The organism is Dyadobacter linearis (assembly GCF_907165045.1).
In the GTDB taxonomy this organism is placed as follows: domain Bacteria; phylum Bacteroidota; class Bacteroidia; order Cytophagales; family Spirosomataceae; genus Dyadobacter; species Dyadobacter linearis.
Window position 1 is genome coordinate 461,373 of the sequence record NZ_CAJRAU010000005.1, and the last position, 44,347, is coordinate 505,719.

Here is a 44,347-nt window from a genome sequence, read left to right on the forward strand (position 1 = left end):
TGATATCTACGCGACGCTTTTCAAGGAATTGAATGCCTATTACGTAGATGAAATTAACCCTAATCAGCTCATTAAGACCAGCATAGATAATATGCTACGCTCGCTTGATCCTTATACGGTTTACTACGCGGAGGATGATATTGAGGATTACATGACGATGACGACCGGGAAGTATAACGGTATCGGCGCGATCGTTAATTCCGGCGAAGGAAAGCATACGGTGATGATGGTTTATGAAGATACGCCGGCACAAAAAGCGGGACTGCAATTGGGAGATGAAATCACGAAAATAAATGGAATCGACCTGTCGACGCGTGAAGATTTTGATACGGGTAAATTATTAAAGGGGCAGTCGCAGACCAATGTTACGCTCACGGTAAAACGCTACGGCATTACCAAGCCACTGGAAATCAGCCTGAACAGGGATATTGTGAAGGTGACCAATGTGCCTTATTATGGTATGCTGAATGAAAATGTAGGTTACATTGACCTGAAAGATTTCACTGCCACAGCTTCCCGAGAAGTGCGCAATGCATTTCAGGAATTGAAGGGAAAAGGAATGAAATATGTCGTGCTCGATCTGCGCGATAACCCGGGGGGCTTGCTGAATATGGCGATTGAGATATCTAATATATTTATTGCCAAAGGTGAAGAGATCGTTTCTACAAAAGGGAAAGTGAACGATTGGAATAAAACCTATACTGCTTATAACCCAGCGCTGGATACAGATATTCCGGTTGTGGTTTTGACAAATAATCGAAGCGCCTCCGCGGCTGAAATCGTTTCTGGCGTGATCCAGGATTACGACAGAGGCGTTTTGATCGGTCAGCGGACTTATGGAAAAGGACTTGTGCAAACCACGCGAGACCTTTCATTTAATACCAAAATGAAGATTACTACCGCGAAATATTACATCCCAAGCGGCCGGTGCATTCAGGCGATCGATTACAGCCACCGTAATGACGACGGCAGCGTAGGTAAGATTCCGGATTCATTAATGACAGAATTTAAAACAAAAAATGGCCGGATCGTTTTTGACGGCGGTGGTATTTTGCCTGATATTCTAACCGAAAAAGAAACCTATTCCCCGCTTGCTACTTCATTGGGACGCAATCGCTTGTTCTTTGATTATGCAGTGAAATATCATTTTGAACACCCCACAGTTAAGCCCGCCAAAGAATTTCAGCTGTCTGACTCCGATTATGCGGCTTTTGTAAAATGGCTGGGTGATAAGGAATATGATTATACCACGCAGGTGGAGCGCGAGTTGAGCGAACTGGAAGCTTCGGCGAAAAAGGAAAAGTCGCTGGAAGTGATTGAAGACCAGCTGAAAGCTTTGAAATCCAAGCTCGGACACAACAAGGATAACGATTTGCAGATATTGAAACCGGAGATCAAAGGGATTTTACAGGATGAAATTATCAAGCATTACTACCTTGAAAAAGGAATGCGGGAAGCTTCTTTCAACGAGGATCCCGAAGTAAAAGCGGCGCTGGCGTTGTTTAAGGAGCCTGCCAGGTACAGTGAAATTTTGAAAAAGAAATAAGTCTATTCCGGCCCGTCGCTTGCGGCGGGCTTTATTTTTATGCTCATTCTAAGTATTGATACTTCTACGCGGGGCTGCTCGGTGTCGCTTGTAAGCGACGAAGGACTGGTTTCCAGCTATGAACTTTTTACAGACAAGTCTTCCTCGTCCATGCTCACGACGCTCATGCAAAATTGCGTTGAGCACGCCGGTTTTGCATTGAATGATCTGGACGCGATCGCAGTCGCCATGGGGCCGGGCTCCTACACGGGATTGCGGGTGGGCGTTTCCACTGCGAAAGGCTTGTGTTATGCGCTGGATAAGCCTCTATTAGCCATTAATACGCTGGAAGCAATGGCATTACAATTAGGCAAATTCTATGAAGATCATCTGCTTTGCCCGATGATCGACGCGCGGAGAATGGAAGTTTACGCTGCCATATTTGACTCGAAAAATAATGTAGTACTACCAACGCAGGCAGTTATTCTCACCGAAAATTCATTTGACGAGCTCCTGAATACGAATAAGATCGTCTTCTTTGGCGACGGTTCTGCCAAGTTTAAATCACTTATTGGTGAAAATCCGAATGCTATATTTCCCGAACAGGATATTTTCCCGTCGGCGAAAACGGTCGGAATATTTGCCGTAGATGCATTTAATGCAGGAAAATTCGAAGATATAGCTGCTTTTGAGCCTTACTATCTCAAAGACTTCATGTCCCCTGCGCCTAAAAAGTCCAAAGCTCTGCTCTGATCCTAATTTTACTCCTCGTTAAAAACGAACTCAAAACTTTCCTTGTTAGTTTTTTAGTAAATAGAAACCTGAAATGGAAGGAGAGGAAATAGTAAATCGCGTCGCTACAAGTGGAATCGTTTCACTGGATCTGGAAGAACTATACCAGCCGGGAGAACGGGTTTTATATGATATCAAAGACAATTTATGGCAGGGGATGATCCTCCGAGAGAAGGATTTTCGTGAATTCCTGAAAGTGCACGACTGGGCTCAGTATGCCGGAAAACACGTTGCGATCATTTGTTCGGAAGACGCGATCGTTCCTACCTGGGCCTATATGTTGCTCGCTGTCCAGCTCGAACCTTATGCGAAAACGGTGATTTTCGGAGATTTGAATGCATTGGAAGATCAACTTTTTCACAATGCGATCCAAAAATTGGATATTGGTTCTTTCGCTGGGAAAAGAGTAGTTGTAAAAGGTTGTAGTAAGGTTGAAGTGCCGGTTTCGGCTTATGTAGAGGTCAGCCGTTTGTTAAAACCTGTCGTGCAAAGTCTTATGTTCGGCGAACCTTGCAGCACTGTTCCGCTTTATAAAAAGCCTAAATCTTCTATTTCCTCTTCCACCAACTGATCCACTTCTTCTTTTAATAGCTTGAAAGTCATTCGGTGGTACGAGCACGGACCGTGTAATCCGATCGCTTTGCGATGGTGGATAGTTGGATACCCAACATTATGTTCCCAGCCGTAAAAAGGAAATTGGGCCGCCAGATTGGACATTAATTCGTCGCGGTAATTTTTAGCAAGAATTGAAGCCGCCGCAATGGACAGATAATGCGCGTCGCCTTTGATAATGCAGGTATGGGGGATCATCGGGTACGGCGTGAAGCGGTTTCCGTCCACCAGCAAATGCTCAGGTTTCATGGTCAGCTTATCTACGGCGCGGTGCATTGCTAAGAAGCTGGCCTTCAATATATTGATCTTGTCAATTTCAAGATTATCAACTTCCGCCACTGCCCATGCCAAAGCTTCCCGTACAATTTCTTTTTCCAGTTCCAGCCGCTGTACTTTTGTCAACTGCTTCGAATCATTTAGAAACGAATGCTTATAATCTCTTGGCAAAATAACAGCCGCCGCAACCACAGGACCTGCCAGACAGCCCCTTCCAACCTCATCGAGGCCAGCTTCGATCGCTTCTATATTATAAAAAGGTTTCAGCATTAATCTTCGAGAATGTTGGCCATAAATGTGCTTTTTGTTCCAATCGCAATGAGCAGGAAAAGCACGGCCCAATAAAGGTATATGCGGTAAAAATCTTTGACATCGCGCGACAGCATATCCCGCGACTTGACTTTTTCGAGCTGGTCAATCTGTTTAAACACAGTTTCCAAGCCTTTATTATCCGTAGCACGAAAATACTTTCCATTCCCCAAACCTGCAATATTTTGAAGTTGTCCTTCATCGATTAAAGCAGCGGAGCTGGTACTATCGGAGCGTGACGCTCTTTTTGGGCGGCCGACAGATATGGTGTACACCTTCACTCCAAACGCATTGGCAAGCTGCGCAGAGGTAGTCGGATCCAGATTTCCGGAAGTATTATCCCCGTCACTTATCAAAATAGCCACTTTACTCTGGCCAGGCATTTCCCGCATCCGGTTCACTGCAACAGCGAGCGCGCTGCCGATCGCAGTTCCCGCAGTAGGAATCATCTTGGGATTTATTTCATCTAAAAAACCAAAAAGCAGCTCATAATCAGTAGTTAACGGACATAGTGAAACTGCCTCACCAGCAAATATGATCAACCCGATCCTGTCTTGTAATCTTCCTCTTATAAACTGCCTCGCTACTCGCTTGGCAGCTTCCAGCCTGTTCGGGCTGAGATCTTTTTCGGTCATCGAATCGGAAATGTCAAGAAGAAGCATAATGTCGATCCCTTCCGAAAACTGATCTGTGCGTTCTGTAACAACTTGTGGCCGGGCCAATGCGACCACGATCAACATTACAGCAAGGCCCACACAAAGCGGCTGGACGAACCTCAGTAATGTAAGTAAATTGAGCGGGCTGTCGCCGGGCGTGTAAGTGATCGCCAGGCGCTGCTTGTGATTCCGGTGAAGGGCATTGCGCAGCCAGAAAAGAACCGGGATAAAAGGCAGCAGGTACAACAGGTACGGATACACCCATTCGTACGAATTGAACATATTATAGGAAAACCACCGCGGCGAAAACCAAGCATCCATATTCTAAATCAGCTGACCGGACTATCCAGTATAAATTTCCTTTTGTTCCTGTAAAGCCTGGTTGCCCCTGTTTTCAAAACTTCCAGATACACGTGCATATTCTTCGATTCCCCCTGTCCGTAAATGATACCATCCATATTTTTTAATGCATCAGCCAGCTCTTCGTCTGCAATAGCGTCCAGAATTTCGCGGGTAGTATAAGTGGCAAAAGGTAGCTTTTCGAGCCTTTCCAGGTAATTTTTCCAGACAATAATCGCCTTTTCCGCGTCTTTGATATTCTTTCTCTCACGTGCGTTTCTCATCAATCGATTGAAAGACCTGACATATTCCAAATGCCGGCGCTGCAATTTAATAAGCTGCCATTGTTTGTAAATATCGTGACCAAAAACCCAATAAATACTTCCCGATACGCCGATAATCAATGCGATTACGCCGATCAGGATAGAGAAATTGAATTCGGAACCAAGTGGATGCAAGCCTGTTTCGGGGGTTAAAGTGCCTTTTGCATCCGGTTTAATGAGATTAGTGCTGATTAGAAACACCGAGTCGGGAGCTGTATAAACGGCTGTGCAGTCCTTTTTACCAAAAACAAAAACGGGCAAACGTAGTGATTGTTTTGGAGTAACATCAAAAGAAATCAAATGGTAAACTGCACTGTCTAGCGTACCTTTTTCATCCGTATTAGAGACGAAATTCCTTTTTTCAATGATTTCAAAAGGAGAAAAGTCGTAGGTTGAATCGGGGAAAAAAACTTCCGTTCCGGGGTTGTGTTTTACGCTGAGGGAAAAGTAAACGGGCTTTCCAACCTCAATACTGTCTGTCAGAAATACCCCGGACGGACGGACTCTCTGAGAATGTGCAGCTGTGTCCAGGCAAAGCATAAATACCGATAAAACGGCGATCCCACGAAGTGTATCAACGAAATTACTTCTTGCCATTTTATTACTGTGCTGCGCTGCTTTTCGTATAACGCCTTACTTTAAATAAATGGATCAAGGCCGGTATATAATCCTCCTGGGTGTTGATCGCGATGTAATCGGCTCTGTTTTGGTGGCAAAGTCGTTTCAACTCAGAACTTCTCTGGTCAAACCGGCTGCTCATTTCCTGGCGGTAGTGTTTGGAAGAAGTATTAACCCACACCGTACTCTGCTTCTCTGCATCGAAAAGGGGAATAATACCCAGTCCCGGCAGATTTATCTCGCGTGAATCGTACAAATGGATCACGATGAGATCGTGCTTTCTTGCGAGCGCTTTCAGGTTATGATGGTAATTATTATCGATAAAATCGGAAATCAGAAAGATCAGACTGCGCCGCTTAAGAACATTTAACGTGACTAAAATCGCGTCGGCAATATTGGTTTTGGTCGATTCCGGAACCAGCTTGTACAGTTCCGAAATGACCCCGTAACCATGTTTCATTCCGTCAGAAGGCCGGATATATCTTTCATTCCGGTCAGAAAAGCACAGCAGCCCAACGCGGGTCGCTTCCTGGATCGCAGACAATGTCAGTACGCCGCAAATTTCCTTCGCAATATCAATTTTAAGCCTTTTCACCTCTCCAACGTGCTGTGAGGCACTTACATCGAGCATGAAGAAGGCGGTTTGTTCTTTATCTTCCTTGAAAATCTTAATAAATGTGCCGTGACCTTTGGCAGATGTATTCCAATCTATCGCCCTGACGTCGTCGCCGTACTGATATAGCCGCAAATCGTCGAACTCCAGGCCAGAGCCTTTGAACACCGAGTGAAAATTCCCGTGACGCTCGCTGGTTACGGCTTTTCGCATACGGATTTCGTATTTTCTCAGCTTTCCCAGGAATTGTTCAAACATAAGTTTTGCGAAAAAATTATCACCTTTGTCACCGGTTCTATCTAAACAAAGATAGGAATTTTGATAGTGTTGCTGCTTTTAGCCACTAATATACCTATGCGTCTCGCTTCTTTCTTGCTTTTTTGCCTGGTTATATCGGGTTGTTCCAAAGAGGAAAAACCACCTGCCAATACATTGCCGGAAGATAAAATGGCTGCAATACTGGCGGACATTCACGTAGCCGAATCGCGGGTGAACAGGCTGCAATTGCGCTCACTTGATTCCTCTCTGATGATATTCGGGCAGTTGAAAGCAGATATCTGGAAAAAACATAAAGTGGATACGCTGACTTATAGTAAGAGCTATTCTTACTATATGTCACACCCACAGATCATGACCCGCATTTACGAAAAAGTAAATAAGAAAATTGAGATTAGGGAGAAAAATAATGATATTAAGCTCTAAATTTTATCCACTTCAAGATCAAGCATTTAACTAAATCAGCCCTGTCCTGTGAATAATTGTATTGTAGTAATCCCAACCTACAACGAGATTGAAAATGTTGAGGCGATCATTCGCAAAGTATTTAGCCTGGCACACCCTTTCGATTTGCTGATCATCGACGATGGTTCGCCCGACGGTACTGCCAATGTGGTAAAAACACTTATGAATGAATATCCAGGGCTTCATATCGCAGAAAGAAAAGGCAAGCTGGGGCTGGGTACCGCTTATATTCACGGTTTCAAATGGGCGCTTGAACGGGGTTACGAGTACATTTTCGAGATGGACGCCGACTTCTCCCACCCACCTGAAGATCTGATCAAATTATACAAAGCCTGCGCGATCGACGGCCACGATGTGGCGATCGGATCCAGATATATTACGGGTGTGAATGTTGTAAACTGGCCAATCAACAGGGTATTAATGTCCTATTTTGCAGGCACTTACGTAAGAACTATTACCGGCATGAAAATCATGGATCCCACTGCCGGCTTCATTTGCTACACTGCCAAAGTACTCCGTGCGATCAACCTCGATAAGATCCGATTTATCGGCTACGCTTTCCAGATCGAAATGAAGTTTAATTCGTGGAAATATGGATTTGATATCACCGAGGTACCGATCATTTTTACAGACCGTACCAAAGGCGCTTCCAAAATGTCAAGAGGTATTTTTAAAGAGGCTGTTTTGGGGGTGATTAATCTTAAAATCAGCAGTTACTTCAAACGCTATATTGTCAAGCATTAAGTTCTGAAATCGCCAGCCAGCTCATCAGTCCGGTTGAAATTTCCAATGCACTTTCGTCAATATCAAAAGTTGGCGTGTGCACGCCTGAAATAATGCCGCGCTCTTCATTTCTTGTTCCAAGGCGGTAAAAGCACGAATCTACAACCTGCGAGTAGAATGCGAAATCTTCTCCGGCCATCCAAAGGTCAAGGTCGATCACATTTTCCGCGCCCACATAACCGGTAGCGGCTGTGCGTACGCGGCGCGTCAGTTCAGGGTGGTTTTTAAGAAAAGGATACCCTTTTACAATTTCAAAATCACAGCTTCCGCCCATTGCTTCGGCAATGTTTTCTGCCATTTTCTTCATCCTGCGCAATCCATCTTCGCGCCATTCTTCATCCATACACCGCCACGTTCCCTGAATGGTCACTTCGTTTGGAATTACATTGGTAACACCGTCTGCGATAAATCTGCCGAATGAAAGAACCGCAGGATTAGCAGGGTTTCTATTGCGGCTGATGATCTGCTGCAACGCTACGATGATATGTGATGCCATTAAAACGGGGTCGATCAGCTGGTGAGGCGCAGCAGCGTGTCCGCCTTTTCCTTTCACGGTTAAATAAAGCTCGTCGGTACTCGCCATGTACATTCCTTCCCGGAAACCGATTTTGCCCACCGGAATATTGGGTGCCACGTGCTGGCCGACCATACTCGCAGGTCTTGGATTTTCCAGTACGCCTTCCTTGATCATTAATGAAGCCCCTCCCGGTGCTTTTTCTTCGGCCGGCTGGAATACTAATTTGATAGTACCTTCAAAATCGTCTTTGATCTGGTTCAATATCCGTGCAGTCCCAAGCAGCGACGAAGTATGTACATCGTGCCCGCAGGCGTGCATTACTCCTGGAACGGTCGACTTGTAAGGCACATCATTTGCTTCCAGAATAGGCAATGCGTCCATATCAGCCCGCAGGCCCACTACTTTTTTACCCGGATTTCTACCCTCAATAATCGCCACAACGCCTGTCCCGGCTATTCCTTCTTCGGGCCGCAAACCAATGGCTGTCAGTTCCGCCGCTACATATTTGGCCGTTTTAAATTCTTCAAACGAGAGTTCGGGGTTGCTGTGCAGGTGACGACGGTGGGCAATAATAGCTGCTGACTGATTCTTTGCAAGCGCCTTGATTTTTTCCTGAAGCTGAGACATAGGGAAGCTGATTCTTACTTTAATGGGCAATTAACGATAACAAACCTGCCAAAGTTAAGTATAAATAGGTTGTTGTGCAGGGTCGTCGCTACAACTGTATTTGCCGGTCCTTTTGGTAAGAAGGCGCCTAACATTGAATGTTGTATGAAGAAAAAAGGTAATTTTGACCAGACATGAATTAATCAGCAAAGCACAAAATGAATCATAAGGAGTTTTTAGAATCGTTGGTTTGTCCGCTCACAGGCACTCCATTGACACTATCGGAAGATCAGAAAACATTGACGAGCGAAGATGGTACTGTGTATGAAGTAGGCGATACAGGAATTGTTAATATGTTGTATCCCAAAGAATTACTTCCAGAAGATGCCCGCGAGCAATACCTCTACGATCAGGCATTTCTTCGTTACGACAAAGGTGTTTCCTGGGTTTTTGAAACGCTAAACCATTCTGACGAAGCTGCTACCAGAAAATTCTTTATTGATCTGATGGAATTGAAACCTGGTATGAAAGCGCTGGAAGTCGGCGCCGGAACAGGTAAAGATTCAGCTTTGATCCTGGATAAAGTTCGTCCGGGAGGAACTGCTGTTTTGTCGGATCTTTCTCCGAATATGTTGAAACTGGCTCAGGAAAAGCTTAATACGGATGATGTTAACGCGCATTACTTCCTTGGAAACGGCTCTTACCTGCCTTTTGCAGACGATACCTTCGACGCAGTTTTTCATTTTGGAGGAATCAATACTTTCTCGGAGCGCAAAAGGGCTTTTGACGAACTGACCCGCGTGGTTCGTCCGGGTGGGAAAGTGGTTGTGGGAGACGAAAGTGTGGCGCCGTGGCTTCGGAATACGCCCACTTATGCAACGTTATTGAAAGCAAACCCGCTTTTCAGAGCTGAGGTACCTTTGGAGGATCTGCCTGCGAATATTGAGAATTTCAAACTGCACTACATCTTTGGTAACGCATTTTACGTAATGGAATATAAGGTTACGTCTACTGCACCTGAAATTGACATTGACCTGCCGATACCAGGCAAAGATTTTGTCGATAACTGGCGCCTGCGTGCTGAAAAAGCGGTTGACTAACTCTTGCATTTCGGTCTCGATTTTACATTCATCAATCATAATAAGACGAATTTCATGTGGGTTAAAAAAGGAGTTATATATAAACCTGACGGGAGCATGCCGCACAGCCTCTCCCACGCGCAGGTTCCTTACGCATACAAGCATAAAGATTTTTTACGCATCTATTTCTCGACCCGTGACGCGAGTACTCAATCCCGGCCGACCTTCATAGATGTTGACTACGACGATCCAAAAAAGATCCTTTACATTCACGACAAACCCGTTTTAGAACTTGGCGGCCCCGGCGAATACGATGAAACCGGCGCAATGCCAGCGTGGTTTGTAGACCGGCCAAATGGAGATATCTGGCTGTATTACACCGGCTGGAACCGCACGCACAATTCGTACCGGCTGTCGATGGGGTTAGCGGAAAGCCTTGATGGAGGTTTGACGTTTAAGAAAAAATTCGTCGGCCCGATTATGGACCGCAGCATTCAAAACCCACTCTGGGCGGCGCAGCCTTCGGTATTGATCGACGAAGATGGTACCTGGCGAATGTGGTACATTTCCGGCCACAAATGCGAATGGATCCACGATTATCCGGAACCCTATTACCGCGCGCAATCGGCTACTTCCAAAGATGGTATTCATTGGGAGATCAGCGATATTCCTACGCTTGATTTTGACGATTTTCTACACGCAGTAGGTCGGCCAAGCGTTTTCAAGGAAGATGGACTTTACAAAATGTACTATTCCTACCGCCACTCACGTGACTATCGCACCGATCGTAATCAGAGTTATAGACTCGGCTACGCGGAATCTGTAGACGGAACTAACTGGGAGCGGAAAGATCATTTGGTAGGAATTGCAAAATCCGACAACCCCGAAGATTTCGACTATGAAATGATTGACTATGCTAATTTTTATCAGCATAACGGGAAACGATATTTGTTATATAATGGTAATGGATTTGGTGCAGCAGGTTTTGCTTACGCGGTTTGGGAAGATTAATATCCTGTGAGAGAGTGATGGAAATCAGTCTTTCATTGCAAGAAGAATGATAGTTTTGATTAATTATTATTACTTAACATCACACAGTCAATACAATGAGTACACTTCAGGAACAGTTTAATAATGATGGATATGTCCTTTTGAGAAATTTTCTCGACAAAGACATTATCAATACCATATATACAGACGCCCGCAAGATTTTCGCGGCTCAGATCAAACGCGTAACCGGCAAATCGGTGGATATCGACGACCGCGATGCATTTGAGAATGCAATGTTCGAGTTTTTCGAGAAAGATTTCAATGCATTTGTAAACACTGGAAAAACGGTGCAGCACACATTTTCGCTGCATAGGCTTGGTGTAGACCCTATTATTGAAAATGTGCTGAAACAAGTCGGGCTTTCCAACCCTATCATCGGGGCGCGGGCAGCAATGCAGTTCAACAGCCGTTTTTTGTCGAAAGATGGCAGCAAACACTGGAAGCTAGACGCGCATCAGGATTGGCGCACTGGCCAGGGCTCTCTCGACAGCACAGTGATCTGGTTCCCGATGGTCGATGCCGGCGCGGATATTGGCGCATTACAGGTAATTCCGGGCAGCCACAAAACGGGTTTGAGAGAATCTTCAACTTCGGGTTACCAGGGCGGAATTACCGCTGAGCTGAAAGACGAAGATTTCGTGCAGACGGAATTCCAGGTTGGCGACATTCTCGTTTTCTCTGCATTTCTGATACACCAGTCCGGAAACAATATCACTAACAATATCCGCTGGTCTGTTCAGCTTCGATACAACAACCTCGACGAACCGACATTCATTGACCGCGGATACCCGATGGCATATATTTACAAACCGGAAACCGAGCTGGTAACGCCCGATTTTCCAAGTGTGGAGCAGTTGAAGGGGGTTTTTAGTTAATCATGGATATCAGATATTTTCAAGATACGGATACACTCTTACTGGTTTTTAATCAGAATGAGGTAGTTGCTACGGATGATTTGAATGAGAATATGCTTGTTGATCGGGATATAAATGGAAATCCAGTTTCCCTAACAATTGAACATGCCACTACGCTGACGAATGTAAATGGTCTGTCATTTCAGCAAATCAGTGGCGACACTGTGAAAGAATTGGTTACCATTTAAAAATACATGAAAGTTTCAGTTTGCGTTCCTGCATACAATCACGAGAAGTACATTGCGCAGATGCTTGATGGCGTTTTGATGCAGCAGACTAATTTTGAGTTTGAAATTGTGATTGGCGACGATGCTTCTACGGATCGTACCCAGGATATTATAAGAGAATATGACCAGAAAAAGCCCGGAATCATCCGGGCTTTTCTGCATTCTGAGAACCAGGGACCAAGCGAGCCGCGTGAATTTGCAGGGAGAAATAATGTACTTCAACTGATCAAAGCTTGCAAAGGGGAATTTGTGGCCATGTGTGAAGGCGATGATTTCTGGACTGACCCTTTAAAGCTTCAGAAACAGGTCGATTATCTTGAACAAAATCCGGAAATCAGCATTTGTCACCATAATATGCGGGTGATTTATGAAGACGGATCTCCCGAACATCTTTTTAATAACCCCGATCAGAAAGCGATTTCTACAATTGAGAATATTCTGGAAGACAAGTGGTTTTTTGCGACTGCGAGTTGGATGTACCGGAATTACTTTTTGAATAATGACTTTGCAGAGTGGCATTCAAAAGCTGCTGCGGGCGACTGGGCAATTATGATTCAGCTGGCAGCTCAGGGAAAAATCGGGTATTTGGCTGATGTAATGGGCGTTTACCGAAAGCATAGTGCAGGATTGAGTAACGTTCACTCTCAGACTAATCTGAAATTTTTGAAAAACAGAAAGGAAATGTTCGAAAACGTAGATAAATGGCTGGCATACAAATATCATAATACAGCTCAGGCCACCATCTCACGGTATGAACAAGAGCTTTCACGGCTCGAAAAAATTGGCGGTTCGAATTAATAATCTTTAATTTGTACTGTTTTTACTATTTCACATTTATGAAGCTAAGCGTCGTAATACCAGCATATAACGAAGAAGAATCGATAACGCACACTCTTACTTCCTTACACAGCACATTAAATAAATACAATATCCCTCACGAGATTTGCGTCACCAACGATAATTCCAAAGACGGCACATTGCGGGTATTGGATGAGCTTTCTCTTCAAATTCCAACACTTGTATATTACACCAACCCCGGCCCGAATGGTTTCGGGTATGCGGTAAGGTACGGTCTGGAACGATTCAAAGGTGACTGCGTGGCGGTATTTATGGCTGATATGTCCGATGATCCGGAAGATCTGGTGAAGTACTATTTTAAAATGCTGGAAGGTGACTACGACTGTGTATTCGGGTCGCGGTGGGAAAAAGGCGGGAAGGTTATTGATTATCCTGCGCTCAAAAAGGTGATCAACCGGGTGGCGAATTTTATCGTGCGGATTGTAATGGGGATTAAATACAATGATACTACCAACGCATTCAAGCTTTATAAAAGAGAAACGATCGAAGGGATCAAGCCTTTTTTAGCGCCTCATTTTAATTTAACCATTGAACTTCCACTCAAAGCAATGGTGCGCGGTTTCAATTACGCAGTGGTTCCCAATAGCTGGACAAACCGTAAATACGGAGAATCAAAGCTGAAAATCAAAGAAATGGGCAGCCGGTACTTTTTTATTTTAATGTACTGCCTGATAGAAAAATACTTCTCGCAGGGTGATTTTATGAAGAAGACTATCGCACCAAAGAAAGAAGTCAGCCGCTGAGGAAAAGCCACTGAGGGCCAGCACCTTACTATTTGATCCAGTCCTGTATAAAATGGACTTTATGGGCGATGTACGAAATGCCCAGGCCCCAGATCACCGCGCTCAGCGTCATCCAAAGGAATATCGAATGCTTCGGTACACGAAAAGCAACTGCCAATATTGGCCCGAAAATGGGTGTGAATAGCGGCGGTGTCAAAAATGCAATGCCGATAATGCCGAAACGCTTCCAGATATTGACCGCAATGCGATTGATCCTTGTAAATTTTTTAGGTTCGGATTTTCTGCGTTTCTGAATCAATGCGCGAATTCCACTTCCTATATACGTAAGGATCAGGACTGTGAACATCATTCCGATTGCGGAGCAGGCGGCGGTTTCAAGCCAGGTCAATTTCAATATTACGCCTGTAATCGGTCCTCCGAAAAATTTGAGCGTACTGGCAAGTGCCACCGATAAGTATTTGAGAAAGGTGGTTTCCATTTATACTTTAACCTGGATCATTTCAGAAGCAAAACGCCGCGTCGCTTCATTTGTTTGAACGTAATCCGTATATGAAGGATTTTCGACGTAGGCTATCTTAGCCAGGCTCTCGACAATTACGTCCGAAATATCCAGAAATCCTATCTTGTCATGCAGGAATGCGTCAACGGCAATTTCGTTTGCTGCGTTCACGATACATGCCGCATTACCACCTTTTTCCAACACCTCATAAGCAATTGCCAGATTTCTGAAAGTTTCCAGGTCGGGCTTTTCAAATGTGAGTGAAGGATAATCTACGAAGTTGAATCTCGGAAAATCAGATTTCAGCCGCAAAGGATAATATAGTGCATATTGGATCGGCAGTTTCATGTCCGGCAGGCCCATTTGCGCTTTCATGCTTCCATCCTCGAATTGTACCAGCGAGTGAATAATGCTTTGCGGATGTACGATTACTTCGATTTGAGAGGCTTTTAAATCAAATAACCATTTAGCTTCGATCACTTCCAAACCCTTGTTCATAAGAGTGGCCGAATCAATTGTGATTTTGGCGCCCATACTCCAGTTAGGGTGTTTCAGCGCCTGCGCCTTGGTTACGGAAGCCAGAAAAGCTTTGTCTCTCCCACGAAACGGTCCGCCGGAAGCGGTCAGGATAATCTTTTCGATTGGATTATTTTCTTCTCCCGTAAGACATTGAAAAATGGCAGCGTGCTCGGAATCAACGGGATATATATTTACCTGGTATTGCTTCGCCAGAGCGGTGATCAGCTCGCCGGCTACGACCAGAGTTTCCTTGTTTGCTAACGCAATTGTCTTTCCAGCTTTGATCGCATGAATCGTAGGCAATAGCCCGGCGTAACCTACCATCGCAGTCAAAACGATATCCACTTCATCCGACTCTACCACCGAAACCAGCGCCTCTGCGCCTTTATAAACCTTAACAGGAAAACCAGCAAGTGCAGATTTTACCTGGTCAAACTTATTTTCACTACAAATCACTACCTCATCAGGAAGGAATTTCACTGCCTGCTCTATTAGTAAGTCAGCGTTTTCACCCGCAGTTAATACAGAAACTGAAAATACTTCTGGATTCGCTGCTATTACTTCAAGCGCCTGTGTACCGATTGAACCGGTCGACCCTAAAATGGCTATTCTTTTCTTCATTGTCTTTTCATTTAAGGTCGCTTACACATTTTTAAGCTTCACCAATTCATCCGCGATTTTCCTGTCATTGGAAAGCCGCGGCACTTTATTCTGTCCGCCTAATTTTCCACTGGCTCTCATAAAATTGATGAATGCATTTTTCGGCAGTGGTACCAGTTCTAGTTTTCTCAGAATACTTCCTTGAATGAGGTCTTTGTAATAAATATTCAATTCTGTCAGCCTGCGGTCAACATCTTCAACGAACTGATTCATATCCTGCGGCGCAGTAGCAAATTCTACCAACCATTCATGATAAGGAAGTCCGCCTCCGGCAGGATTTACCATCGGAGCAACTGTAAACTCCACTACCTCAACTTCCGGGTGACGCTCCATGCCGTACCGCAGTGCTTTCTCGATCTCCTCGCCGATCACGTGCTCGCCGAATGCAGAAATGAAATGCTTGATCCTACCCGTAACGAGTATTTTATATGGATTTGTAGAAACAAACCGGACCGTATCCCCGAGCGAATAGCCCCAAAGTCCCGCATTGTTATTTACGATCATCGCATAGTTCTTACCCACTTCGACCTCGCCTATTGAATATCTGGGCGGATTTTCTTCGAAAAACTGATCAGCCGGAATGAATTCGTAGAATATGCCGGTATTGAGCAAAAGCAACAAACCTTCGTCATCCTGCGAATCCTGGTAGGCGAAGAAACCTTCCGAAGCCGGGTATAACTCGATGGAATCAATTCGCTTTCCTATTGACTCAAAAAGCTTGGCGCGGTAAGGCTCAAAATTGACACCTCCATATATAAAAAGTGAAAAGTCAGGAAAAACGTCTTTGATCTTCTTTCCGGTACGCTCGATGATCCTGTCAAAATACATTTGAACCCAGGGTGGAATGCCAGAAATGAGCGACATGGGTTGATCGATCGTTTCTTCGATCACCTTATCGAGCTTGGTCTCCCAGTCTTCAATGCAGTTGGTTTCGTAGCTTGGCAGCTGATTAGCGCGAAGGTAAGCCGGTACGTGATGGTTGGAAATACCTGACAGGCGGCCTGTCAGTACCCCGCCAGTCTCTGTCAATACCGGACTTCCGGAGAGGAATATCAGTTTATTGTCTAAAAAGGCAGATTTGCCGGTCTGATCAATATACGTCAAAATGGCATTTCGCGCAGAGTTGATGTGATTGGAGATCGAATCCTTTGAAATCGGAATGTACTTGGTTCCGGAGGTAGTACCTGACGTTTTGGCAAAATATAAAGGTTTCCCCGGCCAGAGTATATTGTCAGCCCCTTCTTTGATCTTGCCAATATATCCTTTCAGATCCTCGTAATCCGCAACCGGCACCGCCTCTTTAAAATCCGAGTAAGAATGAATATCCCCAAAAAAGTGGTCTTTACCGAACTCTGTCGCTGCCGCTTTTGCGACCAGCTCTTGTCTCCATTTTTCCTGAATTGCAATGCTTTCAGAGATCCATTGCTGCTGCTGCTGAACGATATATCTTGCCAGCGGCCGACTTAAAATTGCTTTGATTCCCATAGTAAAAACAAAGGTAAGCAGGATTTGTAATTTCTGTAAAAGGAGCCGAAAATGGCGTTTTTTTACCCACTTTGAGGTAATCCTGTAAATTTTTTAAATGCCTTTGTTTGTGGACAATAATCTGTAATTTTGCCATCCTGAAATCAAAGTGAGCGCAAATTTTAACAAATTATATGGGATTGTTTGATTTTTTGACTAGCGATATTGCGATTGATTTGGGTACTGCCAATACTTTGATCATTCATAAAGATACAGTAGTTGTTGACGAGCCCTCAATCATTGCCATGGATAAAACCACGGGCAAAGTTTTGGCGATAGGCCACACGGCCATGCAAATGCATGAGAAGACGAATGAGAATATAAAAACGATCCGTCCACTCAAAGACGGGGTTATTGCAGACTTTACCGCAGCCGAAATGATGATCCGTGGTATGATCAAAATGATCGACACGGGCAGCCGCTTTTTTACACCCTCCCACAGAATGGTAGTTTGCATTCCTTCCGGTATTACCGAGGTTGAGAAACGGGCTGTAAAAGACTCCTGCGAGCATGCAGGCGCAAAAGAAGTGTATATGGTGCACGAGCCGATCGCCGCTGCAATAGGTATCGGTATCGATATTACTCAGCCAAACGGGGTGATGATCGTGGATATTGGTGGTGGTACTACCGAAATCGCTGTTATTGCATTGTCAGGTATTGTTTGCGAGCAGTCTGTCCGCATTGCGGGTGACGTTTTTACAAGGGATATCGTCGATTATATGCGTCGCGAGCACAACCTGCTGATCGGGGAACGTTCTGCCGAGCTGATCAAAATGGCAATTGGCTCTGCATCACCTGAGTTGGAAGTTCCTCTGGAAGATTACCAGATCCGCGGGCGTGACTTGATGACGGGTATTCCGAAGGAAATCCGTGTGACGTATAGTGAGATAGCGTACTCTCTGGACAAGTCAATTTCCAAAATTGAAGAAGGTGTAATGAAAGCACTGGAAATCTCTCCTCCTGAGCTTTCAGCGGATATTTTCAAAAATGGTATATACCTGACCGGCGGCGGCGCACTTATTCACGGACTTGACAAACGCATTGCTCAGAAAACGAAGCTTCCCGTCCATATTGCTGACGATCCATTAAAGGCTGTTGTAAAAGGTACTGGGGAAGTCCTCAAAAACCTGGAACTCTACAAGCCTGTATTGATTTCATAAGGATCGGATCGCGCATAGCGTGCACATTTAGCCCATGCTCCAACTCGTTGATTTCGTCATACGGAATCGTTTCTTTTTGGTTTTCGTACTGCTGGAAGTGCTCAGTGTGTGGCTTATTGTGCGCAGCAATACGTACTGGGGCGCCACTTATTTTAATACTTCCAATTACTACGTCGCTAAAACGCTTGCATTCTCCAACTCTGCCAGAGAATATACCAAGCTGGACGAAATGAATGCGGACCTGGCAAATGAGAATGCCAGGCTGCACGCATTGGTTACGACATTGAGCCAAAGAAAGCCCGTCGATTCTCCGGCAGGATACGTACCCGACTCTGCATTTGCTGCGAGGTTTACTTACACCGTCGCGAAGGTTGTCGATAATGAGACGAACAAGCATAACAATGTACTGACGATCGATAAAGGTACCGCTCACGGAATTAAGCCAGGTATGGGGGTTATTTCGGCCACCGGCGTCGTGGGTAAGGTTCGGTTCTGCTCGGAGCAATATTCGGTTATTACCTCAATTTTGCATTCGCAGTTCATGGTATCGAGCAAGCTGGTGCGCAGTAAGGAAATAGGATATGCCAAATGGGCAGGAAAAGATCCTAACCTGATTGACATGATCGACGTTTCTAAATACACCAAGATATTCAGAGGCGACTCTGCGGTAACGTCAGATCAGAACTCTGTCTTTCCTCCAGGTATTATGGTAGGCAGGGTCGAAACCGTAGCCGTGCATCCGAATCAGACGTTTTATAACATTGTATTGCGCCTTTCTACCGACTTCCGGAACCTCTCTTACGTTTATGTGGTACAAAATCAACAACTTGGGGAGCAGGAAAATTTGAAAACACGTACGATCGAAGTCCGATGAGTTTAAGAGAAACAATACAATATTCGCTGATGGTTCTGCTGTATCTGTTCCTGCAGATCTTCTTTATGCGCAATATGGTTTTGTTCAATTATGCCTTCTGCTTTATCTATATTGCGGGCGTATTGCTGATGCCGCCTGACATTGACAGGATGTACCTGCTGCTCATAGCCTTTGCAATAGGTTTCACTGTGGATGTTTTCTCGAATACCTTTGGAATGCACGCTGCCGCCACCGTACTGATCGCTTACCTCCGTCCTTTCCTGATCCACTTCCAGATGAAGTCCAAAGGAGCAGAGCGCGCGGAGGTCGGAATACGGACACAGGGTTTAGGCGCCTTTATTTCCTATATTTTCCCGCTGATCCTAATTCATCATTCGGTTCTGTTTTTTATGGAGATCAACCATTTTGGAATGATCCTTTATACGCTGATCCGCATTGGTGCCAGCACCTTACTTACTACTCTCCTCGTCATATTACTGGAACTTTTTTCCAAACGTTAATATGACATTTTGACGCAAGTCGATTTTTGGCTCGAAATTTGATGTAGCTACATTAATTAACGATGACTTAGATCGCATTGGGAACCGGTCAGATTTCCTCTCAATTGTAATTTTATCGTGAAGGAGTGGCTGTTATATAGCTTCAACGAGCCACTTGTCAAAATTAATTTGCACCGTTTGGAGCTGTTATTAATCTTTGTAAATTCAGCATTCCTATGTCAGTTGCCATGTCAGAAACGCTCACGACTAATGAATACACGGATGATCTTCGTTATGAAGTATTTAACCGCGAGTTCATGCCTCATATAGACTCCATGTACAACTTCGCCTTCCGCCTTACCATGGATGAAGACGATGCAAATGACTTGGTTCAGGACACATATTTAAAAGCATTTCGTTTTATTTCTTCTTTTGAACAGGGTACTAATGCAAAAGCCTGGTTATTTAGAATCCTGAAAAATAGCTTTATTAACGACTATCGTAAAAAGAGCAAAGAGCCTTCAAAAGTAGATTATCAGGAAGTAGAAACAACTTACAATTCAGAAGAAGCGTCGGACACTACGTATACCGTGGACCTTCGTGCTGACGCGGTTCAGGAACTGATCGGAGATGAGGTAGCAAATGCATTGAATGCACTTCCAGTAGACTTTCGGACTGTGATTATCCTGTGTGATATTGAAGGATTTACGTACGAAGAAATGGCGAAGATCCTGGACATTCCGATCGGTACTGTAAGGTCCAGACTGCACCGTGCGCGTAATCTTTTGAAAGAAAAATTGAAGAGTTATGCCAGCACAATGGGATACGATTCATAGGTTGTGAAACTTTTTTTACAACCTATTCGGTTATAAGGTACAACTGAAACTTATTCCATTATTCCTTATTTCATTTTAGGTAATGAATGCATCCCCTACGACGCCTTCTGTGACAGAAGCTGCGCAAGACAAAGTAATGAAGCACACGTGTGATCATCACGCTCAGTGTATGAAGGTAATCCAGGCTATTCTGGATGATGAGGCGACGGACGCTGAGAAGGAACATTTTCGTGTCAATATGGATAAATGCATTCCCTGCATCGAATCTTACCGCCTGGAAAAATGCATCAAAGATTCACTTAATCAGAAAATTGCAAAAAAGCCCTGCCCCGAAAGTATCCTCAATACGATCCTATCTAAAATCAACAGTTAATCTGTTCGTGTGAAAGGAAAGCTCATCATATTCTCTGCTCCTTCCGGTTCTGGAAAAACCACCATTGTCAGACACCTTTTAAGTACATTTAATAATCAGCTCGCATTCTCTGTCTCGGCTTGCACGCGTGCAAAGCGGGACCACGAGATTGACGGTAAAGATTATTATTTTCTAACGCTCGCAGATTTCCGGCAAAAGATCGCCGACCAGGAATTTGCAGAGTGGGAAGAGGTATATGCCGGAAATTATTATGGTACCCTAAAATCCGAGATCCAGCGGCTTTGGGACGAAGGTAAGCACGTCGTTTTCGATGTTGACGTCAAAGGTGGATTGAAACTCAAAGAAGCTTACGGAGACAGCGCCCTAGGCGTGTTTGTAAAAGTAACTTCCGAAGCTGAGATCAAGCGCCGCCTTTCGAGACGAGGAACTGAAACCGAGGAAACGCTGGCTACCAGGTTAGCGAAAGTCCGCTACGAACAAAGTTTCGAGCACGAGTTCGACGTGGTACTGATTAACGATGAGCTGAATAATGCATTGGAAAGTGCAGAGATCCTGGTGAAGGATTTTCTGGAACTTTAAATTTCCCCCGCGATGAAAATCGGACTTTTTTTTGGGTCTTTCAATCCCATCCATATTGGACACCTGATTATCGCTAATACCATGCACGCGACTACGGATCTGGAACAGATCTGGTTCATTGTCAGTCCGCAAAATCCCTTTAAAAAGAACAACAGTCTGTTGCACGAGTTTGACCGTTTCGATCTTGTACAGCGTGCAATCTCTGACAATGCGGCATTTAAGGCGAGTGACGTGGAATTTCACATGCCGAAGCCAAGCTACACGATTGATACGCTGATCCGGATCCAGGAGAAATTCCCTCAGCACGAATTCAAGCTGATTATGGGCGAGGACAATCTGGCTCAATTTCCTAACTGGAAAAATTACGAGCAGATCCTGGAATATACGGGTCTGTATGTTTACAACCGGCCCAATTCAAAAAAACACATTTTTGGAAATCACCCGGCAGTAAGGTTCATCGAAGCGCCTCTGCTGGATATTTCGGCGACATTTATCCGAAATTCCCTAAAAAACGGAGTCTCTATCAAATACCTGGTTCCCGAATCGGTGGAGCAGCTGATCAAAATCAAGAAATTTTATCTCTGATCTAAAGTGGTCTTGTTTGATAAGTGATCTCTGAAAGTAATCCAACTGCATTGAATTTAAGAATCACTTTCTCCGCCTCCGATTTGGCCTTCATATCTTCACACTGAGGCCCTTTTTGTAAAAAATAGACGTAAAACTTCTGGTTTCGTTCTCCCAGCTGGTGAATATCAGGGCGGCCAAGCAGCTTGCCTATATCATCCGCAAACTTTCCTTTCAATTCTTTTTCAATAGACTTGAAATCTGCTTTCTGGGTCGAACGTGCGTTATTGCAGCCTCCCCGGTCAGCACGCCATTTTTTTAGATCCAAATTTCCTAATTTGTCCGGTGCCGAAGAACACGCTGCCAGAAAACCTATTAATATCCATGTATAAATCTTGGCCGGAAATCTCATTTTAAACACTCCTTTCGTTAAGTTTAAATCTATCCGCGAAGCTACTTATACTTCTCCTGACATGAAATTCATTTTGCTGTTTTTGATCCAGTTTTCATTTGTTCTGTCCGCAAATGCTCAACTGTCACAACCAATCGACGGAACCGACTGTGCGCGGCAGTTTTTTATTGCATTGCAGGAAAAGGATATAAATGCATTGGAAGGCATTCTCACTGCCGACTTTACGGTTGTAAGCTTCAATGGACAAACGATCAACCGGCAGCAACTTATTCAAACAGTGAACGATGGACTCCTCGTTGTAGAATCCGGCATGATATCGGGCATTAGTACAAGAAATTACCGCGATGTAGCGATTGTCACAGGATTGTGGAGTATCAGGGCGCGATTCAGAAATAACAGCTTTCAGGGCGATCTTTCATTTATGGCAGTATGCACCCGAAGCGGAGCCAAATGGCAGGTATCCGCAGTCCAGCTCACGCCGGTCCAATAAGTCCGCATAAACGAAAAAAAGGAGCCTATTGAGCTCCTTTTAAATTCATATTATGTAATTTCTATACGTTCATCAGCGATTCACGACGGCGCATTTTGCCGGCCGGAATACCAAACATCATTTTGAAACGACGGCAGAAATAAGCGGTGTCTTTGTAACCTACATCTGAACCGATCGCGCGAATGCTTTTCTTGGAAGTACGCAGCAAATCAACCGCTTTTTCCATACGCTGGTATTCGATATAATCCTGTGGGTTGATCCCGGTCAGCATTTTAAAATATTGACCAACATAATCCTCAGAAACATTTGCTACGTTGGCAAGTACCTTGTTGGAAAGATCTCCACCCAGATTGTCTTTAATATAAGCGAAAATGTCAATCAGACGTGGATCCTTGAAATAAGTACTATTCGTAACCAGCTGCTCAACAAACAATTTGTTTTTCAGAATGTAACGAATGATCTCAATCACCACCTCTTCCGTTTTGATCTTGATAATGCGTCCCTTTCCAGGAGTATCGAGCATATCTTCTGTCAATATCTGGTTGATAGTCGCTGCAATCTGATCGTCTCTTTTGATCAAAAACGGAGGTACATCCAGGGAAGTGAAGAAGTTGACAGTATCAAAAACCTTTGCTTCGAAAGATATCAGTCCGAATGAGTTAGGTAGTTTTCCAATTAATGCAGGATCGTGACCAGCGTCGATATAGTTATCACGGTTGGTCATAAACTCCTCGTTCGAAACCGTTTTCGCAGTCTGCGTATTTCCGTAAGTCACAGTCGCATGTTTTCCGCCTGGAATAAAAAGCATATCGCCTTCCTCCACACGCTGCGATTCTTCCGACCCGAAAGAAACTTCACCGTCGTACAAAATCGTAAGCGAGTTCTGGACGTCGTAGAAATTTTTAATCGTAATAGGTTGCAAAATCCGTATATGACGGGCTTTCACGAATTTCACCCCTAAAGATTCAATAATCTTATTATAATCTTCCATACCTGATATGTTTAAGGGTCCTTTTGACCGTAACTTTCAATTTTTGTACAAATCTAATAAATTGTACAAAACTAATACAAGTATAGATTGACAAAAATTCAAAAAAAATGATATTTTGATATCATTTAAATCCAAGATTCAGAATAAAATGGATTCGATCTTCTGAAATCAACTATTTAAGTAGCTCCCTGGCTATTACGAGTTTTTGTATTTCAGAGGTACCCTCATAAATCTGCGTAATTTTCGCGTCGCGCATGTGCCGCTCGACGTGATATTCTTTTACGTATCCATAGCCGCCGTGTACCTGCACAGCCTCGGTAGTGACCCACATTGCAACATCGGATGCAAATAATTTAGCCATCGCCGCAGCTTGTACGTAATCTTTTCCCTCGTCTTTCATACGGGCTGATTTATAGACAAGTAACCGCGCCGCCTCTATTTTTGTCGCCATTTCCGACAGCTTAAACTGAATAGCCTGGTGATCGCTGATCGGCTTGCCGAAAGTTTTCCGCTCTTTGGAATATTTCAAGGAAAGCTCAAATGCGCCGGCGGCGATTCCCAGCGCCTGGGCCGCAATACCGATCCTGCCCCCGTTCAATACATTCATCGCAAACTTGAACCCGAATCCGTCGTCCCCTATTCTGTTCTCCTTCGGAACCTTTACATCAGAGAACATCAAAGTATGTGTATCCGAAGCACGAATGCCCATTTTGTCTTCTTTTTTACCGACCTCAAAACCTTCCACACCCTTCTCCACCAAAAACGCATTGATCCCTTTGTGCCTTTTCTCAGGGTCTGTCTGAGCGATTACGACGCAAACGTTTGAAGTATTTCCATTTGTTATCCAGTTCTTGGTCCCGTTCAGCAGATAATAACCGCCCCGATCGACAGCCGTGGTGTGCTGGGAAGTAGCATCAGAACCGGCCTCAGGCTCCGATAAACAGAACGCGCCGATCATTTCGCCCGTGGCAAGTTTCGTCAGGTATTTTTGTTTGAGCTCCTGCGATCCATATTTTTCAATTCCCCAGCATACCAGCGAATTATTTACCGACATGATCACACCGGCCGACGCATCGATCTTGGAAATTTCCTCCATAGCCAGTACGTAAGAGAGCGTATCCATTCCGCTGCCGTTGTACTCCGGCGAAACCATCATTCCCAGAAACCCCAGTTCGCCCATTTTTTTGAGTAGCACAGGATCAAATTTCTGGGCGTTATCCCGCTCAATCACTTCCGGCAACAATTCGTTTTGTGCAAAATAGCGGGCAGCGTCGCGAACCGCCAGGTGCTCTTCGCTCAGGTTGAAATCCATTCCATTTAATTGTCCGCTAAACGCCATACTGTACGGTGGTTACAAAATATGATCTTTATCAAAAATAGATTTTTGCCTTATAGTATGCAAGCATACCTTTTTCCCTTTACATTAAAACTTTACTATTAGCTACTCATTATCAGGAAACTTGTTTTAAGTTTGCGCCTTGATTTCGACAGATTTTAGATGCCTGTTCTTACCGTTTTTTACATTAAGCTCCTCATTAATCTGGGGTTGACACTGGGAATCATCTGGACAATTACCCGGTCCGATCTCTTTTCCCGCTGGCAGTCAGGCAATGATAAGCTGGTCTTTGGCCTTAGTTTTCTCCTCTTTCGCTTCGTACCCTGGATCGGCATTTTCCTGATAGTTAACGAAGAGCCGAGGGGCGATATTCCTTTCTTTTTCTATAAAGCAGTCGCTGCAAAAGCCGGTGGTTTCGTGTACCGTGACTTCTGGTCCTACCACGCTCCGTTGTATGCATATATTATAAGTATTCCCGTTTGGCTGTGGCACAACGCGCGCGCGATCGTTCTATTTATGGTTTTGATGGAAGCCGGCATTCTGTGGCTCACTTATCAGACCTATAAAAGCCGCTCGCCCCGTGCATTGCAGCTGGCTATCATCTATTTTCTGCTGCCCGCGGGTTTTATGTATATTCTCGTGGATGGGCAAGAAGAAGTATGGTTCTGGGGCGCTGCGCTGGTGATGTGGCGGTATACTTTAAAACAGACCGTGAATTACGAGATCGGCCTGGGAATCCTTTATGCGATCGCATTGCTGACTATTAAAGTGACATTTATACTATTGCTTCCTGCGGTTTTGGTTTTAGTTAAAAAACCTGTAAAAATGCTGATCGTTATGGCGGCGATTGGTCTGCCAGCTGTCGGTTTTCTGTACTGGCAAATCGGCGATCTGTTTCTGATGCCGATCAGGCACACCGAGCAATTAATGACGCCAAATCTATTCTCGGTTGGCCGCCCATTTATCGAGTTTTTTGTTAAGATCGATGCAAAGAATTCGGGACTGCTCAACTGGTTTGGGCTGCTGTTTACTGTATTTGTACCCGTTTTCATGGCTTTTAAATCGCGCCACAAACACATTAATCAGGTATTACCGAGCATATTTATCGCTTGCTTTGTATGTATGATGGTATTCCAGGCCAGCGCAATGGGCGCTTATGTGATCGCCTATTTAATGGCGGTGATATTTGAGATCATTGATATCCGCAAAACAGTCCACGTTGTTGTACTCTTGGCACTCAACTGGCTCACTGTCGTTCAGCCTTTTGTTTGGGTTTATATTAAACAGCCCGCTTATACGTCACTCGGCATGTTCGGCGACATTTCATTCTTGTTTGAATACATCCTGGAAATACTGAATGTGCTTTGCTTCCTCTGGATACTCCGGGAAACTTACCGCAAGATCGCACCTTCCGAAAACCCCGTATTGGCATGAATATCGTTCTGGCCAAATTAGGCATTAGTCTGCTTTGCGTTCTTGTAATTGTTTTCCTGCTGTTTTTCAAAAACCGGCTGATTACCTGGCTCGATAGAAAATCGGTTGAAAAAACGCTTCTGATAAGCTGGACAATACTCAGGCTGCTCCCCTTCCTTGCAATCTATATTGTAGCCGGCATGGAAACCACTTCCGACGTGAACGGATTTTGGGACGAAGGGAGCAAAGCCTCACTCGGTCAGGTTGTTTACAGAGATTTCTGGTCACCTTATTCTCCGTTATATCCGTATTTTTTAGGTATCTGGTTAAAATTCTGGTTCAATGCCAAAATGATCGTCCTGACGATGGCGGCAATGGACGGTGTTGCATTGTTGCTCAGCTACCACTTTTTCAGGGCTTTTCAATCAAAAGGCAGACTACTTTTTTTGTCGATCATATATCTTTTGCTGCCCGGCTCGCTGGTACTCTGCATCGTAGGTGCGCAGGAAGACGTGTGGATGTGGCTTTTTGTAATACTTGCCTACCTCGTCCGCGAGCGTACTTTGCGGGTTGAATGGTACGCAGTGATTCTTGCGATCGGGCTATTGATGACGAAGGCGATCTTTGTATTGATCCTCGTGCCGCTTTTTTTAATCGAAAAAGAAAAAATGCGGTTCCTTATTCCGATGGTATTAATAGGAATTGCTTCACTGGCGATATTATACCCGCTGGTAGGCTGGGAATTCACGCAGCCACTCGACGAAGCGCAAACGTTGCGCGCACCTAATATCCCTTCCATTATCAATCCTTTGTTTCACAACGCAATTGGTGTGGGGGAAAAGTTCTGGAACTGGATCGGGCTGGTATTGTCTGTGGGCCTCGCTACGCTTGCCGCCTGGCGAATGCGCCACTCCGACTTCCGCATTATGCTTTCGCGCGTTTGGATCATCTTGTACGCGACAATGATGATCGTGCAGCAAAGTGCTTACAGTAACTATATCTTTCTGTTTCTGTTACCATTGGTTTTTTACACAATCGATTGGAAAAACAAAGTGCAGCTAACCCTCTTTTTTGCATACAATGTGCTTTGTGTAGTCCATCCGTCGTTTTGGTGGCGACTGGGCATGCCCTGTTACCTCACACCTTCCGATACCTCCGCTTCCTCGGACTTATTGCTGGACTATTCCATGCAGGTATCGATTGTGGTACTCACCGGCTATTTTATCTGGCTGGCTTTCCCGAAGTCAAAAGAAGTTTAACTTTCTTTAACGCGCCACAAACCCAGCCCGTTTTTACATTTGGAGAACCATACATCTTCAAATGCAACCCGTTGACCAGCATACACTTTACGAGCTTCAAGTACTTGCCGAGCGGAAAGGCGCATTCAGTGCTTTGCAGTTTTTTGACAAAACCCTCACCCAGGGCGGCAGCGACTACCTGAAAACCCTGCTTTCCAAACCCCGGTCGACCCTGGCCGAAGTCCAGTCGTTTCAGCAACTCATAAAAACCATTTTAGAAAAACCGGCCACCTGCCTGATCGATATTCCCAGGTCGTATATAATGGCGGCAGAGGGATATTCGTCGCTGAGTGTGGCGCATTCCATGTCGCAGGATGCGGTTATGCACTGGCTGGACACGTTGGTTTATTATATCAAAAGTCCGGAGGAATTTTATCGCATTCAGAGTGGCTTAATGGCGACGCTGAGAATGCTCCGTGCAATGCAGCGAATGCTGGTAAATATGCAGGATTCTGTAATACCGCAGGATGCTCAGGATGATGTTCAATTTATCAGCAAATTTCTCTCTACACCCACTATTCGGTCTTTTTTGAAGCAAAATGAAAATGATATTGCCAAGACGAAAGTGTTTAGTATTGACTATTATTTCAGGGTTTCAAATGCAAAAGCACTTCGCAGGCTGCTGGACATATTCTATCGTTTTGACGCGTACCGCTCGATTGCGAAAACTACCGAACTACATAGACTGACTTTTCCCGATTTCGATAACGCTACCCAGAAATTTGCGGCGGCAGGGATCAAACATCCTTTGATACCAAATGGTATCGCAAATGATATTCATATTGATTTGAATAAAAGTGTGTGCATTATCACCGGCGCCAATACGAGTGGAAAGACTACTTTTCTGAAAGCCTGCGGGCTGGCAATATACCTAGCGCACCTGGGCCTACCTGTTCCAGCGACTAATATTACCTTGCCATTCTTCGACAGATTATTCACATCCATCCACCTCGCCGACGATCTTACTTCGGGATACAGTCACTTTTACAATGAAATGATGCGGGTAAAAAGTATTGCTGAGGCTTTGCAGCAGGGAGACAGGTGTTTTGTGTTGGTAGATGAAATTTTTCGGGGTACTAATCAGGAAGATGCATTTCATTGCTCGAAAACGGTACTGGACGGTTTCTGTAAATATCCCGGCTCTTATTTTATGATTTCAACCCACTTACTGGAACTGGCAGAAGGCTATATGGATGCCGAATTTGCGGTCAACAAGTGCTTTAAAACGACTGTCCTGGGCGAACAATTTAAAAATTCATTCAAGATAGCAGATGGAATTGCTTACGAAAGAGTGGGCAGCCTTATCATGAATGCAGTTGGTATTACCTCCATTTTCGAAAAAGCAAAAAGGCTCCCGCAAATGTGAGAGCCTTTCAATATTGTAATTCTTTTTCCTATTCAATTGTTTCAAACCCGCAGTAAGGAACTAGTACAGCCGGTATTTTGACTGTTCCGTCGGCCTGTTGGTTATTTTCTAAAAGAGCCGCCAGAATACGCGGTAATGCGAGCGCAGAGCCATTTAATGTATGTAAAAGCTGCGTCTTCTTATCTGCGCCTTTACAGCGAAGTTTCAGCCTGTTTGCCTGGTAAGTTTCGAAATTTGAAACTGAACTACATTCTAGCCAACGCTCCTGCCCGGCAGACCAAACCTCAAAATCATAGGTCAATGCAGAGGTAAAGCCCATATCACCGCCGCAGAGGCGTAATATCCGGTAGGGAAGTTCCAGTTTGCCCAGCAGGCTTTTTACGTGCTCTACCATTTCGTCCAAAGCTTTGTAAGACTCCTCAGGTTTATTGATTTGAACAATCTCTACTTTGTCAAACTGGTGCAAACGGTTCAAGCCACGTACGTGTGCGCCCCAGCTGCCCGCCTCACGCCGGAAGCAAGGAGTATAGGCTACATTTCTGACAGGCAATTCAGTTTCAGCAACGATTACATCACGATATAAGTTGGTAACAGGTACTTCTGCCGTCGGTATCAGATAAAGATCGTCCTGCGCGTCGTGGTACATTTGACCTTCTTTATCGGGTAATTGGCCAGTCGCAAATCCGGAATCTGCATTCACGACAATGGGAGGCTGCACTTCTGTATATCCCGCCTTGCCCGCCTCATCCAGAAAAAAGGCGATCATCGCACGCTGTAACCTTGCAGCCTTCCCCTTGTAAACTGGAAAACCTGCGCCGGCAATCTTGTTTCCCAGTTCAAAATCAATGATCGGTGCCTGGTTTTTACCCAGCTTTTTAATCAATTCCCAATGCGGAAGTGCACCCTGGTGAAGGGTTGGCTTAGCACCTTCTTCCAGAATATTCACATTATCCTCGGCAGTTCTTCCCTCAGGAACACTGCTGTGCGGGAGGTTAGGCAACTTAACCAGCTCGTCCAATAATTCAGCCTCGATGGTCTTATGCGATTCGTCCAGTGATTTCGACCGTTCTTTTAGGGTAGCTGTCACTGCTTTCGCCTCCTCGGCTTCGCTTTGCTTTCCAGCCTTCATCAAGCCGCCGATCTCTTTGGCTTTGTTGTTTGAAGCAGCCAGAACGTCGTCAAGCTCCTGCTGCACTTCCCGCCTTCTTTTGTCAAGATCGATAATGCGGTCAACAGCTTGTTCTGCGTCCTTGAAATGCTTTTTGGTCAATCCAGCGATTGTGAAATCCCTGTTTTCGCGAATAAAATTGGTTTGTAACATCTTTATGTTGCTGTCTGCTTTTGGCAAACAACTTTAATGATTTAAAACTAATAGATCAGGGAGCAGTAAAAATGTCTTTCATCGCATCCTCGTAATAAAACAGGCGCTCGTTCAGCACATTTAGCGCCTCAGCCTTGTATTTAGAGTGAATAAGCAACGAAAGGTTGTGCTCGGAAGCGCCGTACGAAATCATTCGTATTGGAATATGTTTCAAAGCATCGAGCACTTTTAATGCGATTCCTTCTTTATCCGCACTGAAATTTCCGACAATGCAAATGATATTCTGATCCAGATCGTGTTCTTCCAGATCTGCAAATTCCTTTAAATCTGCGCTGATCTTTTCAAGGTGTTCCGAGTTATCGATGGTAACAGATACAGAAACCTCGGAAGTTGTGATCATATCAACCGGCGTTTTGTATTTCTCAAATACCTCAAATACCCTGCGAAGAAATCCGTAAGCATTCAGCATACGGGTCGAATGAATGTAAATCGCTGTGATATTGTCCTTTGCAGCAATCGCCTTGATCTCCCTGTCAGAAGTCTGGTTTGCAATCAGGGTTCCTGGTGCCTCCGGCTGCATTGTGTTTTTCAGACGAACCGGCACACTCCTCAGCTTAGCCGGCGTAATCGTGCTCGGATGCAGAATTTTCGCGCCAAAATAAGCAAGTTCAGCAGCTTCTTCAAAAGTAAGCTCACGGATCGGGAATGTGCGTTTTACGATCCTCGGATCATTATTATGCATTCCGTCAATATCTGTCCAGATCTGAATTTCGTCAGCACGGATCGCACCGCCGATCAGTGACGCGGTATAATCAGAACCTCCTCTTTTCAAATTATCCACTTCTTCACGCGGGTTCCGGCAAATGAATCCCTGCGTAATGATAGTCTGCTTGTCGGAATACTGGCTCAGGATAGTAACCAGCTTTTCTTCGATAGTCGCCAGTTCGGGTTCTCCGTCTGCGTCTATACGCATGAAATCGAGTGCTGATAACAAAACCGAGCTATCCCCTTTTTCATCCAGATAAGCCTGAAACATTTTCGTGCTCAATATCTCTCCTTCCGCAACCAGTTCTTTGTCCTGCTTGGTGGTGAAAGGTTTGATCCCTACCAACGATTTAATATATCCGAATTCAGTATCGACGATCTCCTGCCCTTTCTGCAATCCTTCCGGCGTGGCGTAAAGCTCCTTGATAAAAAGACTATAATGCGTTTTCAGATCGTCGAGCAAAACCGCAGCTTTTGCGTCGTCGAATGCTTTTACAGCCTCACCAATTGCAATCAATGCATTGGTAGAACCCGACAACGCTGATAAAACAACTATTTTACGATTGGGATCGCTGTTGAGAAGTTCTCTGATCGAATGCATACGTTCAGGCTTTCCAACCGAAGTGCCGCCAAATTTCCAGACTTGCATATTAATGAATTGTGAATGATTGAATGACTGAATAAGTGAATGTTTGGGTGCCGCGGTGATCGAGATTGGTCAAGTTAGTCGCGTGTGGTTCGGAATTGTTTTTTGATACTTAATAAAAATGACCAAACCTGACAACAAATGACAATACTTGACTACAACTGACTATAAATGACAATACTAGCCCCGCTTGACTGATCCTTTGGTGATTTGCGAATACAATCCCAGCATTTTGATCGCTGTAATCGCTGCCTCGTCTCCTTTGTTTCCGTGAATACCGCCGGCCCTGTCCACGGCTTGTTGCATGGTATTGGGAGTCAGTACACCGAAGATTACCGGTTTGTTTGTTTTTAAACTCAAATTGGTAATTCCCTGAGAAACAGAATGATTAATATAATCGTTATGTTTGGTTTCACCCTGAATTACGACTCCGAGGGCAATTACCGCATCTATGTCTTCCCGCTGTGCAAACCACTGCGAACCTAATGTCAACTCGAAACTGCCTGGAACGTTGCCTCTTTCGATATTCTCAGGCTTGGCGCCATACTGTACCAGGGTCTGATATGCACCTTCGAAAAGCTTTTCCGTGACTTCGGAGTTCCACTCTGCCACCAGAATAGCGAAGCGTTTTGTTGCGATATCCGGAAGGTCCGCCGTATTGAACACACTTAAATTTTTGTCCGCACTTGACATTGATTTTTGTTTTAAATCTTTGAGTAAAATGAATAAAAAAAGGATAAAACCATGTCGGCTTTATCCTTTTGCAGAACAGAATGGTTTAACCATTATTTGCCGACCTGTCCTTCTAATAATCCCATGTATTTCTTAGCATTCACCACTTCCGACGAAAGCGGGAATTCTTCGATAACACGTTTATACGTTGCGATCGCATCAGCAGGCTTACTTGCTTTTTCCTGAGCCAGGGCAAGCTTCATTAAATATACCGGCGTGAAATATTCGTTTTTCTCGTAGTCTGACGCTTTTTGATAATATGAAATAGCGTCAGCCGGGAGGTTTTTTTCAAAGTAAGCATCACCAATCAGTGATTGCGCGCGGGCCTGGATCAACAGGTCAGAAGAGCTGAAAGATTTCAGGTGACTGATCGCGTCGTCATATTTTCCTTGTTTGAGCAAGGCAACACCAGCATAGAAATTCGCCAGGTTACTAGCGTCAGTTCCTTTATAACTATCGGCGATAGAAAGAAGACCTTCATTTCCACCACTTCCATTCAATGCTTTTTGGAGCGAATCGGCTTCAAAATCGTATACAACACTTGCAAGCGCGTTTTGAGCAGTTCCTTCCTGGCCATCGATATAAAAGCGATATCCTGCAAAACCAATGATTGCAACCAATATCGCCCCAACAATTCCTAAAACTATTTTGCGGTTCTTGATAAAGAAAGCCTCTGCCTTATTAATCTGGCCAGCTAAAGCTTCCGGAGTTTCAATTATTTCCAGCCCAGCCTCGTCCGCGTTTTTCTTGCTCATATTAATTAATTCAATTTTGGAGTGCAAAGTTATGAAAACTTTATTAAGTCGAAACAAGTTGCTGTACAATTCTTTGCATTCAATCCGGCCGAAAATAGCGGCTACCCACGCTATGATAAATTTATGATATAGGTTAGTCCTTTAAATAAACAAAAACCACACTGCGCTAAATGCAAAAAGCGTGAAAGTACAGATACCTTCACGCTTCCACTTATCAACTTTACAATATTAACTATATAGCGGGAATTGTTTCATCCAGTTATTCACCTCTCCTTTTACAGAAGCGATTTTAGAATCGTTATCGTGATTAACCAAAACAGTATCCAGCAGATCCACAATGCGCTCCATATCCGACTCCATGAGCCCGCGGGTTGTCATCGCGGCCGTTCCGACACGGATACCAGAAGTAACCATTGGAGATTTGTCATCAAACGGTACCATATTCTTGTTAATCGTAATATCAGCCTTGATCAAAGTATTTTCAGCCAATTTACCAGTCAGCCCTGAATCGATGCCGTTCTTAGTGCGCAAATCGATCAACATGAGGTGATTATCAGTTCCGCCTGAAATAATGCGGTATCCTTTTTCAACAAAAGCTTTCGCCATTGCCTGCGCATTTCTGGTAACCTGCGTTGCGTAGTTATAATATCCTTCGCTCAAAGCTTCGCCAAATGCAACTGCCTTTGCGGCTATTATATGTTCCAGCGGACCCCCCTGGGTGCCAGGGAAAACACCCGAATCCAGCAACGAAGACATTGTTCTTAGCTGTCCTTTCTGTGTTTTAATTCCAAATGGGTTTTCAAAATCATTGCGCATCATAATCACCCCGCCTCTTGGGCCGCGAAGTGTTTTGTGTGTAGTAGTGGTAACAATATGGCAGTGATCAAACGGATCGTTTAACAGTCCTTTCGCGATCAGTCCTGCCGGGTGAGCTATATCAGCCATTAAAAGTGCGCCGATCTGGTCAGCGATATTTCTCAGGCGCTCATAATCCCAGTCGCGGCTGTATGCAGAAGCTCCGCATATCAATAGTTTCGGACGCTCTTTCAATGCTGTTTCCTCGACTTTATCCCAGTTGATCAAACCTGTTTCAGCTTCGACGCCGTAGAAAATAGGCTGGAAATATTTACCTGAAATGTTGACTGGTGAACCGTGGGTAAGGTGACCTCCGTGTGCCAGGTTGAAGCCCATAATTTTATCACCCGGATTCAGACAGGCCAGAAAAACTGCTGTATTAGCCTGCGCACCTGAATGCGGCTGAACATTTGCCCAGGTAGCCCCGAAAAGTTCTTTCAAACGATCGATCGCAATCTGCTCAATTTCGTCGACTACCTCGCATCCACCGTAGTAGCGTTTTCCTGGCAAACCTTCGGCATATTTATTAGTCAAAACGCTGCCGGAAGCTTCCATCACCTGACGGGAAGTAAAGTTTTCAGAAGCAATAAGCTCGATACCGGATTCCTGACGATATTTCTCTCTGTTGATCAGATCGAAAATGGTGGTGTCACGTTCAACGCTGGTGATGGTAGACATGAGTGTATTTTTATGATATGGACTGAAAGATGCCGCAAAAATACGAGCATTTATTTCGTAATGAAATAATAAGGCTTACTTTATGTTCCCGGTGATTTAGCTGATCGATCAATTGCCTATATTTCGCTTGAAGCAGTATTTTTAAGTAAAAAGATGTTTTTAAATTATTTTAAGAATATCAGCTTTGTGTCGTAGTTTTGCGTCCAAATATTGTTGCGTGGTCGTGCACTTACACGAAAATGCTGTAAATTCCCGCCCTGTCTATTCTAGAACTCTTATAAAATAAAACAAGGAAACATGAGCCAACAAACGGTAAGTCCTCAGACCATACTGATGCAAGCTTCAAACAACGGAAAAGGCACGAATGGAACGATCGGCCAGCCTATCACCTATGAGAAAATCCCAACCCAGATTTTCGCGGATTCCAAAGAAGCCTCTTACGCGGTAGCCAAAGAAATTGCTGACCTGATCCGTCAGAAGCAAAAAGAAGGTAAACCTTGTGTCCTTGGGCTAGCGACGGGTTCTTCGCCCAAAACGGTTTACGCACTTCTTGTGAAAATGCACAGAGAAGAAGGGTTAAGCTTCAAAAACGTGATTTCTTTTAACCTGGATGAATACTATCAAATGGAGCCTGACTCTATTTATAGCTACCACAGGTTCATGAAAGAGCAGCTTTTTGACCATGTTGATATTGCGAAAGAAAATTACTTTTTACCAGACGGTACCGTTCCTTCTGCATTGCTGCGCGATTACTGTACTTCTTATGAAAATAAGATCAATGCGGTCGGCGGACTGGATTTCCAGTTGCTTGGGATCGGTGGAAACGGACATATTGGTTTCAATGAACCCGGCTCGCTGATCAATTCCCGCACACGTCTGATCACGCTCGATCATTCTACAAGAGTAGCTGCGGGCATGGAGTTTGGCGGTCTGCATAATGTACCTCGCAAAGCGATTACGCTGGGGGTTGCGCCGATATTGAACGCGCGCCGCATTGTTTTGCTTGCCTGGGGTGAAAGAAAAGCTTCGGTGATCAGGGGCGCAGTGGAAGGGCCGGTAACTGAACTGAACCCTGCTTCCTATTTGCAGGCGCATCCCGACGTTTCTTTCGTGCTGGACGAAAGCGCCGCCTCAGAACTTACCCGCATTAAAACTCCGTGGGCTGTTGACTCGGTGATCTGGGATAATAAAATGATCAAGAAGGCGGTAACACACCTTTCGAAGATCCTGAACAAACCGATCCTGAAATTAACTGATAAAGACTATAATGATAATGGTATGAGTGACTTGCTCGCACAATATGGAGCTGGTTATGAGATCAATATCAATGTATTCAACCAACTGCAGCATACTATTACCGGCTGGCCGGGCGGAAAACCAAATGCCGACGATACCTACCGTCCTGAGCGCGCACAGCCTACAAAGAAACGTGTTCTCATTTTCAGCCCGCACCCCGATGATGACATTATTTCGATGGGAGGTACTTTCCAAAGACTCGTAGATCAGGGACATGAAGTGCATGTGGCTTATCAAACGTCGGGAAATATCGCAGTAGCAGACGACGAGGCTTTGCGTTTTATTGATTTTGTGGTTGATTTCAACAAAGGCTTTTCTATTGATAGTCCTTCCGCAAATCAACTTTTCCTCGACGCAAAAGAATTCCTGAAACATACCAAAGACAGCGAAATCGATACGCCTGAAATTCGCAAGGTAAAGGGTTTACTGAGAAGAGGCGAAGCGAAGGCTACCTGCCGTTTTGTAGGAATACCAACCAGCCAGGCGCATTTCCTCGATATGCCTTTTTATGAAACGGGTACTGTTCAGAAAAAGCCGATCGGTGAAGAAGATATTAAGATCATTGAAAACCTGATCGAGGAGATCAAGCCGCACCAAATTTATGCTGCGGGGGATTTCGCCGATCCGCATGGTACGCATAAAGTTTGCTGGGATGCGATCGAAGCGGCATTGCACCGTTCGAAACATAAGAATTTCATGAAGGATTGCTGGGTTTGGCTATATCGCGGCGCCTGGGCTGAATGGGATATTTATGAAATTGAAATGGCTGTTCCGATGAGTCCAGATCAGGTTTTGAAAAAACGTCAGGGAATTTTCAAGCACCAGTCACAAAAAGACGGGGTTGTATTCCAGGGCGAAGATTCACGGGAGTTCTGGCAAAGAGCGGAAGAGCGGAATCGCGGTACCGCACATTTGTATGATTCGCTCGGACTTGCCGAATATGAGGCAATGGAAGCGTTCGTAAGATGGAAATTTTAGGATTATACCAATAAAAAGAGAGAGCCAGGATATCCTGGCTCTCTCTTTTTATTGGTAGGTAATTACGTTATCAGCGAAGATATTCTACAACTCCATATCCACCCACATTCTTTGGAACATTTTCTCAACCATAGTCATAATGCCTTGAAAAGCACCAAATACAATGCATAATGGCAGAATGATCGGCAGAAATATCAGCCACTGTAAGGCCATCGTAAAATTGAATCTTTTAAAAATTGGTGCTTTCATAATTAAGATCGGTTAGTACCTCGGAGTTTAGTTTCCCAATTTATGCAAATTACTTCTAGTTAACAAAGTCTGATCGAAAAAACGTTCGACAATTGTTCAAAATTTCAACAAAATATATAATTATTCCCCACTGAAACAACAACTAAATTCCGCCTGGAAAACCAGCAATCCCGCATTTGGCGAGAACCGGTTGCGAAAATTTTTGTTTATTTGTTATAAGTAAAAAATCAATTTCAATATGCCGTCACCCGACATTATACAGCTGTTACCTGATTCTATTGCAAATCAAATTGCGGCAGGGGAAGTTGTGCAGCGGCCGGCATCAGCGGTTAAAGAATTGCTCGAAAATGCGATCGACGCAAAGGCTACACATATTCAGGTGGTGCTCAGAGAAGCAGGGCGGACATTGATCCAGGTAATAGATAATGGATCCGGCATGTCGGTAACTGACGCCAGAATGTCTTTTGAGCGGCACGCGACTTCAAAGATCCGTAAGTCGGAAGATTTGTTCAGCATACGGACAATGGGCTTCCGCGGAGAAGCACTCGCCTCTATCGCGGCGGTGGCGCAGGTGGAATTACGAACGCGCCAGGACGGTGATGAACTAGGTACATTAATCCGCATTGACGGTTCCGAAATCAAAACGCAGGAAAGTGTAGCGGCTGTAACAGGGACCAGTATTTCGGTTAAAAATCTTTTCTTCAATGTACCCGCGCGCCGGAACTTTCTGAAATCAAACTCGGTAGAAATGCGGCACGTTCTGGACGAATTTCAGCGCGTTGCATTGGCTCATCCCGAAGTAAGCTTGACATTACATCATAACGATACAGAGGTTTTTAATCTTCCGCCGGCCAAGCTGGTGCGTAGGATCGTCGACATTTACGGGAAAAGTTACCGTGAACAACTCGCTTCCTGCCAGGAGGAAACTTCTTATGTAAGTGTGCGCGGATATATCGGCAAGCCGGAATTCGCCAGGAAGACGAGGGGAGAGCAATTTTTCTTTGTGAATGACCGCTATATCAAGCATAGTTACCTTCACCACGCGGTAATAAGTGCGTTCGACGGGACTATCCCGGACGGAAGTCACCCGTTTTATGTGCTGTTCCTGGATATTGATCCTTCTCACATTGATATTAACATTCACCCGACGAAAACTGAGATCAAATTTGATGACGAAAAGTCGGTGTATGCGATTGTAATGGCGGCGGTAAAAAAAGCGGTGGGAATGTATAATTTCTCGCAGTCGATTGATTTCGATGATAATGTCAATTTCTTCACCCAGGGATCTTCCGAACCAAATCCCAATTTTATCCCGCGAACTGTCATGCCCGACTGGGCCGCCCAGTCCAGAAAAGCAGATCATGGACCTTCTAAATCGAACCTAACCAGTTGGAGTAAGCTTTTTGAAGGACTTCAAAACACGGAAGATCGGAGTAGTGAAATTGCTGCTTTTGATACGAGTCCGGTAACTGTATCGCGTCCCGCGTACCAGGAAGAATCTAAAACCGTAGCCAGTAAGGTCAACAGAATGGCGTCGGAAGTAATTTCTGCCCCGGAAAGTGACGCAATGCTTTTTCAGCTTCACAACAGGTATATTCTTTCGCAGGTCAAAGATGGTATCATGCTGATCGACCAGAAAGCTGCGTATGAAAGGATATTGTACGAACGATATCGTAAGATGCTCATCAACAGGACGGGCGCTTGTCAGCAGCTGCTTTTTCCGAAGAGGATCAGGCTCACGCATTCAGATATGCAACTGGTAAAGGAAACCAAGAAGGAAATTCATAGTCTGGGCTTCGAGTTTGATGAATTTGGCCAGAACGAGTTGATCATTCGCGGAATTCCGGCAGATCTTCCCGAGGAACGGGAACAGGATCTTTTTGAAGAGCTGATAGAACAATTAAAGCAAAGCTATTCTGATCTCAAACTAAACAAACCGGAAAGTCTGTCACGCTCACTCGCCCGCAGGTTTTCGGTCCGGTATGCTGTCAAATTATCATTTGTTGAGATACATACACTCATCGACCAGTTATTTGCGTCCACGGATCCTAACCGGACTCCGAGCGGCGAGCCGATTATCGTTTTGCTCACTATGGATAAGCTGACAAGCATATTTAGAAGTTAGGAACCAATGAACGGACAGAAGTAGTTCTAAAATAAAGTTTGATCAAGAAATACCTATATGTTATCAATAACCCCTACTGTAAGGAACCTTCTGATACTGAATGTCCTGTTCTATCTGGTCGACACGAGCATTATCAATCTTAGTGGGAATTTTGCATTAAGGTCGCTGCTATCGCCCGAATTCATGCCTTATCAGTTTGTGACCTACATGTTTTTGCACGGAAGCCTGGGGCATTTGTTTAGCAATATGTTTGGATTGTTCATGTTCGGGCCACTTCTGGAGCGGATGTGGGGACCTAAGAAATTCCTGTTTTTCTACTTCTTTACCGGAATAGGAGCAGGACTTTTGTTTTCGGGAATCGATTATTTCGAGAACAATCAGATACGGCAAGCTGTTGAGATATTTACTCAAAATCCTACACCCGACGCGCTGGCCGATTTTATGAGCAAACACGCCAAAGGGATTTACGAATCGATGCTTAATTTTTTGAACAAATTTGAAGAAAATCCAACCAATACCACTTATATTCAGGATAGCATTAATTTCGTGAATATCTATTATGAGCGTCTGGTTAGTATACCAATGGTGGGTGCTTCCGGAGCAATTTTTGGTATTCTGATGGCGTTTGGTTTATTGTTTCCAAACACTGAGCTGTTTTTACTGTTTGTCCCGTTTCCTATCAAGGCAAAATATTTCGTCGCTTTCTACGGATTGTATGAATTGTATTCGGGTTTTAAAAATGCTCAATCGGATAATGTAGCGCATTTCGCCCATATCGGAGGAATGCTATTTGCATATATATTACTTCGTTACTGGGGAACGCAGAGAACAAATTTCTATTAAGGTAAGAAGATGGGCAATATTGTTGATGATGTAAAACGCGAGTTCGCTAAATCTGAGAATGCACTTGTAAAAATAATTTTGATCAATACTGCGGTTTTCCTTGTATTGCTGCTGTCAAAGATTATTCTGACACTTTCTCAAAGTTCGGGTATATACCAACTGGTTATCAACTCTGTACAGCTCCCCGCTGCGACAAGTGAATTTATTTACAAGCCCTGGACACTCATTACCTATTTTTTTACCCACGATGACATTTTCCATATTCTATTCAATATGCTTTTCCTTTACTGGTTTGGCAAGTTGGTAGACGAATATCTGGGCGCAAAACGTGTGATTGCGCTATATTTTCTGGGCGGTATCGCAGGGGGGCTGACTTACATGGTTTTGTACAATGTACTTCCCTATTTCCAGGCACATATTGAAGGTTCAAGAATGCTCGGTGCGTCGGCGGCGGCATTTTCCGTCGCAGTAGGTGCATCCACACTCCTCCCGAATTATACTTTCAATCTGATATTCCTGGGGCCGATACGCATTAAGTTTATCGCGCTATTTTACATTATTCTTTCACTTGCTCAAACCGTCGGCCCGAATGCAGGTGGTAATCTTGCTCACCTCGGTGGCGCATTTGTAGGGTATATGTTTATCAAATTGCTTCAAAGCGGAACGGACCTTGGCAAGCCTATTTATGCTGTAATGGCTGGCTGGTCGAGGTTATTCAGAAAACGTCCTGCTATGCAAGTTACCTATCGCGAAAGGCAGGTTTACCGTAGTACAAGTGTATATTCTTCGTCGTCTTCGGGCACCATTGAAATGCCTGATCAAACTGAGATCGACATGATTTTGGATAAAATATCCAAGTCCGGGTATGAGAGTCTGACCAAAGAAGAGAAGCAAAAGTTGTTCAAAGCAAGCCAGCAAAAATAACGTCGACAGATTTTACAGCGAATTTCTTAATTTCGTTGATTGTTTGAAAACCAAGAGTTTGCTGAATATCTTATCTTAATACCCCGCCGTATGCTTATAACTCCTGGCAAATTGTTAGCTAAAATTGATAGTCCGGAAGACTTACGAAAACTGGATATCTCACAGCTTCCCAATGTATGCAATGAGCTAAGACAATTTATAATTGACAACGTTTCCGTTTACGGAGGCCATTTTGGAGCTAGTCTTGGAGTTGTAGAACTGAGTGTTGCGCTTCATTATGTATTCAATACGCCCGACGACCAGATCGTATGGGATGTAGGTCACCAGGCCTACGGTCATAAGATACTTACCGGAAGAAGAGATACTTTTCATTCTAACCGCACTTATGGCGGCCTGGCAGGCTTCCCTAAAAGGAAGGAGAGTATTTATGATGCATTTGGTGTTGGACACTCTTCCACATCTATTTCTTCGGCCCTCGGAATGGCGGTTGCTTCTGCTTTGGAAAACAACCACGAGCGCCAGCATATTGCAGTAATAGGAGATGGTGCGATGACGGCCGGGTTGGCATTCGAAGGAATGAACCATGCCGGAGCAACTGACTCAAATCTGATAATTATTCTCAATGACAATTGCATGGCGATCGACCCGAATGTCGGCGCCTTGAAAGAATATTTGACTGATATCACCACATCTCAGACTTACAACAAGTTTAGAGATGAAGTATGGAATCTTCTGGGCAAGATGAGTCACTTTGGAAAAAGTGCTCAGGAGATTGTATCTAAGGTAGAAACGGTCATGAAAACGGCTATTCTGCGTCAAAGCAATTTGTTTGAGTCACTTGGTTTAAGATATTTTGGTCCTATTGATGGAAACGATATCAGTCATTTAACTGAGGTTCTTCACGATCTCAAAAGTATTCCAGGACCCAAAATTTTACATTGTCTTACAGTTAAGGGAAAAGGCTACGGTCCCGCCGAAAAGGACCAGACCAAATGGCACGCACCAGGAATCTTTGATAAGATAACCGGAGAGATAAAGAAAAAGACTTTTGATACACCACAGGCACCAAAATACCAGGATGTATTTGGGCACACGATTGTTGAGCTAGCCAAAGAGAATAAGAAGATCGTGGGAATTACTCCTGCGATGCCTTCGGGTTCATCGTTGAATATCATGATGGAGGAAATTCCTGAAAGAGCTTTTGACGTCGGAATTGCAGAGCAACACGCAGTGACTTTCTCGGCCGGTATGGCGACGCGGGGTGAAGTTGTTTTCTGTAATATTTACTCCACCTTCATGCAAAGGTCATACGATCAGGTCGTGCACGATGTTTGTATTCAGGAATTACCGGTAGTTTTTTGTTTGGATAGAGCCGGACTTGTTGGCGCCGATGGTCCTACTCACCATGGCGTGTACGATATTGCTTTTATGCGTTGCATTCCAAATATGATCGTTGCCTCTCCGATGAATGAGCAGGAGCTGCGAAATATGATGTACACTGCTCAATTAGGTTCATTTCAATCAGGAACTAAGGCAATAACTATTCGCTACCCGCGGGGCGCGGGCGTGATGCCGCAATGGAAGACACCATTTGAAGAAATTACGATCGGACGTGGTAGAAATGTAAGAGCCGGGAAAGATGTGGCTATTTTATCATTTGGTCCACTTGGTAATTCTGCAAATCAGGCTTGTGACTCATTAGAAAAAAAGGGTATTTCTGCTGCACTGTATGACATGCGTTTTGCAAAACCTCTGGACGAAAAGTTGCTCCATGAAATTTTCACCTCTTTCGAACGAATCGTAACGGTAGAGGACGGATGTCTTCAAGGAGGATTTGGAAGTGCTGTGCTTGAATTTATGGTCGATAATGGCTATTCTAACCTTGTCAAAAGAATCGGAGTGCCCGATACGATTGTAGAACACGGAGAACCGCAAGAGTTATATCATGAATGCGGTATGGATGCTAATGGGATTGCAAAGTCCGTTCAAGACTTAATAAATATCGAATTACGATCAAAAGCAGCGGTTCTGGAATAGTTGACCATTGAGTGCATAGATAGCTAATTATCTAACGTAGTTGGGTTTTGTTGCCTTAGATTAATATTTCGTGCACCTAACCAACCGTATCCCTAATCTGCTTGCCTGCAATTTGCGATTAGTCCCTTCAGAGATTGTTGTCGCTGAAGGCGTTACTCCATCTTTGCCTCAATCTTAGACTAATTGCTTCCCATGTCCTTTTAGCAAGTAACATGTCAAAACGAGGATTTGGTATTGAATTTCAGAAAACTATTTGAGAGGTCGACTTCTGAAGACACTACCTGCGCAAGTCTACGCCAGTCGGCGTTTTATTGTCGTTCGGGGATTGCCTTACGCCTTAGCGTCCTATCCTAGCGCGAGCGCATTTAAGTTGGTTGGAGGTTGTTACCTACACATTATAAGCTAGTTCTAACTGGTCGTTGCACATATAATCTTCCTTCAACGCATGAGTGTGGCGCCCATTCGGTTTTATTATACCTTCTTGTCGTCTAAAATAGCTTCCTGCTTCTCATATCTGGCAATGTTAACAAAATAAAGCTTGGTGACGTAGCAATTTTGCCTTCCTCTTTTTATCGACATCCTCCTTTGCGCAACATCTGGTTGAGCTTTTCGACGGTACCCTTCATCTTTTTTTTACTGATCGTGATAAAATCAGACGAGTCGGGAAGGTCATCATCTTTAGCAGCCACACTGTAAGCTACGTGCCGCTTCCAATTTACAACTTCGGTAGGGTGTTGCTCACATAGCCTTAAATCAGCACTTCCGGAAGCATCTTCGGATGTTAGCTGGATAATCCTTTATATGATGATACGCCGCATTCAGCGGCTCTAAACTGATGTTATTGATCACCTCGTTAACTTACCCGGCAAGCATGGTCTTTGGGGACCAGTTATCTAAAAAAACTGGGAGGGAGCAGCATTAACTGCTGCCGCTTGAGATTGAAAGTCGGTTGTCGTCTGGCCGTCGGTTCTGGATTGTTGTTATATAGAGCTAAGCAATCTGAGAAAAAGGACCATGCTGCAAACGCAAAAAAGACCATCCTTTTGGGGATGGTCTTTTGGATGGTATTGTGGCGACTACCTACTTTACCAGGTTTGACCCAAGTATCATCGGCGGTTCTGGGCTTAACTTCTCTGTTCGGGATGGGAAGAGGTGAACACCAGGCCAATAGTCACCAACAAGATCTTTG

The 44,347-nt window shown here is 44.4% G+C and carries 44 protein-coding genes and 1 rRNA gene (1 of these 45 running past the window's edge); 27 read left to right on the forward strand and 18 right to left on the reverse strand.

Features of this window, described 5'->3' with window-relative positions; all coding sequences use genetic code 11:
• From KOD92_RS19030 to KOD92_RS19040, 3 genes are all read left to right on the forward strand, one after another.
• Positions 1-1,546: the 3' portion of a S41 family peptidase gene (locus tag KOD92_RS19030; RefSeq protein WP_215235164.1), read on the forward strand. 107 nt of this gene lie to the left of the window's left edge; only the last 1,546 of its 1,653 coding nucleotides appear in the window; the start codon falls outside the window, past its left edge; it ends in the stop codon at positions 1,544-1,546.
• 39 nt (positions 1,547-1,585) lie between these two features.
• Positions 1,586-2,278 (forward strand): tRNA (adenosine(37)-N6)-threonylcarbamoyltransferase complex dimerization subunit type 1 TsaB, encoded by a 693-nt coding sequence (gene tsaB / locus KOD92_RS19035; protein WP_215235165.1) that lies wholly within the window; start codon positions 1,586-1,588, stop codon positions 2,276-2,278.
• 73 nt (positions 2,279-2,351) lie between these two features.
• The gene (locus tag KOD92_RS19040; RefSeq protein ID WP_215235166.1) at positions 2,352-2,888 is read left to right on the forward strand and encodes a DUF2480 family protein; all 537 of its coding nucleotides are present in this window, start codon (positions 2,352-2,354) and stop codon (positions 2,886-2,888) included.
• On the opposite strand, the gene KOD92_RS19045 is transcribed toward KOD92_RS19040, so the two are convergent.
• The 4 genes from KOD92_RS19045 to KOD92_RS19060 are packed head-to-tail and all read right to left on the reverse strand — an operon-like array spanning position 2,846 to position 6,321.
• Complete coding sequence (locus KOD92_RS19045) at positions 2,846-3,475, reverse strand: ribonuclease HII (RefSeq protein ID WP_215235167.1); 630 nt, start codon at positions 3,473-3,475, stop codon at positions 2,846-2,848. The two genes, KOD92_RS19040 and KOD92_RS19045, sit on opposite strands and share 43 nt — an antisense overlap.
• Positions 3,475-4,491, reverse strand: a complete 1,017-nt coding sequence (locus tag KOD92_RS19050) for a VWA domain-containing protein (RefSeq protein ID WP_215235168.1) — start codon at positions 4,489-4,491, stop codon at positions 3,475-3,477. The genes KOD92_RS19045 and KOD92_RS19050 overlap by 1 nt, the downstream gene beginning before the upstream one ends.
• An 8-nt stretch (positions 4,492-4,499) precedes the next feature.
• On the reverse strand, positions 4,500-5,429 hold the full coding sequence (locus KOD92_RS19055) for a hypothetical protein (RefSeq protein WP_229254750.1): 930 nt from the start codon (positions 5,427-5,429) through the stop codon (positions 4,500-4,502).
• Positions 5,430-5,433: 4 nt separating this feature from the next.
• Positions 5,434-6,321, reverse strand: a complete 888-nt coding sequence (locus KOD92_RS19060) for a DUF58 domain-containing protein (RefSeq protein WP_215235169.1) — start codon at positions 6,319-6,321, stop codon at positions 5,434-5,436.
• Between the two features lie 96 nt (positions 6,322-6,417).
• On the opposite strand from KOD92_RS19060, the gene KOD92_RS19065 reads away from it, so the two are divergent.
• Both KOD92_RS19065 and KOD92_RS19070 read left to right on the forward strand, forming a co-directional pair.
• Entirely contained in the window at positions 6,418-6,765 is a 348-nt protein-coding gene (locus KOD92_RS19065; protein WP_215235170.1) for a DUF4296 domain-containing protein, read from the forward strand.
• Positions 6,766-6,813: 48 nt separating this feature from the next.
• A complete protein-coding gene (locus KOD92_RS19070; RefSeq protein WP_215235171.1) occupies positions 6,814-7,548 on the forward strand; it encodes a polyprenol monophosphomannose synthase in 735 nt (244 codons plus the stop codon).
• Here KOD92_RS19070 and KOD92_RS19075 read toward each other — a convergent pair.
• The gene (locus KOD92_RS19075) at positions 7,538-8,731 is read right to left on the reverse strand and encodes a M20 metallopeptidase family protein (RefSeq protein ID WP_215235172.1); all 1,194 of its coding nucleotides are present in this window, start codon (positions 8,729-8,731) and stop codon (positions 7,538-7,540) included. The genes KOD92_RS19070 and KOD92_RS19075 overlap by 11 nt on opposite strands.
• 197 nt (positions 8,732-8,928) lie before the next feature.
• On the opposite strand from KOD92_RS19075, the gene KOD92_RS19080 reads away from it, so the two are divergent.
• The 6 genes from KOD92_RS19080 to KOD92_RS19105 all read left to right on the forward strand — a co-directional run bounded on the left by KOD92_RS19080 (position 8,929) and on the right by KOD92_RS19105 (position 13,581).
• Entirely contained in the window at positions 8,929-9,810 is an 882-nt protein-coding gene (locus tag KOD92_RS19080; protein ID WP_215235173.1) for a class I SAM-dependent methyltransferase, read from the forward strand.
• 54 nt (positions 9,811-9,864) lie between these two features.
• Positions 9,865-10,800 (forward strand): glycoside hydrolase family protein, encoded by a 936-nt coding sequence (locus KOD92_RS19085; RefSeq protein ID WP_215235225.1) that lies wholly within the window; start codon positions 9,865-9,867, stop codon positions 10,798-10,800.
• Positions 10,801-10,895: 95 nt separating this feature from the next.
• Positions 10,896-11,714, forward strand: coding sequence for a phytanoyl-CoA dioxygenase family protein (locus tag KOD92_RS19090; protein ID WP_215235174.1), 819 nt, complete (start codon positions 10,896-10,898; stop codon positions 11,712-11,714).
• A gap of 2 nt (positions 11,715-11,716) precedes the next feature.
• Positions 11,717-11,941, forward strand: a complete 225-nt coding sequence (locus tag KOD92_RS19095; protein ID WP_215235175.1) for a DUF2283 domain-containing protein — start codon at positions 11,717-11,719, stop codon at positions 11,939-11,941.
• A 6-nt stretch (positions 11,942-11,947) separates the two neighbouring features.
• Positions 11,948-12,778 (forward strand): glycosyltransferase family 2 protein, encoded by an 831-nt coding sequence (locus tag KOD92_RS19100; RefSeq protein ID WP_215235176.1) that lies wholly within the window; start codon positions 11,948-11,950, stop codon positions 12,776-12,778.
• Positions 12,779-12,816: 38 nt separating this feature from the next.
• Positions 12,817-13,581 (forward strand): glycosyltransferase family 2 protein, encoded by a 765-nt coding sequence (locus tag KOD92_RS19105; protein WP_215235177.1) that lies wholly within the window; start codon positions 12,817-12,819, stop codon positions 13,579-13,581.
• Positions 13,582-13,609: 28 nt separating this feature from the next.
• Here KOD92_RS19105 and KOD92_RS19110 read toward each other — a convergent pair whose 3' ends face one another.
• The 3 genes from KOD92_RS19110 to KOD92_RS19120 are packed head-to-tail and all read right to left on the reverse strand — an operon-like array spanning position 13,610 to position 16,744.
• Complete coding sequence (locus KOD92_RS19110; protein ID WP_215235178.1) at positions 13,610-14,059, reverse strand: hypothetical protein; 450 nt, start codon at positions 14,057-14,059, stop codon at positions 13,610-13,612.
• Complete coding sequence (locus KOD92_RS19115; protein ID WP_215235179.1) at positions 14,060-15,220, reverse strand: 1-deoxy-D-xylulose-5-phosphate reductoisomerase; 1,161 nt, start codon at positions 15,218-15,220, stop codon at positions 14,060-14,062.
• A 21-nt stretch (positions 15,221-15,241) separates the two neighbouring features.
• Positions 15,242-16,744 carry a GH3 auxin-responsive promoter family protein gene (locus tag KOD92_RS19120; protein ID WP_215235180.1) on the reverse strand — a complete coding sequence of 501 codons (1,503 nt, stop codon included), beginning with the start codon at positions 16,742-16,744 and terminating at the stop codon, positions 15,242-15,244.
• 173 nt (positions 16,745-16,917) lie between these two features.
• Here KOD92_RS19120 and KOD92_RS19125 point away from each other — a divergent pair, with 173 nt between their 5' ends.
• The 7 genes from KOD92_RS19125 (at position 16,918) to nadD (ending at position 21,669) form a co-directional block, all read left to right on the forward strand.
• A complete protein-coding gene (locus KOD92_RS19125; protein ID WP_215235181.1) occupies positions 16,918-17,943 on the forward strand; it encodes a rod shape-determining protein in 1,026 nt (341 codons plus the stop codon).
• A gap of 34 nt (positions 17,944-17,977) precedes the next feature.
• Positions 17,978-18,817 carry a rod shape-determining protein MreC gene (gene mreC, locus KOD92_RS19130; protein WP_215235182.1) on the forward strand — a complete coding sequence of 280 codons (840 nt, stop codon included), beginning with the start codon at positions 17,978-17,980 and terminating at the stop codon, positions 18,815-18,817.
• Positions 18,814-19,317: a hypothetical protein gene (locus tag KOD92_RS19135; protein WP_215235183.1), complete on the forward strand. Its 504-nt coding sequence runs from the start codon at positions 18,814-18,816 to the stop codon at positions 19,315-19,317. Before mreC ends, KOD92_RS19135 begins: the two co-directional genes overlap by 4 nt.
• A gap of 215 nt (positions 19,318-19,532) precedes the next feature.
• A complete protein-coding gene (locus tag KOD92_RS19140; RefSeq protein WP_215235184.1) occupies positions 19,533-20,132 on the forward strand; it encodes a sigma-70 family RNA polymerase sigma factor in 600 nt (199 codons plus the stop codon).
• A gap of 82 nt (positions 20,133-20,214) precedes the next feature.
• Entirely contained in the window at positions 20,215-20,505 is a 291-nt protein-coding gene (locus KOD92_RS19145) for a phosphohydrolase (protein ID WP_229254751.1), read from the forward strand.
• A gap of 9 nt (positions 20,506-20,514) precedes the next feature.
• On the forward strand, positions 20,515-21,084 hold the full coding sequence (gene gmk, locus KOD92_RS19150; RefSeq protein ID WP_215235185.1) for a guanylate kinase: 570 nt from the start codon (positions 20,515-20,517) through the stop codon (positions 21,082-21,084).
• A gap of 12 nt (positions 21,085-21,096) precedes the next feature.
• Complete coding sequence (gene nadD, locus KOD92_RS19155; protein WP_215235186.1) at positions 21,097-21,669, forward strand: nicotinate (nicotinamide) nucleotide adenylyltransferase; 573 nt, start codon at positions 21,097-21,099, stop codon at positions 21,667-21,669.
• Between the two features lies 1 nt (position 21,670).
• On the opposite strand, the gene KOD92_RS19160 is transcribed toward nadD, so the two are convergent.
• Positions 21,671-21,976, reverse strand: a complete 306-nt coding sequence (locus KOD92_RS19160; RefSeq protein WP_229254752.1) for a hypothetical protein — start codon at positions 21,974-21,976, stop codon at positions 21,671-21,673.
• 145 nt (positions 21,977-22,121) lie between these two features.
• Between KOD92_RS19160 and KOD92_RS19165 the strand changes: the two genes are divergently transcribed.
• Positions 22,122-22,550, forward strand: a complete 429-nt coding sequence (locus KOD92_RS19165) for a nuclear transport factor 2 family protein (RefSeq protein ID WP_215235187.1) — start codon at positions 22,122-22,124, stop codon at positions 22,548-22,550.
• A 61-nt stretch (positions 22,551-22,611) separates the two neighbouring features.
• On the opposite strand, the gene KOD92_RS19170 is transcribed toward KOD92_RS19165, so the two are convergent.
• Positions 22,612-23,541 carry a helix-turn-helix domain-containing protein gene (locus KOD92_RS19170; RefSeq protein WP_215235188.1) on the reverse strand — a complete coding sequence of 310 codons (930 nt, stop codon included), beginning with the start codon at positions 23,539-23,541 and terminating at the stop codon, positions 22,612-22,614.
• 172 nt (positions 23,542-23,713) lie between these two features.
• The gene (locus KOD92_RS19175; protein WP_215235228.1) at positions 23,714-24,853 is read right to left on the reverse strand and encodes an acyl-CoA dehydrogenase; all 1,140 of its coding nucleotides are present in this window, start codon (positions 24,851-24,853) and stop codon (positions 23,714-23,716) included.
• Positions 24,854-25,039: 186 nt separating this feature from the next.
• On the opposite strand from KOD92_RS19175, the gene KOD92_RS19180 reads away from it, so the two are divergent.
• The 3 genes from KOD92_RS19180 to KOD92_RS19190 all read left to right on the forward strand — a co-directional run bounded on the left by KOD92_RS19180 (position 25,040) and on the right by KOD92_RS19190 (position 28,954).
• A complete protein-coding gene (locus KOD92_RS19180) occupies positions 25,040-26,311 on the forward strand; it encodes a hypothetical protein (RefSeq protein WP_215235189.1) in 1,272 nt (423 codons plus the stop codon).
• A complete protein-coding gene (locus KOD92_RS19185; protein ID WP_215235190.1) occupies positions 26,308-27,549 on the forward strand; it encodes a hypothetical protein in 1,242 nt (413 codons plus the stop codon). The genes KOD92_RS19180 and KOD92_RS19185 overlap by 4 nt, the downstream gene beginning before the upstream one ends.
• A 61-nt stretch (positions 27,550-27,610) precedes the next feature.
• The gene (locus tag KOD92_RS19190; RefSeq protein ID WP_215235191.1) at positions 27,611-28,954 is read left to right on the forward strand and encodes a MutS-related protein; all 1,344 of its coding nucleotides are present in this window, start codon (positions 27,611-27,613) and stop codon (positions 28,952-28,954) included.
• A 28-nt stretch (positions 28,955-28,982) separates the two neighbouring features.
• On the opposite strand, the gene serS is transcribed toward KOD92_RS19190, so the two are convergent.
• The 5 genes from serS to glyA all read right to left on the reverse strand — a co-directional run bounded on the left by serS (position 28,983) and on the right by glyA (position 34,706).
• Positions 28,983-30,275: a serine--tRNA ligase gene (gene serS / locus KOD92_RS19195; protein ID WP_215235192.1), complete on the reverse strand. Its 1,293-nt coding sequence runs from the start codon at positions 30,273-30,275 to the stop codon at positions 28,983-28,985.
• A gap of 55 nt (positions 30,276-30,330) precedes the next feature.
• On the reverse strand, positions 30,331-31,689 hold the full coding sequence (locus KOD92_RS19200; protein ID WP_215235193.1) for an aspartate kinase: 1,359 nt from the start codon (positions 31,687-31,689) through the stop codon (positions 30,331-30,333).
• A gap of 177 nt (positions 31,690-31,866) precedes the next feature.
• Positions 31,867-32,379 carry a 6,7-dimethyl-8-ribityllumazine synthase gene (ribH, locus tag KOD92_RS19205; protein WP_215235194.1) on the reverse strand — a complete coding sequence of 171 codons (513 nt, stop codon included), beginning with the start codon at positions 32,377-32,379 and terminating at the stop codon, positions 31,867-31,869.
• Positions 32,380-32,471: 92 nt separating this feature from the next.
• The gene (locus KOD92_RS19210; protein WP_215235195.1) at positions 32,472-33,173 is read right to left on the reverse strand and encodes a tetratricopeptide repeat protein; all 702 of its coding nucleotides are present in this window, start codon (positions 33,171-33,173) and stop codon (positions 32,472-32,474) included.
• Positions 33,174-33,401: 228 nt separating this feature from the next.
• Positions 33,402-34,706, reverse strand: a complete 1,305-nt coding sequence (gene glyA / locus KOD92_RS19215; protein ID WP_215235196.1) for a serine hydroxymethyltransferase — start codon at positions 34,704-34,706, stop codon at positions 33,402-33,404.
• A 333-nt stretch (positions 34,707-35,039) separates the two neighbouring features.
• On the opposite strand from glyA, the gene nagB reads away from it, so the two are divergent.
• Complete coding sequence (nagB, locus tag KOD92_RS19220; RefSeq protein ID WP_215235229.1) at positions 35,040-36,980, forward strand: glucosamine-6-phosphate deaminase; 1,941 nt, start codon at positions 35,040-35,042, stop codon at positions 36,978-36,980.
• Between the two features lie 84 nt (positions 36,981-37,064).
• Here nagB and KOD92_RS19225 read toward each other — a convergent pair whose 3' ends face one another.
• A complete protein-coding gene (locus tag KOD92_RS19225; RefSeq protein WP_215235197.1) occupies positions 37,065-37,229 on the reverse strand; it encodes a hypothetical protein in 165 nt (54 codons plus the stop codon).
• A 238-nt stretch (positions 37,230-37,467) separates the two neighbouring features.
• On the opposite strand from KOD92_RS19225, the gene mutL reads away from it, so the two are divergent.
• The 4 genes from mutL (at position 37,468) to dxs (ending at position 43,158) form a co-directional block, all read left to right on the forward strand.
• Positions 37,468-39,354 carry a DNA mismatch repair endonuclease MutL gene (gene mutL, locus KOD92_RS19230; protein WP_215235198.1) on the forward strand — a complete coding sequence of 629 codons (1,887 nt, stop codon included), beginning with the start codon at positions 37,468-37,470 and terminating at the stop codon, positions 39,352-39,354.
• A 57-nt stretch (positions 39,355-39,411) separates the two neighbouring features.
• Positions 39,412-40,197 (forward strand): rhomboid family intramembrane serine protease, encoded by a 786-nt coding sequence (locus tag KOD92_RS19235; RefSeq protein ID WP_215235199.1) that lies wholly within the window; start codon positions 39,412-39,414, stop codon positions 40,195-40,197.
• A gap of 9 nt (positions 40,198-40,206) precedes the next feature.
• Positions 40,207-41,121: a rhomboid family intramembrane serine protease gene (locus KOD92_RS19240; protein WP_215235200.1), complete on the forward strand. Its 915-nt coding sequence runs from the start codon at positions 40,207-40,209 to the stop codon at positions 41,119-41,121.
• A 90-nt stretch (positions 41,122-41,211) separates the two neighbouring features.
• Complete coding sequence (gene dxs / locus KOD92_RS19245; protein ID WP_215235230.1) at positions 41,212-43,158, forward strand: 1-deoxy-D-xylulose-5-phosphate synthase; 1,947 nt, start codon at positions 41,212-41,214, stop codon at positions 43,156-43,158.
• A gap of 1,067 nt (positions 43,159-44,225) precedes the next feature.
• Here the strand turns inward: dxs and rrf are convergent.
• Positions 44,226-44,337 (reverse strand): 5S ribosomal RNA (gene rrf, locus KOD92_RS19250).
• Positions 44,338-44,347: the final 10 nt, after the last annotated feature.

What these genes read in the sequence shown, in the direction of transcription:
- tsaB (WP_215235165.1), top strand. Translation starts at nt 1,586, where the DNA reads ATGCTCATTCTAAGTATTGATACTTCTACGCGGGGCTGCTCGGTGTCG.
- KOD92_RS19040 (WP_215235166.1), top strand. Translation starts at nt 2,352, where the DNA reads ATGGAAGGAGAGGAAATAGTAAATCGCGTCGCTACAAGTGGAATCGTT.
- KOD92_RS19045 (WP_215235167.1), bottom strand. Translation starts at nt 3,475, where the DNA reads ATGCTGAAACCTTTTTATAATATAGAAGCGATCGAAGCTGGCCTCGAT.
- KOD92_RS19050 (WP_215235168.1), bottom strand. Translation starts at nt 4,491, where the DNA reads ATGGATGCTTGGTTTTCGCCGCGGTGGTTTTCCTATAATATGTTCAAT.
- KOD92_RS19055 (WP_229254750.1), bottom strand. Translation starts at nt 5,429, where the DNA reads ATGGCAAGAAGTAATTTCGTTGATACACTTCGTGGGATCGCCGTTTTA.
- KOD92_RS19060 (WP_215235169.1), bottom strand. Translation starts at nt 6,321, where the DNA reads ATGTTTGAACAATTCCTGGGAAAGCTGAGAAAATACGAAATCCGTATG.
- KOD92_RS19065 (WP_215235170.1), top strand. Translation starts at nt 6,418, where the DNA reads ATGCGTCTCGCTTCTTTCTTGCTTTTTTGCCTGGTTATATCGGGTTGT.
- KOD92_RS19075 (WP_215235172.1), bottom strand. Translation starts at nt 8,731, where the DNA reads ATGTCTCAGCTTCAGGAAAAAATCAAGGCGCTTGCAAAGAATCAGTCA.
- KOD92_RS19080 (WP_215235173.1), top strand. Translation starts at nt 8,929, where the DNA reads ATGAATCATAAGGAGTTTTTAGAATCGTTGGTTTGTCCGCTCACAGGC.
- KOD92_RS19085 (WP_215235225.1), top strand. Translation starts at nt 9,865, where the DNA reads ATGTGGGTTAAAAAAGGAGTTATATATAAACCTGACGGGAGCATGCCG.
- KOD92_RS19090 (WP_215235174.1), top strand. Translation starts at nt 10,896, where the DNA reads ATGAGTACACTTCAGGAACAGTTTAATAATGATGGATATGTCCTTTTG.
- KOD92_RS19095 (WP_215235175.1), top strand. Translation starts at nt 11,717, where the DNA reads ATGGATATCAGATATTTTCAAGATACGGATACACTCTTACTGGTTTTT.
- KOD92_RS19100 (WP_215235176.1), top strand. Translation starts at nt 11,948, where the DNA reads ATGAAAGTTTCAGTTTGCGTTCCTGCATACAATCACGAGAAGTACATT.
- KOD92_RS19105 (WP_215235177.1), top strand. Translation starts at nt 12,817, where the DNA reads ATGAAGCTAAGCGTCGTAATACCAGCATATAACGAAGAAGAATCGATA.
- KOD92_RS19110 (WP_215235178.1), bottom strand. Translation starts at nt 14,059, where the DNA reads ATGGAAACCACCTTTCTCAAATACTTATCGGTGGCACTTGCCAGTACG.
- KOD92_RS19115 (WP_215235179.1), bottom strand. Translation starts at nt 15,220, where the DNA reads ATGAAGAAAAGAATAGCCATTTTAGGGTCGACCGGTTCAATCGGTACA.
- KOD92_RS19120 (WP_215235180.1), bottom strand. Translation starts at nt 16,744, where the DNA reads ATGGGAATCAAAGCAATTTTAAGTCGGCCGCTGGCAAGATATATCGTT.
- KOD92_RS19125 (WP_215235181.1), top strand. Translation starts at nt 16,918, where the DNA reads ATGGGATTGTTTGATTTTTTGACTAGCGATATTGCGATTGATTTGGGT.
- mreC (WP_215235182.1), top strand. Translation starts at nt 17,978, where the DNA reads ATGCTCCAACTCGTTGATTTCGTCATACGGAATCGTTTCTTTTTGGTT.
- KOD92_RS19135 (WP_215235183.1), top strand. Translation starts at nt 18,814, where the DNA reads ATGAGTTTAAGAGAAACAATACAATATTCGCTGATGGTTCTGCTGTAT.
- KOD92_RS19140 (WP_215235184.1), top strand. Translation starts at nt 19,533, where the DNA reads ATGTCAGTTGCCATGTCAGAAACGCTCACGACTAATGAATACACGGAT.
- KOD92_RS19145 (WP_229254751.1), top strand. Translation starts at nt 20,215, where the DNA reads ATGAATGCATCCCCTACGACGCCTTCTGTGACAGAAGCTGCGCAAGAC.
- nadD (WP_215235186.1), top strand. Translation starts at nt 21,097, where the DNA reads ATGAAAATCGGACTTTTTTTTGGGTCTTTCAATCCCATCCATATTGGA.
- KOD92_RS19165 (WP_215235187.1), top strand. Translation starts at nt 22,122, where the DNA reads ATGAAATTCATTTTGCTGTTTTTGATCCAGTTTTCATTTGTTCTGTCC.
- KOD92_RS19170 (WP_215235188.1), bottom strand. Translation starts at nt 23,541, where the DNA reads ATGGAAGATTATAATAAGATTATTGAATCTTTAGGGGTGAAATTCGTG.
- KOD92_RS19175 (WP_215235228.1), bottom strand. Translation starts at nt 24,853, where the DNA reads ATGGATTTCAACCTGAGCGAAGAGCACCTGGCGGTTCGCGACGCTGCC.
- KOD92_RS19180 (WP_215235189.1), top strand. Translation starts at nt 25,040, where the DNA reads ATGCCTGTTCTTACCGTTTTTTACATTAAGCTCCTCATTAATCTGGGG.
- KOD92_RS19185 (WP_215235190.1), top strand. Translation starts at nt 26,308, where the DNA reads ATGAATATCGTTCTGGCCAAATTAGGCATTAGTCTGCTTTGCGTTCTT.
- KOD92_RS19190 (WP_215235191.1), top strand. Translation starts at nt 27,611, where the DNA reads ATGCAACCCGTTGACCAGCATACACTTTACGAGCTTCAAGTACTTGCC.
- serS (WP_215235192.1), bottom strand. Translation starts at nt 30,275, where the DNA reads ATGTTACAAACCAATTTTATTCGCGAAAACAGGGATTTCACAATCGCT.
- KOD92_RS19200 (WP_215235193.1), bottom strand. Translation starts at nt 31,689, where the DNA reads ATGCAAGTCTGGAAATTTGGCGGCACTTCGGTTGGAAAGCCTGAACGT.
- ribH (WP_215235194.1), bottom strand. Translation starts at nt 32,379, where the DNA reads ATGTCAAGTGCGGACAAAAATTTAAGTGTGTTCAATACGGCGGACCTT.
- KOD92_RS19210 (WP_215235195.1), bottom strand. Translation starts at nt 33,173, where the DNA reads ATGAGCAAGAAAAACGCGGACGAGGCTGGGCTGGAAATAATTGAAACT.
- glyA (WP_215235196.1), bottom strand. Translation starts at nt 34,706, where the DNA reads ATGTCTACCATCACCAGCGTTGAACGTGACACCACCATTTTCGATCTG.
- nagB (WP_215235229.1), top strand. Translation starts at nt 35,040, where the DNA reads ATGCAAGCTTCAAACAACGGAAAAGGCACGAATGGAACGATCGGCCAG.
- KOD92_RS19225 (WP_215235197.1), bottom strand. Translation starts at nt 37,229, where the DNA reads ATGAAAGCACCAATTTTTAAAAGATTCAATTTTACGATGGCCTTACAG.
- mutL (WP_215235198.1), top strand. Translation starts at nt 37,468, where the DNA reads ATGCCGTCACCCGACATTATACAGCTGTTACCTGATTCTATTGCAAAT.
- KOD92_RS19235 (WP_215235199.1), top strand. Translation starts at nt 39,412, where the DNA reads ATGTTATCAATAACCCCTACTGTAAGGAACCTTCTGATACTGAATGTC.
- KOD92_RS19240 (WP_215235200.1), top strand. Translation starts at nt 40,207, where the DNA reads ATGGGCAATATTGTTGATGATGTAAAACGCGAGTTCGCTAAATCTGAG.
- dxs (WP_215235230.1), top strand. Translation starts at nt 41,212, where the DNA reads ATGCTTATAACTCCTGGCAAATTGTTAGCTAAAATTGATAGTCCGGAA.